General features: G+C 31.3%; 52 protein-coding genes and 1 pseudogene (2 of these 53 running past the window's edge). 32 read left to right on the forward strand and 21 right to left on the reverse strand.

Features of this window, described 5'->3' with window-relative positions:
- The 5 genes from AC2D8I_RS00435 to AC2D8I_RS00455 form a co-directional block, all read left to right on the forward strand.
- Window positions 1-492, forward strand: partial view of a TonB-dependent receptor plug domain-containing protein gene (locus AC2D8I_RS00435; protein WP_484703997.1) — the 3' portion only. Its footprint begins 1,635 nt before the window's first position; only the last 492 of its 2,127 coding nucleotides appear in the window; its start codon lies beyond the left edge, outside the window; its stop codon occupies window positions 490-492.
- 4 nt (window positions 493-496) lie between these two features.
- Entirely contained in the window at window positions 497-1,903 is a 1,407-nt protein-coding gene (locus tag AC2D8I_RS00440; RefSeq protein WP_484704001.1) for an HmuY family protein, read from the forward strand.
- A gap of 18 nt (window positions 1,904-1,921) precedes the next feature.
- Window positions 1,922-3,163 carry a T9SS type A sorting domain-containing protein gene (locus tag AC2D8I_RS00445; protein WP_484704004.1) on the forward strand — a complete coding sequence of 414 codons (1,242 nt, stop codon included), beginning with the start codon at window positions 1,922-1,924 and terminating at the stop codon, window positions 3,161-3,163.
- 60 nt (window positions 3,164-3,223) lie between these two features.
- The gene (locus AC2D8I_RS00450) at window positions 3,224-4,975 is read left to right on the forward strand and encodes an FG-GAP-like repeat-containing protein (protein ID WP_484704007.1); all 1,752 of its coding nucleotides are present in this window, start codon (window positions 3,224-3,226) and stop codon (window positions 4,973-4,975) included.
- A gap of 95 nt (window positions 4,976-5,070) precedes the next feature.
- Window positions 5,071-5,349, forward strand: a complete 279-nt coding sequence (locus tag AC2D8I_RS00455) for a carboxypeptidase-like regulatory domain-containing protein (RefSeq protein ID WP_484704010.1) — start codon at window positions 5,071-5,073, stop codon at window positions 5,347-5,349.
- 158 nt (window positions 5,350-5,507) lie between these two features.
- Here the strand turns inward: AC2D8I_RS00455 and AC2D8I_RS00460 are convergent, their stop codons facing one another.
- The 8 genes from AC2D8I_RS00460 to rlmD form a co-directional block, all read right to left on the reverse strand.
- Window positions 5,508-7,241: a thiol-activated cytolysin family protein gene (locus AC2D8I_RS00460; RefSeq protein ID WP_484704013.1), complete on the reverse strand. Its 1,734-nt coding sequence runs from the start codon at window positions 7,239-7,241 to the stop codon at window positions 5,508-5,510.
- Between the two features lie 585 nt (window positions 7,242-7,826).
- Window positions 7,827-9,107, reverse strand: coding sequence for an acetyl-CoA hydrolase/transferase family protein (locus AC2D8I_RS00465; RefSeq protein WP_484704015.1), 1,281 nt, complete (start codon window positions 9,105-9,107; stop codon window positions 7,827-7,829).
- Between the two features lie 335 nt (window positions 9,108-9,442).
- Window positions 9,443-9,685: a hypothetical protein gene (locus tag AC2D8I_RS00470; RefSeq protein WP_484704016.1), complete on the reverse strand. Its 243-nt coding sequence runs from the start codon at window positions 9,683-9,685 to the stop codon at window positions 9,443-9,445.
- Between the two features lie 164 nt (window positions 9,686-9,849).
- Window positions 9,850-10,893, reverse strand: coding sequence for a serine hydrolase domain-containing protein (locus tag AC2D8I_RS00475; RefSeq protein WP_484704017.1), 1,044 nt, complete (start codon window positions 10,891-10,893; stop codon window positions 9,850-9,852).
- A 794-nt stretch (window positions 10,894-11,687) separates the two neighbouring features.
- Window positions 11,688-12,608, reverse strand: coding sequence for a YeiH family protein (locus tag AC2D8I_RS00480; protein WP_484704018.1), 921 nt, complete (start codon window positions 12,606-12,608; stop codon window positions 11,688-11,690).
- Between the two features lie 76 nt (window positions 12,609-12,684).
- Entirely contained in the window at window positions 12,685-13,569 is an 885-nt protein-coding gene (locus tag AC2D8I_RS00485) for a LysR substrate-binding domain-containing protein (protein WP_484704019.1), read from the reverse strand.
- 396 nt (window positions 13,570-13,965) lie between these two features.
- Window positions 13,966-14,364, reverse strand: coding sequence for a GlcG/HbpS family heme-binding protein (locus AC2D8I_RS00490; protein WP_484704020.1), 399 nt, complete (start codon window positions 14,362-14,364; stop codon window positions 13,966-13,968).
- A 900-nt stretch (window positions 14,365-15,264) separates the two neighbouring features.
- A complete protein-coding gene (gene rlmD, locus AC2D8I_RS00495) occupies window positions 15,265-16,677 on the reverse strand; it encodes a 23S rRNA (uracil(1939)-C(5))-methyltransferase RlmD (RefSeq protein WP_484704021.1) in 1,413 nt (470 codons plus the stop codon).
- A gap of 430 nt (window positions 16,678-17,107) precedes the next feature.
- Between rlmD and rocD the strand changes: the two genes are divergently transcribed.
- Together rocD and AC2D8I_RS00505 are read left to right on the forward strand one after the other, a co-directional pair.
- Window positions 17,108-18,349: an ornithine--oxo-acid transaminase gene (rocD, locus tag AC2D8I_RS00500; RefSeq protein WP_484704022.1), complete on the forward strand. Its 1,242-nt coding sequence runs from the start codon at window positions 17,108-17,110 to the stop codon at window positions 18,347-18,349.
- 239 nt (window positions 18,350-18,588) lie between these two features.
- Window positions 18,589-18,957 (forward strand): hypothetical protein, encoded by a 369-nt coding sequence (locus AC2D8I_RS00505; protein WP_484704023.1) that lies wholly within the window; start codon window positions 18,589-18,591, stop codon window positions 18,955-18,957.
- Between the two features lie 486 nt (window positions 18,958-19,443).
- Here AC2D8I_RS00505 and AC2D8I_RS00510 read toward each other — a convergent pair whose 3' ends face one another.
- The 4 genes from AC2D8I_RS00510 to AC2D8I_RS00525 form a co-directional block, all read right to left on the reverse strand.
- Entirely contained in the window at window positions 19,444-19,659 is a 216-nt protein-coding gene (locus AC2D8I_RS00510) for a CD225/dispanin family protein (RefSeq protein WP_484704212.1), read from the reverse strand.
- A 63-nt stretch (window positions 19,660-19,722) separates the two neighbouring features.
- Window positions 19,723-20,046, reverse strand: a complete 324-nt coding sequence (locus tag AC2D8I_RS00515; protein ID WP_484704024.1) for a CCC motif membrane protein — start codon at window positions 20,044-20,046, stop codon at window positions 19,723-19,725.
- A 15-nt stretch (window positions 20,047-20,061) separates the two neighbouring features.
- Window positions 20,062-20,346 carry a DUF2752 domain-containing protein gene (locus AC2D8I_RS00520; RefSeq protein ID WP_484704025.1) on the reverse strand — a complete coding sequence of 95 codons (285 nt, stop codon included), beginning with the start codon at window positions 20,344-20,346 and terminating at the stop codon, window positions 20,062-20,064.
- Window positions 20,347-20,453: 107 nt separating this feature from the next.
- Window positions 20,454-22,250, reverse strand: a complete 1,797-nt coding sequence (locus AC2D8I_RS00525) for a T9SS type A sorting domain-containing protein (protein ID WP_484704026.1) — start codon at window positions 22,248-22,250, stop codon at window positions 20,454-20,456.
- Window positions 22,251-22,543: 293 nt separating this feature from the next.
- Here AC2D8I_RS00525 and AC2D8I_RS00530 point away from each other — a divergent pair, with 293 nt between their 5' ends.
- Together AC2D8I_RS00530 and AC2D8I_RS00535 are read left to right on the forward strand one after the other, a co-directional pair.
- Complete coding sequence (locus tag AC2D8I_RS00530) at window positions 22,544-22,720, forward strand: hypothetical protein (RefSeq protein ID WP_484704027.1); 177 nt, start codon at window positions 22,544-22,546, stop codon at window positions 22,718-22,720.
- A 6-nt stretch (window positions 22,721-22,726) separates the two neighbouring features.
- Complete coding sequence (locus AC2D8I_RS00535; protein ID WP_484704028.1) at window positions 22,727-23,287, forward strand: Smr/MutS family protein; 561 nt, start codon at window positions 22,727-22,729, stop codon at window positions 23,285-23,287.
- A gap of 6 nt (window positions 23,288-23,293) precedes the next feature.
- On the opposite strand, the gene AC2D8I_RS00540 is transcribed toward AC2D8I_RS00535, so the two are convergent.
- Window positions 23,294-24,250 (reverse strand): hypothetical protein, encoded by a 957-nt coding sequence (locus tag AC2D8I_RS00540; protein WP_484704029.1) that lies wholly within the window; start codon window positions 24,248-24,250, stop codon window positions 23,294-23,296.
- 91 nt (window positions 24,251-24,341) lie between these two features.
- Between AC2D8I_RS00540 and AC2D8I_RS00545 the strand changes: the two genes are divergently transcribed.
- Window positions 24,342-25,484, forward strand: coding sequence for a cysteine desulfurase family protein (locus AC2D8I_RS00545; RefSeq protein WP_484704030.1), 1,143 nt, complete (start codon window positions 24,342-24,344; stop codon window positions 25,482-25,484).
- 45 nt (window positions 25,485-25,529) lie between these two features.
- Window positions 25,530-26,312 carry an alpha/beta fold hydrolase gene (locus AC2D8I_RS00550; RefSeq protein ID WP_484704031.1) on the forward strand — a complete coding sequence of 261 codons (783 nt, stop codon included), beginning with the start codon at window positions 25,530-25,532 and terminating at the stop codon, window positions 26,310-26,312.
- 1 nt (window position 26,313) lies between these two features.
- Here the strand turns inward: AC2D8I_RS00550 and AC2D8I_RS00555 are convergent, their stop codons facing one another.
- From AC2D8I_RS00555 to AC2D8I_RS00565, 3 genes are all read right to left on the reverse strand, one after another.
- The gene (locus AC2D8I_RS00555) at window positions 26,314-27,429 is read right to left on the reverse strand and encodes an SDR family oxidoreductase (protein ID WP_484704032.1); all 1,116 of its coding nucleotides are present in this window, start codon (window positions 27,427-27,429) and stop codon (window positions 26,314-26,316) included.
- 80 nt (window positions 27,430-27,509) lie between these two features.
- Window positions 27,510-27,677: a Lacal_2735 family protein gene (locus AC2D8I_RS00560; protein ID WP_484704033.1), complete on the reverse strand. Its 168-nt coding sequence runs from the start codon at window positions 27,675-27,677 to the stop codon at window positions 27,510-27,512.
- Between the two features lie 153 nt (window positions 27,678-27,830).
- Window positions 27,831-28,271 (reverse strand): hypothetical protein, encoded by a 441-nt coding sequence (locus tag AC2D8I_RS00565; RefSeq protein ID WP_484704034.1) that lies wholly within the window; start codon window positions 28,269-28,271, stop codon window positions 27,831-27,833.
- 95 nt (window positions 28,272-28,366) lie between these two features.
- Between AC2D8I_RS00565 and AC2D8I_RS00570 the strand changes: the two genes are divergently transcribed.
- The 3 genes from AC2D8I_RS00570 (at window position 28,367) to AC2D8I_RS00580 (ending at window position 30,950) form a co-directional block, all read left to right on the forward strand.
- Window positions 28,367-29,143: a tRNA pseudouridine synthase A gene (locus tag AC2D8I_RS00570; RefSeq protein WP_484704035.1), complete on the forward strand. Its 777-nt coding sequence runs from the start codon at window positions 28,367-28,369 to the stop codon at window positions 29,141-29,143.
- 102 nt (window positions 29,144-29,245) lie between these two features.
- Window positions 29,246-29,923, forward strand: coding sequence for a DUF2461 domain-containing protein (locus AC2D8I_RS00575; RefSeq protein ID WP_484704036.1), 678 nt, complete (start codon window positions 29,246-29,248; stop codon window positions 29,921-29,923).
- A gap of 280 nt (window positions 29,924-30,203) precedes the next feature.
- Window positions 30,204-30,950, forward strand: coding sequence for a hypothetical protein (locus tag AC2D8I_RS00580; RefSeq protein ID WP_484704037.1), 747 nt, complete (start codon window positions 30,204-30,206; stop codon window positions 30,948-30,950).
- Window positions 30,951-31,003: 53 nt separating this feature from the next.
- On the opposite strand, the gene AC2D8I_RS00585 is transcribed toward AC2D8I_RS00580, so the two are convergent.
- Window positions 31,004-31,639 (reverse strand): alpha/beta hydrolase, encoded by a 636-nt coding sequence (locus tag AC2D8I_RS00585; RefSeq protein WP_484704038.1) that lies wholly within the window; start codon window positions 31,637-31,639, stop codon window positions 31,004-31,006.
- 56 nt (window positions 31,640-31,695) lie between these two features.
- Here AC2D8I_RS00585 and AC2D8I_RS00590 point away from each other — a divergent pair, with 56 nt between their 5' ends.
- The 7 genes and pseudogenes from AC2D8I_RS00590 to AC2D8I_RS00620 form a co-directional block, all read left to right on the forward strand.
- The gene (locus AC2D8I_RS00590) at window positions 31,696-32,118 is read left to right on the forward strand and encodes a PaaI family thioesterase (protein ID WP_484704039.1); all 423 of its coding nucleotides are present in this window, start codon (window positions 31,696-31,698) and stop codon (window positions 32,116-32,118) included.
- 3 nt (window positions 32,119-32,121) lie between these two features.
- On the forward strand, window positions 32,122-33,258 hold the full coding sequence (locus tag AC2D8I_RS00595) for a chorismate-binding protein (protein WP_484704040.1): 1,137 nt from the start codon (window positions 32,122-32,124) through the stop codon (window positions 33,256-33,258).
- 34 nt (window positions 33,259-33,292) lie between these two features.
- Window positions 33,293-34,966 carry a 2-succinyl-5-enolpyruvyl-6-hydroxy-3-cyclohexene-1-carboxylic-acid synthase gene (gene menD / locus AC2D8I_RS00600; protein ID WP_484704041.1) on the forward strand — a complete coding sequence of 558 codons (1,674 nt, stop codon included), beginning with the start codon at window positions 33,293-33,295 and terminating at the stop codon, window positions 34,964-34,966.
- A 93-nt stretch (window positions 34,967-35,059) separates the two neighbouring features.
- Window positions 35,060-35,398 (forward strand): DUF2853 family protein, encoded by a 339-nt coding sequence (locus tag AC2D8I_RS00605; protein WP_484704042.1) that lies wholly within the window; start codon window positions 35,060-35,062, stop codon window positions 35,396-35,398.
- A gap of 75 nt (window positions 35,399-35,473) precedes the next feature.
- A complete protein-coding gene (locus AC2D8I_RS00610; RefSeq protein ID WP_484704043.1) occupies window positions 35,474-36,304 on the forward strand; it encodes a CvfB family protein in 831 nt (276 codons plus the stop codon).
- Between the two features lie 612 nt (window positions 36,305-36,916).
- Window positions 36,917-38,407 (forward strand): hypothetical protein, encoded by a 1,491-nt coding sequence (locus tag AC2D8I_RS00615; RefSeq protein WP_484704044.1) that lies wholly within the window; start codon window positions 36,917-36,919, stop codon window positions 38,405-38,407.
- Window positions 38,408-38,427: 20 nt separating this feature from the next.
- Window positions 38,428-38,523 (forward strand): annotated as a pseudogene (locus AC2D8I_RS00620) (GntR family transcriptional regulator); the annotation flags it as partial.
- Here the strand turns inward: AC2D8I_RS00620 and AC2D8I_RS00625 are convergent.
- Window positions 38,515-39,606 carry a C1 family peptidase gene (locus AC2D8I_RS00625; protein WP_484704045.1) on the reverse strand — a complete coding sequence of 364 codons (1,092 nt, stop codon included), beginning with the start codon at window positions 39,604-39,606 and terminating at the stop codon, window positions 38,515-38,517. The pseudogene AC2D8I_RS00620 and the gene AC2D8I_RS00625 sit on opposite strands and share 9 nt — an antisense overlap.
- Window positions 39,607-39,997: 391 nt before the next feature.
- Here AC2D8I_RS00625 and AC2D8I_RS00630 point away from each other — a divergent pair, with 391 nt between their 5' ends.
- The 3 genes from AC2D8I_RS00630 to AC2D8I_RS00640 all read left to right on the forward strand — a co-directional run bounded on the left by AC2D8I_RS00630 (window position 39,998) and on the right by AC2D8I_RS00640 (window position 42,503).
- Complete coding sequence (locus AC2D8I_RS00630; protein WP_484704046.1) at window positions 39,998-40,837, forward strand: 1,4-dihydroxy-2-naphthoyl-CoA synthase; 840 nt, start codon at window positions 39,998-40,000, stop codon at window positions 40,835-40,837.
- A gap of 10 nt (window positions 40,838-40,847) precedes the next feature.
- Window positions 40,848-41,750: a 1,4-dihydroxy-2-naphthoate octaprenyltransferase gene (gene menA / locus AC2D8I_RS00635; protein WP_484704047.1), complete on the forward strand. Its 903-nt coding sequence runs from the start codon at window positions 40,848-40,850 to the stop codon at window positions 41,748-41,750.
- Window positions 41,751-41,825: 75 nt separating this feature from the next.
- Window positions 41,826-42,503 (forward strand): metal-dependent hydrolase, encoded by a 678-nt coding sequence (locus AC2D8I_RS00640; protein WP_484704048.1) that lies wholly within the window; start codon window positions 41,826-41,828, stop codon window positions 42,501-42,503.
- Here AC2D8I_RS00640 and AC2D8I_RS00645 read toward each other — a convergent pair.
- Window positions 42,498-43,394, reverse strand: coding sequence for a sterol desaturase family protein (locus AC2D8I_RS00645; protein WP_484704049.1), 897 nt, complete (start codon window positions 43,392-43,394; stop codon window positions 42,498-42,500). The genes AC2D8I_RS00640 and AC2D8I_RS00645 overlap by 6 nt on opposite strands.
- A 68-nt stretch (window positions 43,395-43,462) precedes the next feature.
- On the opposite strand from AC2D8I_RS00645, the gene AC2D8I_RS00650 reads away from it, so the two are divergent.
- The 6 genes from AC2D8I_RS00650 to AC2D8I_RS00675 all read left to right on the forward strand — a co-directional run bounded on the left by AC2D8I_RS00650 (window position 43,463) and on the right by AC2D8I_RS00675 (window position 52,771).
- Window positions 43,463-44,497 (forward strand): o-succinylbenzoate synthase, encoded by a 1,035-nt coding sequence (locus tag AC2D8I_RS00650; protein ID WP_484704050.1) that lies wholly within the window; start codon window positions 43,463-43,465, stop codon window positions 44,495-44,497.
- 4 nt (window positions 44,498-44,501) lie between these two features.
- The gene (locus tag AC2D8I_RS00655; protein WP_484704051.1) at window positions 44,502-45,434 is read left to right on the forward strand and encodes a CPBP family intramembrane glutamic endopeptidase; all 933 of its coding nucleotides are present in this window, start codon (window positions 44,502-44,504) and stop codon (window positions 45,432-45,434) included.
- 72 nt (window positions 45,435-45,506) lie between these two features.
- Window positions 45,507-46,502, forward strand: a complete 996-nt coding sequence (locus tag AC2D8I_RS00660; protein WP_484704052.1) for an AMP-binding protein — start codon at window positions 45,507-45,509, stop codon at window positions 46,500-46,502.
- 59 nt (window positions 46,503-46,561) lie between these two features.
- Window positions 46,562-48,328: a signal peptide peptidase SppA gene (gene sppA, locus AC2D8I_RS00665; RefSeq protein ID WP_484704053.1), complete on the forward strand. Its 1,767-nt coding sequence runs from the start codon at window positions 46,562-46,564 to the stop codon at window positions 48,326-48,328.
- 154 nt (window positions 48,329-48,482) lie between these two features.
- Complete coding sequence (locus AC2D8I_RS00670) at window positions 48,483-51,788, forward strand: VIT domain-containing protein (RefSeq protein WP_484704054.1); 3,306 nt, start codon at window positions 48,483-48,485, stop codon at window positions 51,786-51,788.
- 308 nt (window positions 51,789-52,096) lie between these two features.
- Window positions 52,097-52,771 (forward strand): HlyD family secretion protein, encoded by a 675-nt coding sequence (locus AC2D8I_RS00675; protein ID WP_484704055.1) that lies wholly within the window; start codon window positions 52,097-52,099, stop codon window positions 52,769-52,771.
- 52 nt (window positions 52,772-52,823) lie between these two features.
- On the opposite strand, the gene AC2D8I_RS00680 is transcribed toward AC2D8I_RS00675, so the two are convergent.
- Complete coding sequence (locus AC2D8I_RS00680; RefSeq protein ID WP_484704056.1) at window positions 52,824-54,170, reverse strand: sensor histidine kinase; 1,347 nt, start codon at window positions 54,168-54,170, stop codon at window positions 52,824-52,826.
- The gene (locus tag AC2D8I_RS00685; RefSeq protein WP_484704057.1) at window positions 54,160-55,506 is read right to left on the reverse strand and encodes a sigma-54-dependent transcriptional regulator; all 1,347 of its coding nucleotides are present in this window, start codon (window positions 55,504-55,506) and stop codon (window positions 54,160-54,162) included. Before AC2D8I_RS00685 ends, AC2D8I_RS00680 begins: the two co-directional genes overlap by 11 nt.
- Before the next feature lie 249 nt (window positions 55,507-55,755).
- On the opposite strand from AC2D8I_RS00685, the gene AC2D8I_RS00690 reads away from it, so the two are divergent.
- Both AC2D8I_RS00690 and AC2D8I_RS00695 read left to right on the forward strand, forming a co-directional pair.
- Window positions 55,756-57,156, forward strand: coding sequence for a S41 family peptidase (locus AC2D8I_RS00690; protein WP_484704058.1), 1,401 nt, complete (start codon window positions 55,756-55,758; stop codon window positions 57,154-57,156).
- Window positions 57,157-57,498: 342 nt separating this feature from the next.
- Window positions 57,499-57,671: the 5' portion of an efflux RND transporter periplasmic adaptor subunit gene (locus tag AC2D8I_RS00695; protein ID WP_484704059.1), read on the forward strand. It continues 1,075 nt past the right edge of the window; 173 of the gene's 1,248 nt are visible here — the first part of the coding sequence; its start codon is at window positions 57,499-57,501; its stop codon lies beyond the right edge, outside the window.

Below are 57,671 nucleotides of genomic sequence, written 5' to 3' on the forward strand. Positions count from 1 at the left end.
AGTTATAAGTCTTTTGGTGTATTTTCGGAAAATACATTACACTATAAAAGAATACAGTTACAATTGGGGGCTTCTGTTTTAGGGATTTCTAAGATTTTAGATAGTAGTGTAAAATCAAAAGATGATTTTCTCTACAATTTTCAATTGAATAGTAATATAAATTACCTCGTCTCAGACTGGGGTACAGCTTTTTCTCTTTATTTCAAATATGTCGGTAAGGAGTATCAATTTGTAGAAAAAACAAATGCACAAGGCAATCAAGAATACCAAAAAGGAACAACCGATGGTTATAGTTGGTTAGATGCAACGGTAAAAAAATCATTTTTAAATAAGAAGGTAGCGGTCACAGCAGGAGTAAGAAATATATTAGATGTCTCCTCTGTAAATACTACAGCTTTTTCTGGGGGAGCTCATAATGGGCCACCAACAAACTTATTATTAGGTTATGGCCGATCCTATTTTTTAAAATTAGCTTACCATATAAATTTATAGTGATATGAAAACACCATATTTTAATTTTTTAGTTTTAATGTTATGTACTATAACATTTTTATTTAGCGCATGTAGTAAGGATGATAGCCTAGAACAAGATGCTTTTGTTGTTGCTTTTAAAAACTTATCCAAGAATTTAATGGATATTGAAAATGAAGAAACAATTACACTGGTATATTCTGAAAAAGCGATTCAAAATGGAAGTGTTACAATTCGGGTAGATCCTAAAGAAATGACTTATGGTACGGATTTTAGTACGGTTCCAGAAATAATAAATAACACGATTGAACTTACTATTGTAGATGGAGAAGTTCAAAACACAATACAATTCAAGAAATTTAATACTGTTTTTGATGAAACTGCTGAAGTTAAATTTACCATTACAGGTATAAATTATAATAATGCTAACATTCAAGGCAATACGAACTTTTTAATTAATGCATCTGCATCGTTGGGCGGAAGCATAAATGCTGAAGTTGGTGGTCCTAATGAAGGGAATCAAGTGTTTGTAGACTTAAGCAGTCAAAAAACAACCCCTATTCAAAGAGATTCTTGGGATCTAGGGTTTTATGGCGGCGATGAATTTAGAGTCGCAATAAATGGTTCTATTTATATGGCAGCTAAAGCTTTGTCTACAACAACTATAGATGCCGTAACAGAAGCTGATGTTGAAAATATGCAACCTCTTGTGGCTATTGGCACTTTCGACCCAATTAATGTGTCTTATATCGACGCCCCCAATGGAAGTATTTTAGAAACTGCTATTGGCGAAATTTCAGAGAATAATAATGAAAATCCAGTATACCTCCTAAATCTCGGTTATGAAGTGGGAACCACGACACCTACTATAGGAAGTATTGCGATTGCAGGAGCAGCAAGAGGATGGAAAAAAATTAGAATTTTAAGAGCGGGGAATAATTACATATTGCAATATGCCGATTTAAATGCGACCTCTCATGAGGAAATTACAATACCTAAAAACACCGATTATAATTTTAACCATTTTAGTTTTAATACAAACACGTTAGTTGATGTAGAACCTCAAAAGAAAAAATGGGACCTCTGTTTTTCTATTTTCACTAATATAATAGATGGAAGTGGGAGTTATGGGTTTTCTGATTTTGTTTTTCATAACAGAAAAGGAGACGTCTTAGCTTATAAGGTGGATACTACCGATTTTATTTACGAGGAGTTTTCATTGTTAAATGTTATCGAATCTCATTTTTCACAGGACCAAACTATAATAGGCGCTAGTTGGAGAAGTGTATTTGATGGCGGAGCAGTGTATACAGATCGTTTTTACATTTTAAAAGATGTCGATGATAATATATATAAAATAAAATTTAAGGGATTAACCAATAGTAACGGAGAACGTGGTTATCCTGAATTCGAGTACAAACTTTTACAATAAATTTTTAAATAAATTACAATGAACACAAAATTACAATTTTTATTCGCATTGTTGTTAAGCCTAAACTTTGTTGGGGCTCAAGAAACAACAGTAAATACAAGTATGGGAGCTGGTTACACCAATCAAGTTTTCTATAAACTTAGCACGCAAACAGAAACTACTTTTGCGGCCAATTCATGGGATATTGCTTTTTTAAGAGTGAGCGCTTTTAGTCAAGCCATTCGCGTTAATGCTGGCGCAGGTATTGAGGTTTTTGAAGCCTCTAATGATATTGCTAATTGGAATACTATCGCTGTTGCTAATGAAGCTACATGGACAAAACTTTATAATAGCGATACTGTCTGGGATGAAGGGGCTTTTTCTAATGGTTCTGCTACCTATGGTTGGGGAGAGTATAATGTTGTTACGCATACCGTAAACGGAACGGTTATTTTTGTACTTAAATATGCAGATGGTACTTATAAGAAATTTATAAACGAGAACTATTCAGGAGGTTATACTTTTAAATACAGTACATGGGATGGCGCTGCTTGGAGTGCAGATCAAACAGTAACAGTCGCGAATACGAGTAACCCAAACCATAAATATAACTACTATTCATTACAAAATAATGCAGAAGTTATTGCAGAACCAGCCATTGCAGATTGGGATTTAAAATTTACACGATATTATACCGTAATCCCTCCAGACACACAATACCTTGTTACAGGGGTGTTGCATAATGATGAAGTTGAAATCGCAGAAAACGATGAGCCAGATGGAATGCTAGCAAACCCGAACTTAACTTATGCTACAGATATCAATACTATTGGTTACGATTGGAAGGCGTTCACCGGAGCGGGCTTTTCTGTTGATTCTAACAAAGCCTTTTATGTTAAATATACAGATGGAACTATTTATAGATTATATTTTACAGAGTTTATAGGAAGCGGATCTGGCGATTTAACATTTAAATTTGAAGATGTAACAAATAGTTTGAGTATTCAAAAAGTTTCAGAGAATGTCTCTTTTGGAATTTATCCAAATCCATCAACCACAAAAAAAATAAACCTAGTTTATGATGTAAACAAATTAAACGCTAATCAGAATGAAGTTTTAATATATTCTACTACAGGTCAAAAAGTGTTTGAGTCAAAAGTAAACAACCAATCAGGGTTTTATAACAAAACACTTGATTTATCATCTTTAAGAAATGGTGTTTACCTTTTGCAATTTAAATCAGGGGATTACGTAACCACAAAAAAAATAATTCTTAACTAATCTTTAATTAAAAAAGGGAGCCTCAAAGCTCCCTTTTTTAGTAGCATTTAAAAATGTATTATGAAAATAATAAAATTATTATTGCTGTTTATCCTATTTGTTAATACTACATATGGACAGCTATTTACACCAGAACCAACTATTATTGATGATTTTTTTTACCCTTCAATAGATTGGGGGGATTATGATAGCGATGGCGATAAAGACCTTGTTATATCAGGAGCTGTGGATACTTCAGGAGATCATTCAGCAGATACAAGTCGTATTATAATATATAATAATAACAATGGCGAGTTAACAGTATTACATACTCCTGATATATATGGACTTCATTTGGGGAGTGTTAAATTTATGGATATCGATAATGATAACGACTTAGATTTAATTTCATCTGGGCAGAATTACAGCAATATAACTAACTATTACCTTACTGTTTATGAAAATATAAATGGAACATTTTCTGTAAAACAGCAATTAGAAGGCACGGTTTACGGTTCGCTAGATTATGGCGATTATGATAATGATGGCGATTTAGATTTATTGGTAACAGGGGCATACCAATCTAATACAGGAGCTTCTAAGATAACACAGATTTATAATAATGATAATGGAACTTTTACAAATATAAATATGGTATTGCCTGGCGTTCAAAATGGGAACGCTCAGTTTGCCGATTTCGATACCGATGGCGATTTAGATCTTTTAATAATGGGATTAGATGATAATGATTCCTATGTATTAAAAACGTTCTTTAATAACGGAACTGTTTTTGTTGAAGAGCAGACCTTACCTGGAATGTACTTGGGATGGTTTACTCTAGGGGATTATGATAATGATGGCGATCTAGATTTTGCTATAATGGGAGATGATACTAATGATGATTATGCTGCAAAAATCTATACAAACGATTCTGGGCGTTTTTCAGAATTAACAGCGTTAACAGGAATCGATAATTCGAGTGGGACAAACCCAATGGGATGGGGCGATTATGATAATGATGGGGATTTGGATTTAGTCATTTCTGGAACAGATGAAGATTATAACGATATTACTCATTTGTATAAAAATGAGAATAATATTTTTTCAAAAGTAAATGAAGGCTTGGTAAATCTAGGTGGAAGTGCAAGTTTGTTTTGGTCAGACTATGATAATGACAATGATTTAGATTTACTTATTTCTGGTTTTTTTGACGATTCTAATTATGCATCACAAACCATTTTACACCAAAACACTATTGCTACAATTAATATAAAACCAGAAGCACCAACCAATTTATCAAGCCAAATAAATGCAGATAACTCCATTACTTTTTCTTGGGATACTGCTACAGACGACCTTACACCAAGTAATGGACTCCATTACTTATTAACTGTGGGAACATTAGAAAATGGCTCTGAAATCGCATCATATAAAGTGTATGGTAATTCTTGGACTATTAAAAACTTAGTAACGGCTAATTATTATTGGTCTGTTAGTGCCATAGATACAGCTTTTGTTTTATCAGACAAGGCTTCAAATCAGACATTAAGTGTCAATACAATGTCTCCACAAATGTCTTTTGGTGTTTATCCTAATCCATCATCTATAAATAAAACAATCCATTTAATGTATAACACTAAGGCATTAAATTCTAATACAAATAAAATAACAATCTACTCTATTTTAGGGGAGAAAGTATACGAGGAAATTCAAGATAAAAATTTAAATATTAGCTCCAAAACATTAACTCTATCCAATTTAAATAAGGGGATTTACGTGCTAGTGTTTAAATCAGGAAGTTTTACTGCAACTCGTAAACTAATTTTAAAATAAAATGAAAACCCAATTATTAAGTATCTTAACGTTAGTGTTATTTAGCACTCTGTCTTTTGCTCAACAAGGACGTGTTAAGGGAAAAATAGTCGATAATGCCGAGATCACCTTGCCAAGGAGTTAATGTATATATTAAAAATACAACTTTAGGAGTGCAATCTAATGAAAATGGTGCGTTTGAAATTACAAATGTATTAGCCGGAGACGCAACTCTTGTTATTTCTTATTTAGGATTTAAAACCAAAGAAATTAATATAACATTATCTAATGCTGAAGTTAAAGATTTAGGAAGCATTATTTTATTTGAAGGAAATGAAATCTTATCCAAAATTGTTTTAATCGATAGAATTCCCCGAGGCTCTGCCTCGAGGTAGTTCATTGAAAGGGTTTGTTTTATATAAATAGTTGATTTTCTTACATTTTTTGGCGAGGAAATCCTAAAATATTAGTTATGATAATTAAAGACTATAAATAAAAACAACCTGAACAATACAGCTATTGCTCAGGTTGTTTTTTAAAACATTTTTTACTTTTAGTCTATAAAATAAATACTATAATAAAGACTTAAAGGGCTTTTACCACCATAATAGTAGCCATCTACAGCATTCCAAAATTCATGCGGATTACTAGCGTTGTTTGTATTGGGTATTGGGGTTTCAGATTGACTGTCTCCATAACCTAACCATTGTTCTCTTTGTGCATTATATTCGTAAATAACAGCAGAAGTCCCATCTTCTCCCGATCTAATAATACACGAAGAATCACATTCTCCAACGATAGATACGACCCTAAAACGAGAGCCATTGAATTGATCGACTTCAAAATCTCTAAATTGACTTCCATTACGAATAACATAGAAGTTTCCAAAACCATATAAATCTAATACAGTATGTTCATAATTATATCCCCAACTAATAGGAGATGTTACATCATACCAGCTATTTGTAGGGTTATTAAACTTTTGTACTTTAAAAAAACCGTATAATTCCATTCCTGAAGTACCATGATCGTATGAGTAATAGTTTGTTAGCACAGTTAGTGGGTTAAATCGTACAGTTCTTCTGGATACTAAATCACAATTCCGTTGTGTATAAGAAACATTACTGGTCACCTTAAAAGGGCTATTGTTAGATACATAATTTGCTTTATAAGAAATAGGGTAGCCAGGATTTGTACTAGAGACGTCGGCACCATTTGTTAGAAAATCACCAATAGCATCTAAGTTTCCTGCCATCGCTTGTAAACCCGCAATAATGCCAGCTTGTGCGTTCCCTCCAATTTGCTTAACTTTAACAGTAGCGCTATTTAAAGTTTGGTTGTATTTTATTGAGGTATCGGCATTAATATCTCCAATGGTACCTTTGTAGGCAAAATTTATTGCAGCAGATACATCTCTAGCGCTTTCGTTGGATTCGTATATAAGTGTAAACAATCTACCGTAGGTAACCGATTCAATATAACCAGATGGATTAGCTACATCATTAGGTACATTTTGGTAGTCGGTTATATAATTACTCAAATCATTAGGAGTTACAGAGGCATTAAACCAACCGTTATGTCCTATTAAGCCAGCTTTTGGTGTAACGTGAGCTGTGAAAAAGCGTTGTTTTAAAGTCACAACATAACGTGTTTTTTGCTCGTTAAAATTAATGCCTAATTCGCCAGCAATTGTTACTCCATAACCTGAGTACCCTGCGTTTAAGGCAAATTGTAAATCACTAGCATTGTAAATGCGTTCTATAGAAACCTCAAATGCCGCAGGAAAAGAAGCACCAGAGTCATAATAGTTATTTAAAATGCCATTTAACTCATCTCTAACTGTTCCAGGAGTAGGAGACGTAACAATAGTAGAGGTGGACGCAGAAGTTCCTGAAATGACATCCAATCCAATTTCTATAGCATTCCTATTTTCTCCATAATAAGGAACGGAAGCAGGAGCGCCTTCTTGTATTGTTCTTAACCCTACTATATTTCCTGGCCAAAGAAGACTTCCATTGGGGTTTATTAAGAAAAAATCGGAGTCTGTTTTGTCAAAACTTACTTCTTGATCCACGCAGTTTACTTCTACTAAATCTTTTGAAGTAATGTCATTTTTTACCTCTTTTATACTTAAATTGCTAACTCCATCCGGAATATCTTCATTTAAAAGTTGATTAAAAGTTTTTTTAGAAATCTTATGCTCTATATGAAAGGGTTCTTCATTTGAACATGATATCATGAGTGTGATTACACATAATGTTAGTGCGATACTAGTTATATATTTCATAAAGTTTTTATATTAAGATTGTATTAAAATAAGGAAGACTATATTGTTTTCTTTGAATACGATAATAACTGAATAAAACAGTATTTAACTTAAAGGAAGTAGTTCTAGATAGGTTAAAATTTGCATTAGTAATTCCTATAACTATTGTACTTTACAATGCTATTCTATGACCTATCGAGGGGTGTTTTATCACTTACTTTGAGTTGGATAATTAAAATTAGAGCAACTAGTATACTTAAATTATAAAAACATTACCAGACAACAAAAATAGTTTTCTAATAGAAAAATACGATTTTTCTGATAAAAAATAATAATGTATTTTGTTTAATGTTAAAATATTATAAAAATAATAATATTTTAAGTTGTTGTTTAGTGTTTTAAAAAGTATTAATAACGAATAAGAGAAAAGACTAATTATTAATGAAATAATTGGTTTTAATTGAAAAATAAAATGGATACTATATGTTTCTAATAGCGCGTGGGAATTAAAAAGAGACTAAAGGAGTTAAGGCGTAAAAATAGAAAAAGGCATTAAATATTTTAAAATAATTTAATGCCTTTTTAAGGGGTTTGTTTAAATGCTTATTAAATTGAAATTTTTGAATCTTCGTATACAGTCTTGCATAAAAATTCTCGATCTTCTGGATGCGCTATAGCGATCATTTGTTTGGCACGTTCTTTTAAGTTTTTTGCATAAAGCGAGGCTATTCCATATTCCGTTACAATATATTGCACGTGTGCTCTTGTTGTTACCACTGAAGCTCCTTTTTTAAGACTAGGTACAATACGTGGAATTCCTTTATTTGTTCTTGAGGGTAGGGCTAAAATAGCTTTACCTCCTTCAGAGAGCGTCGCGCCACGAATAAAATCCATTTGGCCACCTACGCCTGAGTAGTGTTTTGTACCTATAGAATCGGCGCAGACTTGACCATATAAATCAATTTCAATGGCACTATTTATGGCGGTTACTTTAGGATTCTGACGTATTGTTCTGGTATCATTAACATAGCCTACATCATTCATGTTTACAATAGGATTCTTATCTATGAAATTATATATCTTTTTTGTGCCAAAGGCAAAACCAGAAACTATTTTTCCTGGGTCTGTAACTTTTTTACTACCATTTATAATGCCTTTTTCTACAAGGTCTATTATGCCATCAGAACACATTTCTGTATGAACTCCTAGGTTTTTATGATTGTTAAGATACGAAAGTGCGGCATTAGGAATTCCGCCAATACCCATTTGTAAAGTTGCACCATCTTCTACCAAACCCGCAATGTGTTTACCTATGCTTTTTTCTGTTTCAGTAATAGGTTTACTTTTTATTTCAAATAAAGGATCGTCAACCGGTATATACGCATGTATTTTATTGATGTGAATGATCCCGTTTCCATGTACAAAAGGCATGTTAGGATTAACTTGAGCTATAACATATCTTGCAGTATCTATTGCTGCATTTGAGATATCTACCGAACAGCCTAAAGAGCAATACCCTTTAGCATTGGGTTTTGAAACAGTAACTAATGCTACATCAATGGGCATTTTTCCACGCCTAAACAAATTTGGAATCTCACTAAGGAAAATAGGGATGTAATGGGCTCTACCATTTTGTACATAACGCCTTATGTTGTGTCCAACAAAAAAACAATTGATTTTAAAATTATTCTTATACTTCTCACTGGCATAAGGGACAGGACCTTCTGTATGAGCAGAAATAATTTCTACATTTTCCAACTCCGAGTGTCTGTTAGTCATAGCTTCTATTAATCTAGCTGGAGCAGCAGCAGCAGTATGAATAAAAACACGATCTCCTGATTTGATTATTTTAACAGCCGCTTCAGCTGTTGTTTCGTATGTAATCATAATTGTATTGTATTTCTAATACAAAAATAATTATTTGTATTCGTTCTAAATAATTATTTATGTTATAATAATGCTTTTTTATTAGATTTTTAAGTATTGTATGTAGGCTAGAATATTTAAAAATAAATCAATTAGATTAATTGCTCTTAGGAGCATTTAATTTTACTCTGTTTTTAAGAGTAAAAAAGTAACTTTAATATTTTTTTAAGCTTTTAGCTAATTTTATAACATTCAGAAGTAGTTTTTTTCCTATTCCTTTGCCTTAAAAGACGTCTAAAACATAATATTTTTCTAACTCTATTGCATTATTATTTTTATATCAGTTTGTGCCTGCTCTATGTTTTTTTTATATATCCAACAGTTTCATTGTTTACAATAGCAACATAAAAAGTTGAAAGCTTTTCTGTAATTTCATAGGTAAGTTTTTCTTTATTAAAAGCGTAGTTTAGATACGATTGCATGTTTTTAGCACTATTTCCTGAAGCGAAGGCTTTTTTATAGGTTTGTTTGCTAATGTGTTGCAATTTATTTAGATCCGTTAGATTTACTTTTTGAAGTTTTAACTCGTTAATGTTCATTATAAATATGATTTTTATTGATAATTAATATATGTAGTAGCATTTGTATTAGAAAAATAAGAGACTATGAGTTTTTTCTCATTTTAATCAGCACAATTTAGGTTTAAATATAATGGTGAAAAAAACTTAAAGACAGGGGGTTTTACATATAAGAATTAGTAAAGCTATTTATTAGCATGATGTTCTTTTTTCAATATTTTGACAATACGATTTATTATTATCTCCGATAAATTCCATTCATACCCATCAAAATTAGTTGTATTCATAAATTGAACAACGACAGTATCTATGTCTTTGTGGTACTCGGCTAGGCTTTGGTATCCAGGAACTAAGCCACCATGCTCATATACATAGATAGAAGTGTAGATTTCTTTTTCTCCAGTATTAAATACAGTCCCATCGTTTAAAGCTCTTAAGAATATTCCCACATCTTCAGCCGTTGCCAGCATACCATTTTCATTGGTTTTGAAATCTGTTTCAAGGCCAACATAATAGCCACTCATAACATTGTCTAGATTGACTTCTTTAAGTGAAAAAAAAGTGTTGTTTAATTGTAGTGGAATTAATATTTCTTCTTTAATATAGTCCTGATGGTTATAACCTAGTATTTTATCCATAATAAGACGAAGTAATAAATAATTGGTATTTGAGTATTCATAGCCTTTATCTGGTTCAAAATTAGCTGGTAAATCAAGCGCAAAATCAAGCGCTTTTTTATTGTGTTTTTGTTCGTCTTCCCAAAAGTTAGGATGGTTGGTGAAATTAGGAATCCCGCTTCGATGCTGTACCAGTAATTTTAAAGTTATTTTTTCGGCATTTTCTATTCTATCGCTGAGTTCCGGAAGATAATTACTAAGGGTGTGGTCTAAAGATAAGCGCTTGCTTTTTACAAGCTTAGCTATAGAAACAGCAACGTATAGTTTACTAATACTTGCAATTTTAAATAAAGCCTTTGGATCGGCAGGTATTTTTTTATTACGATCTTTCCATCCGCTGACATAAGATAAAGGTGGTTTCCCAGCCTTATCTATATAAAGAATCATTCCATCAAATCCGTAATCAATCACTTCATTGACTTGTTCTTGAATTGTATTAGGGAGTGGTAAAACCCAAGCTTTAACTAAAACCCATGGTACAAACCATAATGAGGATATACTTGTTATTATAAATACTATTCTTAGTATTTGTTTGGTTTGTTTTTTTTCCATAAGATCTAAATAAAACTGATTAATAAAAATTAATAACTTGTTTTAAATTTAATATTTTCAATGTTTATCTCCTGTTTTTTTACAACTAGTAATTAAAAGAATAGTTCTGAATACATAGTATAATTGATTCATAGTGATTGGTTTTATAATAAGATAGGTTTCAAAAAATAATTTAATAAATAAGAAGCTTAAAAACTTAAAGATAAGTGTAATCTTTTATAGTTATAAAATTTGAAAAATGTTTTTTAAAAGTATATTGAAGAAGGAATAATACTAAAAGCTGTAAGTAATAACTTACGGCTAATTTTAACTAATAATGGATTTGGGAAAATTATTAATCATTACTATAGACGAAAAAAATAAACAGTCTTACAGGCTTGGGTAAGGTTCTTGAAAATAATATAAATAAAAAAAACACCTTACTATTGTTCAGGTGTTTTTTTAAGTGTTAGAATAAATTCCCTAAAATTTATTCACTACAATTACTTAATAATTTATTCACTGCAAAGAAAGTAGTTTAAAGGCTAAAAAGAGTAAGTGTTTTCATTACTATTTGTAAGGCAAAAAATAAATTTTTTTTTAAAAATTACAGTTACTTTTATTGTATAATTAATTATAGTTTGTGATGCTATTAAGTTGTAATACGCTCTATGTTTTTTATAGTCTTCTGGAGAAGAGATAGGAGATATTTTACTTGATTTATGTTTAGTGTTTAAAATAGTAGTTGCTATATTAAGATTAATATGAGAATAGGCATGTGTTTATCTTAAATTTTTAAAATCAGTATATTGGATTTAGATTAAGATATAGGCTAATGAAAATATTGAAATAAATAGCCATAGCGAAAGCGCTAAAACTATCGGTTTTATTCCTGTCGTTTTCAAGTCTTTTGTAGAAATAGTAGAGCCTACAAGAAATAGAGTTAGTATTAGTAAGCGTTTAGATATTAAAACAATAATATTGGTAGTTGTCTCTGGTAAAAGATGGTAACTATTTATGATAATAGCGAGAATAAATAGAATAATAAAATATGGGATTTTAATTTTTTTGCCTTTTGTTTTAAAAAGAAACATCGAAAAAATGGATAAAGGGATAATCCATAACATTCTTGATAATTTTACTGTTGTAGCTATTCGTAATGCTTCTTCGCCGTAATCCAATGACGCTCCAATAACAGAACTCGTATCGTGTATTGCTATTGCGCACCATAAACCAAACTGTTCCTGAGTTAACTGTAGAAAATGCCCAACAGCTGGAAACACAAATAGTGCAATAGAATTTAAGAGAAACACAACAGCTAAAGCAATACTTATTGTTTTACTTTTAGCCTTTATAATTGGTGAAATGGCAGCAATTGCACTACCGCCGCAAATCGCAGTTCCTGAGGTGATTAAGTGCCCTAGTTTTAAATTCATTTTTAAAAACTTCGTTAATAGTAGACCTATGCCTACCGTTAATAGTATAGAATAAATAGTTAAGCTTAAACCTGCTTTACTGGTGTTTAATGTTTCGTTTATATACATTCCGAAACCCAATCCTACGACCGAAATTTTTAGAAAATAATGAATGGCTTTGTGACTATAACTTTTAAATGAATTGTTAAAAAAAAGAGTATATAGAAAACCTAGGATTAATGCTGTTGGGCTGTTTATAAATCCTAAAAGCGCAATTGTACTTATAAGAAAGTAAACTGTTTTTGAGATATTATCTTTCATATCATTACGTATTATTTGATATAAAAGTAAATCATATTAATAACCTTTAAGTAAATTAATTAGTTATGTTGGATAACTAAAAGTTATAATTGTGACGAATGAATTTTTTGAAATATTCAAAGGTATTGGAGAGGTATCCTGTTCTGTTTATAAAATAAAACCATCTTTCAATACTTAAATCTTTAATGTCTATTATTTTGAGTTTGTTATTTATCAAATCATCAGATACAGAATGTAACGAAAGTAGTGCATAATGGTCTGAATTGTATAAATAATTTTTAATAGCTTCAGTACTATTAAAAAACACGACAGCGTTAAGTTTTTTAACTTTATGTTTTAATAAAAAGGTCTCTATTATTACTTTCGTGCCAGAGCCTTTTTCACGATCAACCATTGGAATTTTTTGTAAGGTTTCTATATCAATACTGCCTTTTTTATAGGTGTTATTATTTATATTCGTGACAAGAACAATTTCATCCTTGATGAATTTTTCAAATTGTAATTTGGGATTTTTACTACTTCCTTCTGTAATTGCAAAATCGATCTCTTCATTTAAAATTAAATTTTCAATATTTTCAGAATTATTACTAATTACATTAAATTTTGTTTGTGGAAATTGTACTCTAAATTTTGCAATTACTTTGGGAATAATATAGTTGGATAAAGTTGTGCTTGCTCCAAAATTAATAATTTCTGGAAAGGCGTCTTTTTTATGTAGGAATTTCTCGTCCATTTCAGCATAAATCGCTAATATTCTATTGGTATAGGTAAGAAATGATTTTCCTTCTGTTGTTAATTCAATCGCGTTTCTTTTTCTTATAAATAGGGTGGTTTTAAAATCGTGCTCCAAATTTTTAATGGTTTTGGATATTGCGGGCTGAGATAGATATAATTGTTCTGCAGCTTTAGTGAAACTTAACTGTTTGGCAACAATTTTGAATATATGTAATTTGGTTTTCATGAGCTATTTAATTCAGAAACATCTACAGGTTAAAATTGCATTAAGCGGATAACTTAGATTTTGTATTTAATAGTTTAAAGGTAAGTGTAATCTTATGTTGTTGTATAGATTAATTCTTTTTTTTGCTACTTTTTTAATCCTCTGTAACCTTAGTAAAGGTGAAATAGATTTGTTTGGATATCGCTTGTGGGGTCGACATACGGATTTTAGTATTAACTATTTTCTTTAGATTATATTAGTAAAAAAGGAAAACGCCTTAAGAAAGGCGTTTTGAAATGGTTTTTAAGAAGAGGACTCTATGTTTTAGTTTAGGTGTCTATGATTCTTTTTTTTGCTTTTGAAAATAAAGAATTTGACCCTCACAAAAAATGAGAGATCAAGCAATCTTATCTATTATTAGATGGTCGATGCACCAGCTTCAGCAACAGTATGGTCGTTTTCAACCGAACTTCCACTAACTCCAATCGCACCAATAATTTCACCTGATGCATTTTTAATAGGGACTCCACCAGGAAAAGTAATCAATCCATTATTTGAGTGTTCTATATTAAATAAAGGTTGACCTGGTTGCGATAATTCTCCAATAGTACCAGTATTCATATCAAAATAGCGTGCTGTTTTAGCTTTTTTAATTGAGATATCTAGTGAGCCTAACCAAGCACCATCCATTCTAGCAAATGCGACTAGGTTTGCTCCAGCATCAACAATGGCAATATTCATTTTTGTATCTATTGCTATAGCTTTTTGTTTTGCTGCTACAATAGCTTTTTCTGCTTGTTCTAATGTAATATTCATGATTTTTTTAATATTATTATACTGTTGTAAATATGTTTTTAGTGTTAAAATCTTGTTTGTTAAGAAGGTTAGTTTGGATCCATTAAAGATTTAGACTTTACACTGCATTGGGATCTAAATTATAGATTATGGTTTGCTTCTATGAGGTTTTTAATTAAAGATTTTCAAAAATACGGTTCTATAAATTACTTTCCAAAGGTCTTTTTTATAGTTTCAATAGCTTTTTTTTAAGTCTAAAAATTAGTTTCCGTTACTGTTTGTAAAAAAAAGAGGCAAGTGTTTTATAACGTTAATTAAAGACGTGTCTTTTCACTTGTTTTCAACTTTAATACTTTTTTTGTACTATTTTTTTATTGTCTTTTCATTTTATCAAGTCTACAGAACCTTTCTTGTTTAACCTTTTATTCCTGTTTAATAGAATTGTTTTTTTGAGTTGATAAATTAATTCGTAAAGAAATAATCTTTTAGAAGCTTTGGTAAGCTAATATGTTTTTACAATTACGCGTCCGTAAAATAGAAGGTGGGTGTGTTTTGTTCGTATCAATCTGCTGGATTTGATTTTACTCCAACAGGAAAGAAAGTTGATTAGTCACTTTTTTTAAATATCTTAATTGAAGCTATTTCAGGAAAGTAAATATTTTAAAAATACTCTTCAAAATTATTTTTGAAGAGTATTTTTTGTTTCAAGCATTTATTTTCTTTAAAAAAAACAGCATTACATTACGAATTAAATACTATGGATGTATATGGCATTAGCGTCTGTAGCTCGCTCTTTTTAGAGTACCTCTAAATTTGATTAACATTTTATTCCTTATGTATGGTTCAGTAGAGGGCAAAAAAGAAGTTAACAATGCATAATAAATACAATAATATTAGAGTCGTATTTTTATAGTTTGTGACCTATCTTAATTCTAGTAATACAATGTTTTCAACGTGGTGAGTTTGTGGAAACATGTCTACCGCTTGGGTTCTTGTGACTTTGTAAGTTGCATCCATTAGCGCTAAATCCCTTGCTTGAGTAGCACTATTACAGCTTACGTAAACTACTTTTTTTGGCGCCACATTTAATATTTGTTGTACTACATCTTTATGCATACCGTCTCTTGGGGGATCTGTAATAATAACATCTGGCTGCCCATGCGTTTCTATAAAACTTTGATTGAAAACGTTTTTCATGTCTCCAACATAAAAGTCAACATTATTAACGTTATTTAATTGTGCGTTTTCTTTGGCTGCTTTTATGGCATCTGGTACCGATTCTACACCAACAACTTTCTTTGCTTGTTTAGAGACAAACTGGGCTATAGTTCCGGTTCCTGTATAGAGATCGTATACTAATTCACTGCCTTTTAAACCTGCAAAATCGCGAGTTAATTTGTATAATTCATAGGCCTGTTCCGAATTGGTTTGGTAAAAAGATTTCGCATTTATTTTGAATTTTAAACCTTCCATTTCTTCAAAAATATGATCTTGTCCTCTGTAGCAAATCACATCTTGATCATATATAGTATCATTTGCTTTTTCGTTAATGACATATTGTAAAGAAGTGATTTGTGGAAATGTTTCAGCAAGAAAGTCTAAGAGCAATTCTCGTTTTTTCTTGTCTTCTTTAAAAAATTGAATCATTACCATAATGTCACCTGTAGAGGATGTACGAATCATCATCGTGCGCAATAATCCTGTTTGATTGCGTGTATTAAAAAAATCTAATTCATTTTCAATAGCAAAAGTCTTAACAGCATTTCTTATGGCATTTGAAGGATCTGCTTGAAGGTGGCATTTTTTTACATCTAAGATTTTATCCCACATACCAGGAATATGAAAGCCTAAAGCATTTCTATCTCCAAGATCTTCATCAGATTGTACTTCTTCAATTGTCAACCAGCGAGAATCGCTAAATGAAAATTCCATTTTATTTCTATAAAAATACTGATTTGAAGCTCCTAATATTGGAGTTACCTCCGGGAGCTCTATATGTCCAATGCGTGTTAAATTATTGGTAACTTCTTTTTCTTTATAGAATAATTGGTGTTCATAGCCCATATCCTGCCATTTACAACCACCACAAGTGCCAAAATGCTCGCAAGCAGGGCTTGTGCGTTTATTCGATAGTTTATGAAATGCGATGGCTTTACCTTCATAATAAGCTTTTCGCTTTTTAAAGGTTTGCACATCTACAACATCACCTGGGACCGCATTAGGCAGGAAAATAACTTTACCATCTTCAGCTTTTGCAATTGTTTTTCCTTTTGCACCTGCGTCTACAACTTCTACGTTTGTAAAAATTTGTTTTCTCTTGTTTCTTCTTGACATAAGTGCAAAAATAATAATAGCAATAAATAAACGGTAAGTAATTTGAATTATCTTTAATAATCTTCTTTTAAATACTGTTGTTTAACATATTAAACGCTTTATAAGTATAGCGGTATATACAATAAGGCAATCGTTTTTATATATTATATAGGTAAAGGTCATTTGCACTAAAAGCTATTTCAACATCTTATTTTTTAATACGCATTAATGGTATTAGTACATTCACAATGTAGAAACCTGACGTTATATATGGTACATTTAAGGTTTAGTTAAAGTAAAATGTGTTCCTAAATATTTTAAAGCCTACTTATTATTTAGTAATTTGCGGACTCTAGGGATGATTTCTCTCCCACGCTGAATTTTCGATTCTTCGAAAGGATAAAGGTACAGTAGGAATGGTTATTTTATCCACATTTAAAATTTAATTAAAATGGCTGTTTTAGAACATTTAACATCGCAACAAGCGATAGATTTAGAAAACAAGTATGGCGCTCACAATTACCACCCACTTCCTGTAGTATTAAGTAAAGGAGAAGGGGTTTATGTTTGGGACGTAGAAGGAAAAAAGTATTATGATTTTTTATCGGCTTATTCGGCTGTGAACCAGGGACATTGTCACCCTAAAATTGTTGATGCCATGGTTCGTCAAGCGAAACAATTAAGTTTAACTTCCAGAGCTTTTTATAATGACGTATTAGGACAATACGAGCAATTTGCAACGCGTTATTTTGGTTATGATAAACTTTTGCCTATGAATACGGGGGCAGAAGCTGTTGAAACGGCATTAAAATTATGTCGAAAATGGGCATATGAAGTTAAGGGAATTAACGAAAATGAAGCAGAGATTATTGTTTGTGAAAATAATTTTCATGGGAGAACGACTACTATTATTTCTTTTTCAAATGACCCTATCGCTCGTAAGAACTTTGGACCTTATACTTCAGGATTTATTAAAATTGAGTACGATAATCTAGACGCTTTAGAAGAGGCGCTTAAAAGTAATAAAAACATAGCAGGATTTTTAGTTGAACCTATTCAAGGTGAAGCTGGGGTTTATGTGCCTTCTGAAGGATATTTAGCTAAAGCAAGAGCTTTATGTGAAAAATATAATGTATTATTCATTGCAGACGAAGTACAAACAGGGATTGCCAGAACAGGACGTTTGTTGGCTATAGACCATGAAGATATAAAAGCAGATATCCTTATTTTAGGTAAAGCTTTATCTGGAGGTGCTTATCCGGTATCGGCTGTATTGGCAAATGATAATATTATGAAAGTTATTAAACCTGGAAACCACGGTAGTACTTATGGCGGAAACCCAATTGCAGCGGCTGTGGCAATTGCAGCATTAGAAGTTGTTAAAGAAGAGCATTTAGCTCAAAATGCTCAAGAATTAGGAGAGTTGTTTAGAAGTGAAATTTCTAAATTTGTAGAAACAAGTCCTATAGTGAATGCCGTAAGAGGAAAAGGCCTATTAAATGCTATTTTAATAAACGATACAGAAGAAAGTGATACCGCATGGAATATCTGTATGGCACTTCGCGATAATGGGTTATTAGCTAAACCAACCCACGGTAATATTATACGTTTCGCACCACCTTTAGTAATGACTAAAGCCGAATTACTAGATTGTGTTTCAATTATAGTGAAAACATTAAAGGAATTCGAATAAAATTTGTTTTTATAAAAAATGATCCTCTTAAAAGGAGGAATTCTTAAATAAATAAAAAAGCTTCTCAAAAATATGAGGAGCTTTTTTTATAATTATTAATCATATTATTTAGAATAAAAAAGGATTATTGAAATAGATAAAATTAAATAAACAAAATTGTAAAAAAGTACCCATAATTGATTTCTAAAAATTTAAATTTGCAATTGAAAAAAGTTAATTATTTACATAATCTGATCCCTTTGGAAAATAAAGAAGCAATAAAATTAGCCGACAAAATTCTGGTAGACCTTGATGAAACAGGTATCAATACAGAGACAGTAATCGATGACATTAAAGCATTAAGAACCTATGTTTTAGAAGCACAAGTACCTTTAGCTGTAAAAGTACTAAGACTAACCTATGAGCACATAGAAACACACAATTCATTTCTTATTCCAGTTCTTGGCGATGAGCCTATAGATGATGTAGAAGATGCGGCTATTGATGGAGATGAAACAACCTCTCCTGTAGAGAGCCTTAAATATGTAATATCACTTACTAAGAATTTGAAAAACAAATTAAATATCTCTGATTTAAAAGAATATAAAGAGCTTTTAATGAATTATTAGTTAGTGTTATACTAAATAAACAAGCAAAATAAGAGCTTTTTATTATGCTATTATTTTTGTGAGTTTAGAGTTTATATAATAATAAAACCCCTTAGATTTTAAGGGGTTTGTTTTTTTATTTTAAGTTGTAATGTCTATTTTATTTTAGTACTGTTATTACGGTGCTAGAATAATAAAGGGGTAATGATTGATATTTCCTAATACCCTAAATAAAATTACAACTAGGAATATCGCCTTGGTGACTATAGCTCTATGAAGCATGTTATGAATTCTTTTTGGATAAAAATGGTTTAAGCTACTTATTATGGCCTGATAATAATTTAAGTATAGCTCTTTGAGTACAGCAACCAGGACAATGCAGGCGCGTTGTTTTAAAAAATAAACATTGCGGGAAAAGGAATAGTGCGAAGGGTCGTAAAAAAATACAGTGATAGTATAACTATACATACTATCACTGCTAATATAAATAAATGTTTATTTATAAATCTAAACATTTGCAATTACAGCAAACCCTATAAAGATTATATAAATAAGAAGACCTAGCACGCCTAGTCCTATTGAAACTAATCTCCAAGTTTTAGCATTTTTAGAAGATTTTTCTGCGAGTTCATAATTTTTGTCTTCATAAGCACTGTTAACTTTGGTAGCATATACTATACTTACAATAACTAAAGGAAGGCAATATAAAATAGTACTTATAATGCCAAGTAACTATTTGATCTTTGTGGTTGTTTTACATAATTTTTTTTAAAAATTAGTTACAAGTTATTGTTGCTGTTGTGCTTGTTCCATCCCTTCTTGAAAGGCTCTTTGAAATTCATCCCAATCTCCAGTGGCTATTTTATATATGGTCCATAGTACACATAGCACATTAATTATTGTAACAACCAAAGCTATCATTTTGGCAGTATTCATTGCGTTTATATCTCCTTCATAATCATCTGGATTTAATTGCGCATCTTTAATTTTGCTATTAGCCATAAAGTATGCAGGGGCAGCTAAAAATACTCCAGAACCACCAATGCAGCAGCATAGTATTCCTATAATTGATAATACATAAGTTAAAGTTGGATTGAGTCGTTTTTTCATAATGTGTAATTAAGTTTAGTTGATTTTTTTGATTATAAAGCTAATAATAATTATAAGTACAGATAGTATGGCTAGTCGGTTAATAACTGTGTTGTAGTTTTTAAATTTATAAAAAAAAGAAATCCCTATTATTATAGCTAACGGGACTAATGTATAAACTGCTGGATACATTTTAAAAGCCGCAACAAACTCTCCATGAAATAAAAGACTTAAAGCGCGTTGTATACCGCAGCCCATACATTCAAAACCTAACAATTTCTTGTTTAAACAAGGCAGCATGTAGTCTTCTTGAAGGAACATTTGTATTATAATTTTAGTAAATGTATAAAAAATCTTACAATAAAAAAGTTGAAGTTTTTTCAAACATCAACTTTTTTATAAATAGAATAGAATTAACTTACGTTATATTAATTAGAAACTATAATTTTTTTGCTTAGTGCGTCTTTACTGTCAAGCGTTACAGTTACAACATAGAGCCCGCTACTTAAATTTTTTGTAGGAAACTCATAATGTGTAGCAGGGTTTAAATTAACTGCATTTAAAACACGCTTACCTAAGGCATCATATAATGTTACAGATTTTATGTTTAAAGTATTAGGGTTTTTAATTGTTAATTGTGAAACTGTATTGTTTTGAAAAACGGTAAATTCATTTGTATCAAATTCAGAAACAGCCAAGGTTTCACTATTATTTTTGAATGTAATTTCAAACCTTTCTTTATATTCTCCAGGAGCTAAGTTAATATAAAAGTCTTGAACGGTTAAGTCATAGTATATGTCTGTTTCTATATCATGTATATAAATGGATTGAGAAGCCTCAAAATTTTGTACATCAAAAGCTCTAATAGAAACAGGCATAGGCGCATCAAGAACAATAACTAATGGGATTTTTAAATCCTCATTATAGGCATGAGCTTGTGTTATATAGGGGGTGTCGTCTAATATAAAATAAGCATCTGCTGCGTTAGGTTCTGAGTTGTTAGATTCCAATCCATAATCAAAGCCATCTGTTGCAGCGTCATGAAAATTATGAAGCAATTGTCTTGTATGGTGTTGGTTAAAATTAACATTTAACCTAAAGCGTTTGTATTCTGAATCAAGAATTTGAAAGCCTAACTCATTATAATTGAGTTCGTTTATAGTGCCAATACCTCCTGTTAAATCATTAGAAGAAGCATCTGCTGTTCTAAAGAATTCACTATTTACACCAGACTGTTTGTAAAAAGCTCTGTGTTTATTTCTAGTTACGGCATTACCATTTGTAGCGCCTTCTATCATAAAACCTTGCGCAATAGGAATGTATCTGTGCATTGTTTTGCCACTCGTCGTTGTACCTATGTCAGATCCATTAGTTCCATCAGGGTTTACCGTATGAAAAACAGCCGGAACAAACGATTCTACTAATCCATCTGCACTAATTGTGTAGGTTGCGTAACCACCAACATAATCGGCTAAGATATGTGTTGCAGCCGTAAGATCCTGTTCCCAAAAATATAAAGTTCCTGTAATGGAATTTGCGTTAACAGGGTCATGAATATAGTTTACAGCATCTAAAGCCGATGGGTATGGATTTCCTACTAGAGTGTATTCGTTAGCTAATACAGCTGTAAAAATATCGCCTGTGTTTGGTTTGCCTCTAAAATCGTATAACTGAGCTAATGAACCTGTAGAACCCTTCATCGAATATCCATAACCAGAAGAAACATCATTACTAGATCCTACATATTGCCAATCACTATATCCTGTTCCTGGATTACTATACTTATAAAGCCAAAATTTTGCTATTTGTAATGGCGTCGCCACACCATTATGTCCCCCAATAAAAGTCGCTGTATTACTATTTGTTAATCCCGTAACACCATAGATATTTTGGTCAGGAACAAAAGGTGTATTAGCCGTTGTGTTTGAGGTTACATTTCCTACTGGTGAGGCCCAATAGTTATAAGCAAAATTGTCTACAGTACCAGTTTGATATACGCTTAATTTTCCTAAACCAGAGTTTCCCGTACTACTCGAACCTTGCACTAATTGTGCTTCCTCCCTTAAATATATTGTAGCATCAGCTTCAACTAAATTAATATCGTCTTCAACATAGATTACTTGGTCTTTTACAAAGATGTAATTGTTATTCCTAATGCTGAGTTGCGCATAAGTAGTACTAAAAAGAAAAAGAAGAATAAAAATTTGAATGTAGGTTTTTTTCATAACTCTGATTTAATTAAATAGGGATAACAAATATATATAAAAAATAATAAAGAAAACGCTTAGAATTGAATCAATTAAACTTCTGTTTAGTAGCTTATTGTAGGTTGTTTTGAGGAATAAGATACTCGTTTTTGAGTAGGTTTTGTTGTAAAATAGACTAGAAGCTTTGATTAAATTAAAAATTTAAGAACTAAACTCTATAAAAATGTAAAACAAAAAATAGTTTTTTATGTTTAAATTTGTAACTAAGTAACTTAAAAGACATATATACCATTAAAAATTTAAATTATTTATTGATAATCGTTGGCGGTATAATCGCTGCTTATGCCAATGCCGAAGCACAGCAAAATGTATATATACTAATTATAGGTATTGTGCTATTAATGTTAGGGATATATAGACTATCAAGTACAATTCCTAGTAAGCAGAATAAAAAAGATACTTTTATTGAAGAAGAAAAAGAAGAATAATAACTTATGGTATTTAAAGTAGGAGATCGGGTATTTGTTTTAGATGAAGACTTATCGGGCGTTATAACTAAGATTGAGAAACATGCCGTAACAATTGAAGATGATGATGGCTTTGAACTTGCCTTTGATGCTTCAGATATTGTGAAAGAAGACAGGGATCCTTTTAAAAATAAAATATTTTCTAATACAAGTGTAAGTCAAGCTATTTCAGAAAAAGAATCTGGAAAGCGACGAAATGCTGTTAAAACAAAACGTAAGGAGCGGTACCTACCTACAATGGAGGTGGATTTACATATTGATCAACTGGTTAAATCGCAACGCGGCTTGTCTAGTCATGAAAAGAAAACATTGCAGTTAGATACCGCTAAGCATAAGCTGGAATTTGCGATGAAAAAGAAAATTCAAAAAATAGTATTTATTCATGGCGTAGGCGAAGGAACTCTAAAGCTAGAACTAGAATACCTCTTTTCAAGATATGATAGCATAAAGTTTTATGACGCAGATTATAAAAAATATGGGCTAGGGGCAACCGAAGTTTATATATATCAAAACAAGATAACCTCCTAATGGTTTTTAATTAAAAGGAGGGGTTACATTTCGCGTTTTACTAGTTAATGGATTTTCTCCATCTAACGTTCCAAAATCCATTACGTCTTGAGTTAGAATACTTAGATTGATATTTAATAAAATTAATCGTAAGGAAAAGGTTTGGGTAATGCTGTGTGCTCTAAAAGCTGTAGCAGGAGTAGTGTTCTGGATTTGATCATTTAAATAATCGGGACCAACAGTATTGTCTGTAATATCATTTGTTGGATTTTGATCTATAGAATTGTTTTCCTCATCTCGTGTTAAAACATCATCATCATCATCATCATTATCTAAATAATCGGGGGTACCATCATTATCTGAATCCTGTGCATTTGCTAGACCATCTTCAATCGTGTAGTTGGGGTTTTCAGTTGCAGTTTTTACATTATCACCATCATCATCATCATCTAGGTAATCGGGTAAACCATCACCATCTGTATCTGTAGGATTCGTTGCGGGGTTATTATCACCATCTCCATTATTATCTTCAAACTCAGCAGGAATACCATCGTTATCATCTTCTTCTAGAGTCATTGTGAATTCGGCAGTAACTTCATCAGAATTATAATCTTGAGAAATATTAATGCCAGATGGTGGAACATCTGTACAAAATACATTTATCGTTGTAGGGTCATTATCATAGACTCTATAATTAAAGACATTAGTACTAGACTCAAAAGTTTTAGAGGTAATTAATAAATCTTCAAGTAATGGGTTTGAAGGGTTGGGAATAGTTTCAAAAAAACTAGCTATAGTCGTTGGTGGCGATGTTGTAATTTGTAATGAAAGGGACTCACTAGGTTCTGCTTTTGTTTTATAAACAACTAATTCTCCACAAACATTAAAAGTATCATCAAATTCAAGTTCGGTAGTAATAATATCACCATCGTCACAAGATGATAAGACAATAAAAAGAATTAAAACAGAATATATTTTATGCATAAGTATTTATATTAATCATACAAAAATAATAGAATTGTCAAATTATACCGAAGCATATTGTAATTAATTTTATTTCGGCTATTTTTGCGTTATGAAAACGGTATATTTTGATAGTGCAGCAACTACGCAGTTGAGCGAGGCGGTTATTTTAAAAATGACACAGGCAATGAAAGAATGTTATGGAAACCCTTCATCTACACATGGTTATGGGCGTTCCTCGAAAGCTTTAGTTGAAAGTGCAAGAAAAACAGTGGCTAAACATCTTAATGTTTCAGCCTCAGAGATTATTTTTACCTCTGGAGGAACAGAGGCTGATAATATGGTGTTGCATAGTGCGGTTAGAGACCTTAATGTTACAAGAATAATTACTTCTCGGATAGAGCACCATGCTGTACTGCATACGGTAAACCAGCTAGAACAAGATTATGATATAGCGGTAGATTATGTAGATTTAGATGGTTTTGGACATGTTAATTATGCACATTTAGAAGCTTTATTGAAAGAGCAAGGCAAAAAAACATTAGTAAGCTTAATGCATGTAAACAATGAGATCGGAAATATATTAGACATTAAACGTGTTGCTAAGTTATGTAAAGCAAATAATGCGCTATTTCATAGTGATACAGTGCAGTCTGTTGGGCATTATGAACTCGACTTACAAGAGATTCCAATTGATTTTTTAGCAGTGAGTGCTCATAAATTCCACGGCCCTAAAGGTGTTGGTTTTGCTTTTATAAGAAAAAACTCTGGCTTAAAACCATTAATTTTTGGTGGAGAGCAAGAAAGAGGAGTGCGAGCAGGAACAGAATCTGTACATAACATAGTAGGATTAGAAGAAGCTTTTAAATTATCATATCAAAACCTAGATACCGATACAACATATATTAAAGGTATTAAAACATATTTTATTGAAGCCTTAAAAAAAGCCTTTCCAGAAGTACGTTTTAATGGGGCTTCAGCAGATTTGAATGCTAGCAGTTATACGGTTTTAAATGCATGTTTGCCTATTCCAGCCGATAAAGCGATGATATTATTGTTTCAATTGGATTTAAAAGGAATTGCTTGTTCAAAAGGGAGTGCCTGCCAAAGTGGAAGTTTAAAGGGGTCTCATGTGTTATCACAAATTTTAAATGATGAAGATTTACAAAAGCCCTCTTTGCGTTTCTCATTTAGTAAGTATAACACTAAAACAGAGGTGGATTATGTGATTGATGAATTAAAAGCGTTTGTATAATAATGAAATGTCGTACTTTAGCTTCATAAACTAATATTCTATCAATTGTTAAATCACAATGTTTATTTACATAAAACCTCTAAACAATGGGTCACATTTGTCCATGGAGCAGGAGGGAGTTCTTCTATTTGGTTTAAGCAAATAAGAAGTTTTGGGGCAGAATTTAATGTTCTAGTTTTAGATTTGCGAGGACATGGAAATAGTAAACCAATATTAAAAGACGCTTTTAATACAAAATATACTTTCGATTCTATTACTAATGACATTGTAGAAGTAATTGATCACCTAAATATTAGAAAATCTCATTTTGTAGGGATTTCTTTAGGTACTATTTTAATTAGAAATCTAGCAGAAAAATATCCTGAACGTGTGGCGAGTATGATTATGGGAGGCGCTATAATGAAACTAAACCTTAGATCTCAGGTTTTAATGCGACTGGGAGTTGTTTTTAAATCGGTAGTTCCATACATGTTATTATATAAGTTTTTTGCTTTTATAATAATGCCTAAGAAAAATCATAAACACTCGCGGTTACTTTTTGTAAATGAAGCTAAGAAATTATATCAAAAGGAGTTTGTACGTTGGTTTAAATTAACATCTGAAATTAATCCGTTATTACGTTTTTTTAGAGCTAAAGACATTAAAATCCCAACACTTTATGTTATGGGAGAAGAAGATCATTTATTTTTGCCATCAATTAAAAATGTGGTAACGAAACATATGCAGTCTTCTTTATTTGTTGTAGAAAATTGTGGTCATGTTGTTAATGTAGAGCAACCTGAAACCTTTAATTTGGAAACGATTAGGTTTATTAAAGCCTTGTATTAAATTAGTAGCTTTTTTTGAATTTTTTATCGACTGAAAAATTAATTAAGTTCATAAAGTTTTCGTGAACACCCAAATTTGTGTCTAATTGTAATTGATCTATTAGCTGAAGAATAAGATCTGGTTGAAATTGTAAGTCTGGTATAGAGACATATTTTTCAAAGAGCCCACCAATACTTTTATAGTACAGTTGCTCAAAAACATTCATGTTTTTGGGTTTCTCTTCAGTATATTCATAAGTCTTTATATTAAAGGCTTCTAAAACATCACCGACATAGTTTTTGTGTAAAATTTGTTTCGGGTTAACAATGTTAAGCTCTTTAATATCAGGGTTTAAAAAAGCGTATAGTACAGCCTTAGAAACAAAATCTACTGGTACAATATTTAAGCCACTTTTTTTATCAATCCAAATTCTAAAGTTGTCAATAAAATTTTGAGCATATTTATCAAGGAAAATAGGCCAGGAATAAAACACATCAAACTTAGGAGTTTCATAAAATGGCCGATCAATTAAACGCCCACATATAATACTGGGTCTAAGTATTTGGGATTTGATATTTTTTGATAAGCAAATTTCTTTTACATAACGTTCGCTTTCATATTTAGACTGCTCATATGGGTTTCTAAAATGAGTCACATCATACTGTTCTATAGAATCATTTACTTTTTTGTCTTGAATACCAAAAGAGTATGCTGTACTTATATATATGAAGCGGTTAACATATTCGGGTAAATGTTCTAAAAGTTGCTTGGTAACAAGGTAATTTTGGGTATGTACTTTACTTTTGGTATCACTAGTATGTAATAAGCTTGTAGAGCCAGCACAATGTATTACGGTATCAAAATGATACTTTTTTAATGTGCTTGAAGTAATAGAAGAGAGATCGTTAGAGATTACTGTAATTTTTTTCAAGCAGTCTTTGAGATCAAAGTCATCTAAGAATGCTGGACGTGATTTGTCTTGTAATATAGCTATTAGCCGCTGTTGCGCAGTTTTTTCATTAGCTCTAATAATTACAAAAAGATGATTTACAGTTTTATCAATAATAGCTTTTTTCAACCATTCAAAAACTATGTGACTTCCAACAATTCCCGTCCCACCGGTTAATAGACAATTCATACTTAAGTTATGCTCCTAAAATTTAAAAGTACGAAGGTACTATATATCTGCAATAAATAGTTGCGAAAAATAAATATAGTTTAGGTCTTTTTTTGCAATACTTCAATTTGACTAAGAATGGATTGTACTTTCACCTGTTTTTTATCTCTTTTATTACTAGTCGCTATTTTATGGGATGTTTTTAATAGTGACATATATTCTGCATGTAATTTATCGAGTTTATTTTTCTTTTTAAATAATCCAAACATATCCTTTTTTTTACAAAGGTAGTAGGTCTTAATGTGTTGGTTAGATAAGAATTTGTTAATAATAATGTTATTTTTATCTTAAAACAAAAGGTTTAATAGCTGATTGAGTGTTTAAACAAGTGTTTATTTAGTTAAATGTTTTAAAAATGACAATTAAGAGATCCACTTGTTTGCGATAGCTCTTTTTGAATAGAAATAGAGGAATATACCAATAATAAGAACCATTAAAGGCATGATAATGGCGCCAGGCCCATAAACCTCCATAGTCTTGCTAATAAAGATTACATAAATCATTTGTATTATAATTCCTATTAATGAAATGAGATATAAAGTATTGGCCCAGAGTTTTTTTAAAGCTAAGGTTATACTTGCTAAAAATCCAAAAAACACAGCTATAGCAAAGGCGGCCATAACCCAAGAAGGGGTATTTATTGCCATTTCTAAAGTGTTGTCATCAGGATACATTGCTTTAAAAGCATCGGTTTGGTATGCTTGTTGTAAATATTGATTGATACCCATTGCATTCCAAATAATAGCGATAACGGCAATTATCCAAAATGTTAATGGTACTTTTTTTGATGAAGCAGTGGTCATAATTTTATAGTTTGGTTTGTATAATATACTTGCAATGTATAAATTTTTTGTTAAATGTAATTTTATAGGTTACTTTCGAAACAAAAAAGAACATTTTGAAGAAGTATTTTTATGTTATTAATATCCAATATCTTGGATATCGTTTTCACGGTTGGCAAAAGCAACCTAATTTGAAAACATTACACCTTATGGTAGATCGAACTTTAAATTATATTCTGGAAGGTAAATATTTTAAAACTTTGGTTTCAGGACGTACAGATGCAATGGTATCTGCCGAAAATGCAGCCTTTGAACTTTTTTTAAAGGAGCCTATTGCCGATTTTGAAGCTTTTTTAGAACTTTTTAATTATAATTTACCGCAAGATATAAGGGCTTTGAGTTTGCGTGAGGTCGATGCTAAGTTTAATATTATTCAACATTCTAAAGTAAAGGAGTATCTCTATCTGTTTGCCTTTGGAGCTAAGTTTCATCCCTTTTGCGCACCTATTATGACGACTATTTTAGAGGATTTAGATATTGAACTAATGAAAAAAGGGGCGCAATTATTTGAAGGGAAACACTATTTTAAAAACTATTGTTATAAACCAACCGATAATGGGATATACCATAGAGAAATATTAAGTTGCGAATTGGTTAAAAATACAATGTACACAGCCAATTTTTTTCCTAAAGAAACCTATCTATTAAAAGTTAAAGGTAAAGGCTTTATGCGTAATCAAATACGTTTAATGATGGGGACTTTAATTGAATTAGGACAAGGGAAACGTCCCTTAGCAGATATCGCGGCCAGTTTAAAGGAAGATTACCAAGGAAATATCTATTATATTGCTCCCGCCTCGGGATTAATTCTCAACGGGATTACATTTGAATAATGAGTATAGCTTTATGCTTGTTAAGCATAACATAGAAGAAAATAAAGCGGCTATAAAAAAGCCACTTAAAAAATAAAAGCATTAAATAACAAAGTAGATTAAATGAATAAAACGGTAGATAAGAACGTCTTTGCATTTTTTAAGAAATTAGAAAAAAATAATAATCGCGATTGGTTTAATGAGCATAAATTTGAATTTAAAGCTTTAGAGTCTGGGATAAAGACTTTTTATAATGCGATTTTGGAACGCATGAATACTTATGATGAACTCGATAAGTTAAAAGTTTTTAGAATTTATAGAGACGTTAGGTTTTCAAAAGATAAATTACCTTATAAAACCCACTTTGGTGCTGCTTTTCATAGGCAAAAGCCACATTTAAGAGGCGGCTATTATGTGCATATCCAGCCTAATAACGAGAGTTTTATTGCTACAGGGTTTTGGGCTCCTGATAAGGCAGATTTATTACGTATTCGTAAAGAGTTTGAGGTAGATGATGATGAAATTCGGGATATTATTAATAATAAAGTATTTAAAAATACGTGGGGTGATTTTGTTGGAGATGAGCTAAAAACAGCCCCTAAAGGATTTGATAAATCACATCCAGCAATAGACCTTATACGAAAAAAACAATTTTTATTTACAAAGCGGTTTACAGACAAAGACGTTTTAAATGAAAATTTTATAGATGTTATTGACGATGCTTTTAAGACTATTCGTCCTTTTTTTGATTATATGAGTGCTGTTTTAACTACAGATTTAAATGGAGAATCTTTAATATAATACTAAAAGTAAATTATTTTTTATAAGATTAAGAACCAATTTAAGAGCGTTTTTATAAACGGGTAATATGTTGTTTTTTGCATACTTTTTATAAGTTCTTTAAATGTAAAAAGCTGCTAGAGAATTCTTAAACCCTTTTACTGTAGGGACTTTTAGGAGGTTTTTTTTTGTTATTAATAGAAACAAAGATCGACAAAAGAGAGGTGCTATTGAAAAACGATAATAATATTTATGTTGTTGTAAACCAGTGTTGTTCTTGTAAAAAAAGCCTTAATATATTATGAGAAATTACTTATTGTTGCTATTGTTTATTGGAGTAAAAGGGTTGGCTCAAGTTGGTATTGGAACTACGAATCCAGATAACTCAGCGCTATTAGAATTAGATTCTAGTAATCGTGGATTTTTACTTCCTCGAATAACGCTTCTTAGTGTTACAGATGTAACAACTATCGCTAATCCAGCTGAAGGTTTGATGATTTATAATTTAAGTTCAAATTGTGGTTTAGGAGCTGGGCTTTATGTTTTTGAAAACCCGAGGTGGAGGCGAATTAATTATCAGGATACTCAATCATTTTCGCGACTTATTAGAGAGCAAATAGGAGTTGCAAATGTGGCTTTTTCAACTATAAATGCAACGAATTCATTTGGGCCTTTTACATCACTATTTGACAATATCGATAATACAGGGCCAAATAGTTTTCATGTAAGTAGAGTTGGAACGCCTACTGGAGATTGGGGTTTTGGAGTCGTTTTGCCAGATGCCTATTTTATAACAGGTTTAATTTTAGACGGAAGAAATGATTGCTGTACTAATAGAATCACTAATGTTATGGTTCGATTATATAGATGTGGAAATTTAATATATTCATCAGCTCCATTATCATCTGTGTCTTCGGGAGGTAATACTATAAATATCCCTAGTATTTTTGCAGACGAAATAAGACTAGTTGTAGCCAACGGAGGTAATACAGGAACGACTGGAAGTACAATAAATTTTTCCGAATTAGAGGTCTTGGCAATAGATTAACTTTAAGGACAAACTAGGCTATTGTTTCTTAATGACTGTTTAAAGTTTATTTTTTAAATAAGGCCATTAATAATTTCTGTATTTACCTCATGTATACCATCAAAAGGGATGGTTATAACATTGGATTTAAATAGGGAATGCGCTCTTTTAATTTCATATGCAATGCGGTTGGCATCTAGGTATTCGTCTTTGGTACCGTAAATTAAAGAGACTTTAGTGTCAAGAAAATCAAAATCTTTAGCGGTTAATTCTTTAGGAATACCTCCAGAATGTAATACTAATTGCGCGCAATGTAATTGTCGTTTTGCGACGTAACGCATAGCAACACTAACGCCTTGAGAATACCCTAACACAATTAGGTTCAAATTAGGTGGAATGTTTTCAGCTTCGAATATAGCATCAAAATAGTGCATAGTGTTTTCGGTTTCCAAGATTGTATTTTCTCGGGTCAACCAGCTTGCTCCAACATGTTTAAATGTCGTGCCTTGATAGTATAAATTAGGAGCTTGAGGCGCTATAATATAATTTTCATTAGCATTTAAAGCTTTAAAATATCTTAAAAAATAACGACTTAAATAGCCCATCCCATGGCATACAAACCAGATGTTTTTTGTTTGCGTTGTGAGTGTATTTAAAGTCGCATATGGTTTGGTTATATTATAAGTTATTTCTTTTTTATTGGACTCCATTTATAGGTTTTGGTTTTGTATTTTTACTGCGTAAAGTTCAAAAAATATTTAGTAGTATGCAATTATCAAAGGAGAGTGTTTTAGAAATGGCAAATAAAGTTTGTAAAAATACATTAATGGAAACGCTTAATATTGAGTTTATCGATTTTGGAGACGATTTTGTAGTCGCTAGAATGCCGGTAAATTCAAAAGTATATCAACCAGACGGTGTTTTACATGGAGGTGCTACAGCTGCTTTGGCAGAAAGTGTAGGGAGTTTTGCGGCACACTTGTTTTTAGATGCCGAACATGCTACAATTAGAGGTATGGAAATTACAGCAAATCATTTAAAGAGTGTGCGAGAAGGCTATGTGTATGCTAAATCAACTTTTGTACATAAAGGACGTACAACACAGTTGCTTAATATTAATATCACAGACGATGATGATAACCTAATCTCTGTATGTAAATTGTCTACTATTTCATTGTATAAAAAATAAATTATGGAGCAAAACCTTTTTTTTAATGCGGTTAAAGCGCATTATGAATCAGAAGGCCCTTTTGTTATATATAGGAAACCTAAGGCGGCTATAGTAAAAGGCATACTTCAAGCAAATGATAACGTTTATAACACAAAAGATTTTGTAGAAAGTGGATTTGTTTTCGCTCCTTTTAATATTGAAGAAGGCGTTATTTTAACGCCTTTAGAAAAGGCAAAAGTTATAACATGCACATATCACATTAATGCTACGCAAAAAGAGAATACCTCAGGAGTTTATATAGATGATGAAGATGGTGTAGAAGCTGCAAAATTATTTCATATCGATTTGGTAGGCTCGGCAATAAAAGCGATAGAAACGGAAGAGGCGTTTAAGAAAGTAGTGCTTTCTAGGGCAGAACAAATAGCAATACCTAATAGGAGTCCTATTGAGTTGTTTAAAAAGCTTTTAAATGCTTATGAAGACGCTTTTGTATATTGTTGGTATCATCCTAAAATAGGACTATGGTTGGGAGCAACGCCAGAGGAGTTATTATCAATAAAAGGGAATCAAATCTCTACAATGGCTTTGGCAGGAACACAACCATATAAAGGTACAACCAGTGTGAATTGGCTAGAAAAAGAAATAGAAGAACAACAATTAGTTACCGATTTTATAGAAAGTAGCTTAAAAACGTCTGTTGATGGATTAAGCATTGAAAATGTTGAAACAGTAAAAGCAGGGAATTTATTACATTTAAAAACAAAAATAAAAGGACGCTTACCTTCTACATCAAACAGTATTAAATCGGTATTGTTAAAATTACACCCCACATCGGCAGTTTGTGGGATGCCAAAAGAAAAGGCAAAGCAGTTTATTCTGGAGAATGAAAATTATACCCGTGAATATTATACAGGTTTTATGGGAGAACTTAATTTTAAAGCAAAACACAGTCGAAATACTAATCGTAGAAATGTAGAAAATAACGCTTATAATACGGTAAAGAAAGTCACGAATCTCTTTGTGAATTTACGTTGTATGCAATACATAGAAAATAAAATTATAGTATATGCAGGAGGAGGCATAACAAAAGATTCTATTCCTGAAAACGAATGGGAAGAAACCGTCAATAAAACAAAAACTATAAAAAACATCTTATAATATTTTGTATTTTCGCTATAAGATTGAATCTTATATGAAATACCCGAAAATCCTATTGGCACAAACAATTGTTTCACTTTGTAAGGCCAAAAATATAAAACATATCGTCTTATCTCCAGGTAGTAGAAATGCGCCATTAACGATTGGTTTTACTAATGATTCTTTTTTTAAATGCTATAGTGTTGTAGATGAGCGTTGTGCGGGTTTTTTTGCATTAGGAATAGCGCAGCAAATCAAAAGGCCAGTAGCGGTTGTTTGTACTTCAGGAAGTGCGTTGCTTAATTATTATCCAGCAGTTTCTGAAGCTTTTTATAGCCACATACCTTTAGTCGTTTTATCGGCAGATAGACCTAAACATTTAATAGGGATCGGTGATGGACAAACGATAAATCAAGAAGCTATATATAAGAATCATATTCTGTATTCAGCCCATTTAAAACAAGATTTAGATTTACAGCAAACAGTTCAAGAACAAAATGAAGTTAAAATAAATGAAGCTTTAAATATGGCGTTCTCTAAAAAAGGACCTGTGCATATAAATAGTCCTTTTAATGAGCCTTTGTATGAAACTGTAAACCATATATCTGTAAAGCCTAAGCTCTTACCAATAGAAGTTCCAGAAGTAGTGGCTGAAGACTATACAGCTTATCGTAAAACATGGAATACAGCAAAACGAAAATTGGTGCTGGTAGGTGTAAATCCACCAAATACAGTGGCACAAGAGTTTTTAAATTTTTTAGCGGAAGATGACAGTGTTGTTGTTTTAACAGAAACAACGTCTAACCTGCATCATAATTCATTTATTCCAAGTATAGACAAGTTAATAGCACCATTAAATAAAGGCGCGTTAGAAAATTTTAAACCAGATTTACTTTTAACATTTGGCGGACTTATTGTTTCTAAAAAAATTAAACATTTTTTGCGAAATTATAAACCGAAACAGCATTGGCATATTGGAGACGCTAATGCAAATGACACCTTTTTCGTATTAAACAAGCATTTTAAAATGACTGTTAATCATTTTTTTTCTAATGTTTTAAAAAACAGTGACGCTATTCAAAGCGATTATAAAAGGCATTGGAAAAAGGTAATGCAACAACGTGTAGAAAAACATGAGAAATATTTAAAACGGATTCCTTTTTCAGATTTTAAAGTAATGGATTTCTTGTTGAAGAGCATTCCAAACGGATGTATGCTTCAAGTAGGAAACAGTTCTGTAATTCGTTATCTTCAATTGTTTAAGATTAATAAAACACTTCAAGTCTTTTGTAACAGAGGCACTAGTGGTATCGATGGTAGTACAAGTACAGCTATAGGCGCAGCTTCGGTTGTAGATAAGCATACCGTTTTCATTACAGGAGATTTAAGCTTTTTTTACGATAGCAATGCATTGTGGAATAACTATATTCCAAATAGTTTTAGAATTATAGTCGTAAATAATGGTGGTGGTGGGATTTTTAGAATACTTCCAGGGGATAAAAACACAGCGAATTTTGATACCTTTTTTGAAACTAAACATAAGTTAGATGCGTCACATTTATGTAAAATGCATGGTTTCGATTATGAGAAAGCTAATAACGAAAGTGAATTAGAGGCGGTATTGCAACGTTTCTATTTAAAATCAAATACACCAAAATTATTAGAAATATTTACGCCTAGTAAAGACAATGATGTGGTTCTATTAGATTATTTTAAAGCATTGGAATAAGTTTGTGCTTTTATAAAATAAGTTTTGCAAAAAATATTAGATTAAAAATATTGTATCTTTAAAAATAATAAGAATTTATAAATTACAAACATTATGAGTAAACGTGACGACCTTATCGTAAAATATGCTGCAGATTTAAAAGATAAATGTGGTGTAAACCCAGATATGGATTTTTTAACTAAAGTGACCATTGGTTGTGGGCCATCAATTTACAATAAAGATTCTGCAACAGTTTCAGGAACAGATGCGGCAGAGTTAGCAACTGTAAAAAACAATTTTTTAATTAAAAAATTAGGACTGGCTGATAGTGCAGACCTGGATAAAGCTATAGATTCTGTTATCGAAACGTACGGCCGTTCTAATAAAAATAAATATAGAGTCGTTGTCTATTACTTATTAGCAAAACATTTTAAAAAAGAGTCTGTTTACTAATAGAAAAATAATAACTTATACCAAGCGTTGCAATATTAAGTTGTAACGCTTTTTTTATATCACTACCTTTGCAAAATGATAAATATAGGTCAATACAATACTCTAAAAATTTTAAGAGATACAGAACCAGGTTTATTCCTTGGCGATGCAGATGAAAATGAAGTTTTATTACCCAATAGATATGTTCCAGAACAGTTTGAAATAGGGGGCTTTATAGAGGTTTTTATTTATTTAGATAATGAAGAACGCATAATCGCTACTACAGATAAACCACACATTGTAAATGGCGATTTCGCTGTATTAAGGTGTAATGATGTTACCAATTATGGTGCTTTTTTAGATTGGGGATTAGTAAAAGAATTATTTTGTCCATTTAAAGAGCAAGCATTTCCTATGAAAAAAGGCGGGTGGTATTTAGTACATTGCTATTTAGATGAAAAAACGGAACGTTTGGTAGCTTCTAGTAAAACCAATAGGTTTTTAGATAATACAACCTTAACCGTGTCCGAATTTGATAAAGTAGATGTTATTGTATCACATCCTAGCGATATAGGAATGAATGTTATTGTAAATAATAAGCATTTTGGATTAATTTATAAGGATCGTATTTTTCAAGATTTAAGTATTGGAGACACTCTAAAAGGAATTGTTAAAAAAATACGCCCAGGAAACAAGATAGACATCGCTTTAGGAGAAATAGGTTACAGAAATATAGAGCCTAATGCAAATTTAATACTGAAAGCATTAGAGGATAATTCTGGTTTTCTGCCGTTAAATGATAAATCGTCTCCTGAGGTTATTAAAGAACACCTTCAAATGAGTAAAAAGAATTTTAAGAAGGCTATTGGTACCTTATACAAGAAAAAACTAATTACTATTAAAGAAGCAGGGATTACGCTAGTATAATTTAGTTTTAAGTTTCTTAGGATAGCATCTTTATGCACCAAAATAGCTATAGTTTTTAATCTCATATAAGGCTCACTCATATAGATATAACCGTTATTAGCAATTTTCCCCCATGAATTTTTTATTACTAATTTTAGACTAAAAATCCGATTAAGTCCTTATTGACTTGAAAGTAGAATACAACGTCGAGTAAATATCTGTTGACGTCAGGGGAGAAAATTACTTATTGAGAGGAATAGCAAAGGCTAACGCTTTTTTTGAGGTAAGATCAAACTATAATCAAAAGCTAAAATTAAACAAAGAAAAAAATATAGAGACATGTGGAGTTATGCATTATCAGTTATGATATCCTATACCCTCACTAATCTATCCTGTACAAATATTCTAAATGTAATACTTATTTTAGCTTACGATAAAAAAGGTTATATTAGTAATATGATCATCTTTATAGATAAGTAAAAAATAACTTTTGGTGATAATCTTACCTTATATTGCTAAAATTAAAAAGTAGCAAGACAACTTTTTAATCCCTTTGACATATCTTTATCATGACAGGTTAAAAGGCACTTTGCGAAATACTACAATACCATAGATAAGATATTAATTACAACGATGAAAAAAAAACTAATCAATTTAACTCTTCTTAATTTAGGATTACTGCCGTGTATATTTTGGATTTACAACTATTTAAATGTTGATTTATGGTATGATGAAGTCTATTCTTTGCAACATTTTGTGCTAGGGGATTTCAATAAAACCTTTTTTCATTATCCGTTACCAAATAATCATGTGTTTTTCAATTTTACTAGCCAGATTATTTCAAGAATAACCAATTGCAGGAACTTAATAGATGTTGCTAATAACGTTTATATTTTTCGTCTTTTCCAAGTTTTGATCACTTTATTTATAGCCTACTATTCAGTATTAATCGCAAAAAGGTTTTTTAAAATTGATTATAGTTTATTTGTAGTCTCTGTATTGTTTACATGTATTCCCTTTATGAATTTTTCATTACAATTAAGAGGATATAATATTAGTGCTTTGTTTTTAATAATGATAGTATATTACGTTATGGCATTGATAGAGCGTTCAGATGAACACAATAGCTTTTTTGTCGTTATTTCTAGTGCTTTATTTATATATACAATCCCTTCAAATATTTATATACTCGCATCGATATTAATCGTTTTAATATTTAGGTTTATTTCTAATCGAAAACAAAATAAAAGTGATTATCTTTTTTACCTTAAGCCAATTGTTTTAATATGTATAGGAGTTGGAATTGCAACAGTACTATATTATCCAATCTTATACAATATTATTTTTAATAGATTCTCTTATGAATCGCCAGATAACATATTCTATTCATTAGAGTTAATACCTCAGGTTTTTCTTGCATTTTTATCTAAAAAATACTTGTTGGGACTGCTCTTTATCTTTGGTGCTTGGGGGTTTATACGTAGGTCTAAAAAAAAAGAAAAACAGTTGTTTCTTTCTTTATTAATTCTCTTGATTCTTCCTTTTATATTGTCTTTTTTTCATCAAAAAACACCTTTTTTAAGAGTTTTTGTACCTCTTAGTCCCCTCTTTTGCCTCTTAATTAGTATCCCTATTATTAAGCTTATTCAAAAAGTATCTAACCCTATACTTTTTGCTAGCTCTATTTTTCTTATTCCTATGTACTGTATAATATTGTTTGTTAGTGAAATAAAAACCAACGATACGGACATTAGAAACCAATTAATTAATAACAACAAAAGGGTTCAAGACATTTACCAGAATTACTATTTATCAAACTCTTTTAATCTAAAAGAAACGATGAAACATTTAAAGTCAATCTCAAAAAAGGAGCCTGTTTTTATGTATAAACAAATAGATTCACCTGCAACCAAATTATATTTATTAATGAATGGATTGAATTCGATTAAAATAAACTCAATAAACGACATAGAGGCAACGATTATTAAATATGGAAAAGCATATGTTTTAACAAGTTATAAAAAAAAAACGTTACAGGATTTAGAAAATATTAGCACCATAAAGAGCACTGTTATTATGGAACAATACCCTTTTTCTAATATTATCTGCATAAGTAAAAAGTAGTTCGGAAATCTTGTTAGCCCCTCCAAATGAGTAAAAAGAATTTTAAGAAGGCTATTGGTACCTTATACAAGAAAAAACTAATTACTATTAAAGAAGCAGGGATTACGCTAGTATAATTTAGTTTTAAGTTTCTTAGGGATAGCATCTTTATGTACCAAAATAGCTATAGTTTTTAATCTCATATAAGGCTCACTCATATAGATATAACCGTTATTAGCAATTTTTCCCCATGAATTTTTTACTTTATAGTATTTATTTCCATGTTGATCTTTTACTGTTCCTGTAATATGCATTAAATGATCATCTGTGGTATTGTAGTTTTCAAATTCCTGTTGTCTTAATTCAGAGGTAACAGTTGTTTCAGGAACAATACGTTTTAACGCTTCAGTATTTTTAGTTTTATCTTTCGGTAGAACGGCTAAGCCATATTTAGCAGAAAAAGTAGGTTCGCTTACATCACAATCTAATTCTACAGTATATCCTTTTTTTAAGGCATTGTCTATAGTACTAATTAAATCATTTAATGCAACATTATAATAACTGCCGTTAGAAAAATTATCAGGGATGTTTAAAATGAATTTAGAATACGGTGCTTGGTGTGTAAAACTAGTTAGGTTGATATAATCATTAGGTTTAATTTTTGTCATTTTCAAAAATGATTGCGGCGTATATTTTATGCCTTCATAAGTAAAAGACGTTATTTTTTTTCCAAGTGCGCTATCCAATATCCTTTCTGTGCTTTGTTTCCAATCGCTGGTAGGGGATTTTATGTACTTACTAAGTACCGATTTTAAGCGACTCACTATTTTGGAATGATCATGATTTGTTGCTTCTCCTTGTAAACCAGAATAAGCACTTAAAGGCACCAAGCCATATTCAGAAACACTATGCATTACATCATGCGCTAAACCACCTTCGCTAAATTGCGCTTTGCCTTGTCTCATAACGTAGTTCCATGCTTTTTTAGGATAAGTTTGCCTAACGGTGTACATTTCAGATAAATCGATGCGCTTTCCTGTTAATCTAATAATTTCACTTTCTAAAAATGAAGATGTTGAAAAACTCCAACAAGTTCCTGTTTTTCCTTGACTAATAACATCGGTAGCATCTATGTCAATTACGGTTTCAAAATCATATGCTTGCGAAAAAGAGAAAAAAGAAGTTAATAGAATTAAAGTGAGTAAATTATATTTTTTCATAATTAAAAGGCTATTATTAATGTTTTTAAGGCACTAAAATATAAAAAGAAAACCATCGCTAGCCGAAAAATGGTGTTAAGATCATGACTTGTTATTCTTTTTGTACTCTTACTCATTGAATAAGACGTTTTAATTTTATAATACTAGGTGAATTAATATTAAAAAGAAGGCAGGATTAATTTAAACTTCGGTTTTCACGTTTTATTTTATAGTATCTAAGCATTTTTATATTAAGTATTTATAGAATTATTTTTAAGTATAACGAAAAGAATGTAATAAAGCCCTATTTCTTTTTTAATATGAACATGAATACGAAAAGACGATTATATGGTAAAAATTATGGTTTGGTAAACTCTATTTTGTGTATTTTTATCGCCCAAAACAAAGGAAGATGAATGAAATTAAATGGGTAAAAGTAAAGGACTACGAAGATATTACTTATAGCAAGTGTAATGGTGTAGCCAGAATTGCGTTTAATAGACCAGATGTTAGAAATGCATTTAGACCAAAAACAACAAAAGAATTGTATGATGCTTTTTATGATGCACAAGAAGATACAAGTATAGGAGTTGTTTTACTATCTGCCGAAGGGCCTTCTTCAAAGGATGGGGTTTATTCGTTTTGTTCTGGAGGCGATCAAAAAGCACGAGGACACCAAGGCTATGTGGGAGAAGATGGCTACCATCGTTTAAATATTTTAGAAGTACAACGTTTAATCCGTTTTATGCCTAAAGCAGTTATCGCCGTAGTGCCTGGCTGGGCTGTTGGTGGCGGGCATAGCTTACATGTTGTTTGCGACTTAACTTTAGCGAGTAAGGAACATGCCATATTTAAGCAAACCGATGCCGATGTTACAAGTTTTGATGGCGGTTACGGATCTGCATATTTAGCAAAAATGGTAGGACAAAAAAAAGCGCGAGAGATTTTCTTCCTAGGGAGAAATTATACTGCGCAAGAAGCCTATGAAATGGGGATGGTTAATGCTGTTATACCACACGCAGAACTAGAAGATACAGCATATAATTGGGCACAAGAAATTCTTGCAAAATCACCGACGTCTATAAAAATGTTGAAATTCGCTATGAATTTAACAGATGATGGTATGGTAGGACAACAAGTATTCGCCGGTGAAGCAACCCGACTGGCTTATATGACAGACGAAGCAAAAGAAGGTAGAGATGCCTTTTTAGAAAAACGAAAGCCTAATTTTCCAAAACAATGGATTCCTTAGTCTATTTTATATGAACAATATTTCAATATGGGTGTCTGCTATTAGATTGAGAACATTACCATTATCCATTTCTGGAATAATTGTAGCAGGATGTTTGGCAGAATACAACGGCTTGTTTTCTTGGAACATTTTTTCTTTAGCCATTTTAACAACACTGAGTTTTCAAATACTCTCAAATCTAGCAAATGATTATGGCGATGGTGTTAAAGGAACCGATAATAACTATAGAATAGGACCAGAGCGTGCCATACAAAGCGGTGCAATTACTCCAAATCAAATGTTTGCAGCGATAAGAGTAAATATTATAATTAGTATAATATTAACGGTAGCCTTAATCTATTCCGCATTTGGCGTTAAGCACTTGTTATTTGCGCTTATGTTTTTATGTTTAGGTATTGTCTCTGTTATAGCAGCTATGCGCTATACTGTAGGGAATAAGGCTTATGGATATAAAGGATTGGGAGATATTTTTGTCTTTGTTTTTTTTGGTTTGGTAAGTGTTATAGGATGTTATGTTTTGTTTGCAAAACGATTAGATCATATCGTATTTTTACCAGCACTAGCTATAGGTTTATTAAGTACTGGAGTGTTAAACTTAAATAATATGCGAGACATAGAAAGTGATCTCAAGTCCAATAAAATTACATTAGCAGTAAAACTTGGTAGACAAAAAGCTAAAAGGTATCATTATTTACTTGTGGGGGGAGCAATTGTATGCTCTTTTATGTATGGAATATTATATTATACATCGATTTATAATATTATATTTTTCGTTGCTTATATTCCGTTATTTGTGCATTTAAAAACAGTCATAAAAAATAAAGCCCCAAAGGATTTTGATCCAGAGTTAAAAAAACTAGCACTTTCTACAGTTTTATTAGCCTTACTTTTGGGCATAGGACATTTATTTTAACGATATTAAGGGATGGAATTAGAAGGTCTTAACTAATCTTTTAATTCCAATTTAAATTTAAATAAAAGAGAACAGATGAAAATTACATTTTTTGGACATGCTTCTTTACATATTGAGGTTAATGACGTAAACCTGTTAGTAGATCCTTTTATAACAGGCAATCCTAAAGCAAAAAACATCGATATAAATACTTTAAAAGCAGATTATATCTTGGTGACACATGCACACCAAGATCATATATTAGATGTTGAAGCCATAGCAAAAAATACAAATGCTGTAGTGGTTTCTAATTTTGAAATAGTTAACTATTTTAATCAATTAGGAATAGAAGGCCATCCTATGAATCATGGCGGGACATGGGACTTTGAGTTTGGAAAACTTAAATATGTAAATGCGATTCACACCTCTTCTTTTCCTGATGGAAGTTATGGAGGACAACCTGGAGGCTTTGTTATAGAAGGAAAACATAAAAATATTTATATAGCAGGAGATACAGCTTTAAGTTTTGATATGAAACTTATTCCAATGCAAACCAAGCTCGATTTGGCTATTTTACCTATTGGCGATAATTTTACGATGGGTATAAATGATGCCATTTTAGCCAGTGACTTTGTTGAATGTGATAAGATTTTAGGCTATCATTTTGATACCTTTGGCTATATTGAAATAGATCATGCTCTTGCTAAGCAAAAGTTTTTTGATAAAAATAAAGATTTAATGCTATTAGAAATAGGGGAAAGTATAGCATTATAATTTATTATTCTCTTTAAGCCAATCGTTTCTTAAATCGTTAGAGACTTTACCTGTACCATTATGATTCCATCCAGGTGGTTTTATAAGGTATTTTATTCGGCTTAGTAGTGATTTTTTTCCAGAAAAAACATCTTTAAAAACAGCAATCCATTCTAGGAAAGCTATTTTTATAGGGTTGTATGTGTTTATATTTGTTGTAAGACCATAAATGACCTTTTCGTCTTTTAACTCTGGCTGAAACGTATTGAAAAGTCTGTCCCAAATAATAAAAATACCAGCGTGATTTCTATCTAAATACAGGGGATTACTGCCATGGTGTACACGATGGTGAGATGGCGTGTTCATAACTGCTTCAAACCATTTTGGGAGTTTATCAATCGTTTCTGTATGAATCCAAAACTGATAGATTAAACTAATAGACATTTGTAACATAATCATACCAGGGTGAAACCCTAAAAGCGGTAACCATAGCCAAAAAATAAAAGAATAGAAGCCTCCAGACCAAGTTTGTCGCAAAGCAGTACTTAAATTATAATGTTTAGAAGAATGATGGATTATATGAGAAGCCCAAAATAGCCTGCATTCATGCGAAATACGATGAAACCAATAATAGGCAAAGTCATCGGCAAAAAGTAATAAAAGAAAACTCCACCAAACTACAGGAATGGTAAAGAGTCTAAAATTATCATAAATATAAAAAAAAGCGAAAAGGACTATGAGTTTACTCAAAAAACCTAAAAAAACATTTCCCAGTCCCATACTTATAGAGGAAAGTGAATCTTTGAATTCGTAGCCTTTAATACCTTGCTTTATAGTAACATATATTTCTAATGCTATAGCAAGAACAAAAAAAGGTATGGCGAAAAAGATTACGTTTGGAAACTCAGTCATAGATTATTGGGATTTATATACAGCTAATTTAGTAAATAATTTAAGTATTTTTGATATTATTTTTAATTATGACAGCGACCTACCATAGATATAACCTAAACTTTAAAACCCCTAGTGGAACATCTAGAGGAATTTTAAAAACAAAAGAAACCTGGTTTATTATTATAGCTTTTGAAGGAAAAAAGGGCATTGGAGAATGTGGTATTCTTCGAGGGCTTTCCATTGATGACAGACCGGATTATGAAGCACAATTAAAATACACTTGTAAAAATATAGAAAAAGGCTTAGCTTTTCTATTGTCTAAAAATAGCGCCTTTCCAAGTATTCAGATCGGTTTAGAAATGGCTTTTAAATCTTTAATATCTAATTTCCCATTTCAATTATGGCCCTCTAAATTTACAAATGGCGAAGACAATATTCCTATTAATGGACTCATTTGGATGGGAACAGAACGGTTTATGAAGGCTCAAATTAAAGATAAGATTGAAGCAGGATTTACCTGTATAAAAATGAAGATAGGAGCGATCGATTTTAATACAGAATTGCAGCTGTTAAAAGCCATTCGAAAAAATTTTAGCGAAAAAGATATTGAGTTAAGAGTTGATGCGAATGGCGCTTTTACACCAGATTGCGCATTAGATAAATTGAAATTATTATCGGAATTGCAATTGCACTCTATAGAACAACCTATAAAACAAGGCCAACATTATGAAATGGCAAAATTATGTGATGTTAGCCCTTTACCAATAGCTTTGGATGAAGAATTAATAGGGGTATTTTCTGTAACAAAAAAAGAAACGCTGCTACAAACAATAAATCCGCAATATATAATTCTAAAACCCAGTTTTATAGGGGGATTTAATGGCAGTGATGAATGGATCGCTTTGGCGGAAAAGCAAAATGTAGGTTGGTGGATTACTAGCGCATTAGAGAGTAATGTTGGGTTAAATGCCATCGCACAATATACTTATTCGAAGCAAAATGCGATGCCTCAAGGTTTAGGAACAGGAAGTTTATTTACCAATAATTTTGATTCGCCATTACAAGTAAAAAATGGTACATTGCATTATAATATAACCAGCAATTGGAAATTTGATTTATAAAAGAATGAATTATATACAACAAGCATTTACAGGAAAAATAGGATTTTGGAAATACCTTATTATTCCAGGATTATTTTTTGGATTAATGGCTTTAAATTTTTTAGTCATTAAAATGCTTAATATTGATGTTGATGCAATAATAAAATTGGAAATAGAAAATAAAGGCGAAAACAGATTTCTTATGGAAAGCTTAATTCCAATGGCAATAGGATTGGCGGGTTTATTTTTATGGGTGAAATTTATGCATCGTCAATCGATAAGGTCTTTAACTACGTCACGAAAAAAAGTAGATTGGAAGCGTATTTTGTTTGCCTTTTTTTTATGGGGAATTTTATCTTCAGGAATGGTTATTTTTGATTATTTTAGGTCTCCGGAAAGTTATTTAAATAACTTTAAATTAGTACCTTTTTTAATCCTTGCAATTATCGCAATTCTTTTAGTTCCTCTTCAAACAAGTTTTGAAGAATATTTATTTAGAGGGTATTTAATGCAAGGTATAGGCGCCTTTGTAAAAAACCGATGGCTGCCTTTAATTTTTACATCTGTCGTTTTTGGCGTCATGCATATAGCTAATCCAGAAGTAGGAAAACTAGGCTATATTATTATGGTTTATTATATCGGAACAGGTTTCTTTTTAGGGATATTAACGTTAATGGATGAAGGTTTGGAACTCGCTTTAGGATTTCATGCAGCAAATAATTTATTTACAGCATTATTAGTCACCTCCGATTGGACAGTACTTCAAACACATTCGATATTAAAAGATGTTTCAAACCCTTTGGAGACAATGTCTTATAGTGTATTTGTACCTGTATTTATAATTTTTCCTATTCTATTATTTATTTTTAGTAAAGTTTACAAATGGACGGACTGGAAAGAAAAATTATTTGGAAAAATAGTAGAACCCACTAAAGACAATTATAAAGTCATTGATTAATTTGTGATACCCAAGTACAATAAAATACATAATAGGTTTAAATATAATAATGTTCATTTTTCGTTTCAAAAATTGAAGGCCCTAGCTTACAGTTTAATAAAGGAAGGAGAGGCGTTTGAGAAAGAAATTGGAGAATTTATTTTAGATTGGCAGGATGAAAAACCTTTTGTTTTAGCCAAAACATCGGGATCAACAGGGCTACCAAAAGTGATTACACTCGACAAGCAAGCAATGGTAAACTCTGCAATAGCAACGGGAGATTTTTTTAAGTTAAAACCAGGAGACAAAGCCTTATTATGTTTACCCGCATCATATATAGCAGGGAAAATGATGCTGGTTAGAGCTTTTGCTATAGGTCTAGAACTCGATGTGCTAGAGCCTAAATCTATGCTTAAATTAAATCCGAATTTAAACTATGATTTTGTCGCTATGGTACCGATGCAACTTCAAAGCAATATAAATAACCTTTATAATGTTAAAAAGTTGATAGTTGGTGGTGCTAAGGTACCAAAGGCCTTAATTGAAAAAATACAGGCTTTGGGTACTAAAATATACGAAACTTATGGGATGACAGAAACAGTATCTCATATTGCAGTAAAACAGATTAATGGAGCCGATAAATCTGAACAATTTAAAGCATTACCTAAGGTTACGATAACTCAAGATAATAATGGGTGCTTGATTATAAATGCACCATATATTACCCCAGAGGTCGTAATAACAAATGATATTGTTCAATTATATGAAAATGCTTCTTTTAAATGGTTAGGACGTATTGATAATGTTATCAATTCAGGAGGGATAAAAGTATTTCCAGAACAAATCGAAAATAAGTTACAGGACAAGATTAAGGGGCGTTTTTTTATAGCATCCCAGGAGGATGCAGTTCTTGGCCAACGTGTTATATTGGTTTTAGAAGGCCTTAATAAAGCTATAGATGTAGAAATTTTGAAATGCTTAAAACCTTTTGAAAGACCAAAAAACATTTATACTGTAGAACAATTTATAGAGACCTCATCAGGTAAAATTCAGCGTAACAAGACTTTGAAAAAACTAATAACAAACTAATATGAAATAGTTGTAACAAACTTCATATTGTTACTACTAATAATAAAATACTATTATATATGAATTTTTTAAAACGCGTACTCTCAACTGTAACAGGAATTTTTGTGTTCTTATGTATCTGTTTCGGCTTATTATTAATTGTAGGACTTATAGCAGGCGCATCATCCAAAGAAACTATAGTAATAAAAGACAAGACTGTATTAGATCTTAGATTAGATTTTCCAATTAAAGACTATGCAGCAGAAACCGTTTTTGTAGAATACCCCTTTTTAAATGAAAATAAGAAAAATGGGTTATTTAATATTATTAATGCAATAGATTATGCGGCTTCAGATTCTAAGATTGAAGGCATAACGATCGATAATAATCTAATGATGGCTGGTGTTTCGCAAACAAAAGCCATTAGAGATGCATTGTTACGGTTTAAGGAGTCTGGGAAATTTATTACATCCTATGCCGATTTTTATACGCAAAAGGATTATTATTTATGTTCTGTTGCAGATACAATTTATATGAATCCCGTAGGCGCTATGGAATTTAAAGGATTGTCTACAGAACGCCTGTATTATAAAGATTTCCAAGAAAAAACAGGCCTAAAAATGGAAGTAATTAGGTTAGGGAAATATAAAAGTGCTGTAGAACCATATCTAGAGAATGAGATGAGCGAGAATAACCGCGAGCAAATAAGTGTGTATTTAAATGGAATTTGGTCTGTAATAAAAACGGAGGTGTCAGACAGTAGAGGGATTTCTACAACGCAGCTAAATACTATTGCAGATGACTTACTGGCCAGAACAGCACCATTGGCAATGGAATCCAAATTAATAGATAGAGTTGCTTATCACGACGAATATTTGAGTGATATGAAAAAGCGCATGGATATAGATCAAGAAAAAGAAATAAATACGATTAACATTGAAGATTATGCTAAATATACAGCCAATAAGAAGCTTCTTAAATCTAGTAAAAATAAAATCGCAGTTATTTATGCACAAGGCCAAATAATTTATGGAGAAGGCAATGAGGATTTTGTAGGTCAAGGGACTATGAATGAGGCTTTAAAAAAGGCAAGAGAAGACAATAACGTAAAAGCCATTGTATTAAGAATCAATTCTCCTGGAGGTAGTGCTTTGGCAAGCGAATTGATTTGGAGAGAAATAGAACTCACAAAAAAAATAAAACCCGTAATTGTTTCTATGGGAGATGTTGCGGCTTCAGGAGGCTATTATATTGCTTGTAATGCCGATAAGATTTTTGCCGAACCAACAACTATAACAGGAAGTATAGGTGTTTTTGGAACATTGCCTAACGCTAAGGAGTTAGCAGATAGGATCGGGATTAATGCAGAGCAGGTTACAACAAATAAAAACGCATTAACCTACAGCTTTTTTGAACCTTTAAGCGAAGAACAACGAGCGTTTATTAGAGAAGGTGTGAGTGATATTTATGAGCTTTTTACACAACGCGTAGCAGATGGAAGAGAACATTTAACACAAGATGATGTAAAAGCTATAGCGCAAGGGCGCGTTTGGACAGGGACAGATGCTTTAAACAATGGTTTGATAGATGCTTTGGGGGGATTAGATGAAGCTTTAGAGTATGCTGCAAAAATTTCAGAAATTGAAAATTATAAGATAAAAGAACTTCCTGTTTATGAAAAGTCTCTAGAGGAAATGATTGCTGGTTTTGGTTTGATAAAATCTAAAGAAACAATATTGAAAGAAGAATTAGGAATAGAAAATTATAAGATTTTAAAAGAAATAAAAACAATGACAGAGCAAAAAGGAGTACAGTTATTGTTCCCTTTTAATGTAGAGATAAAATAATAATATCAAAATTTAGATAGTCTAAAAAGGTTAAGCATGAGCTTAGCCTTTTTTGTTTTATACTTTCCCTCACTCAAGAGGAGTGTTCCCTAAATCCTTGTTTTGTAATAAAAGCTTTAGTTATAGTTTTACTTCTAACTAAAAGTAAAAACTTATGGCACTACTTACGACTACAAAAAAAATAATAAAAGTACTATTTGTCACACTCATAGCATTTCAGCTACAAGCACAAGACATTCCCTCTATTAAAGTAGGGAAAGATAAGTTGGGTGTTACATCACTAGATATAAAAGTGGAGGTTGTTGGTAATATCGCAACAACAACCTATGATATGTTATTTTATAACCCGACAGAATCAATTTTAGAAGGAGAATTAGCATTCCCTTTAGGAGAAGGGCAAAATGTTTCACGATTGGCTTTAGAGGTCAATGGGAAACTAAGAGAAGCTGTCGTGGTAGAAAAAGAACAAGGACGGATTGCATTCGAGGCTGTTGTAAGGCGTGGTGTAGACCCTGTTCTATTGGAGAAAGGGACAGGAAATAATTACAAAGCAAGAATTTATCCTATTCCAGCTAAAGGGTATAAACGGATTGTTTTAGCTTATGAGCAAGAGCTTATTCTTAGTGAAGATGCGCATTACTTTCATTTACCATTGGGTTTTAAGAAGAATTTGGATCATTTTGCATTAGAAATGATTGTTTTTGATCAAAAATTAGCGCCTCTTTTAAATAAAGGAAGTCTTTCAAATTTTAAGTTTAAGGCAATACATAATAATTTTTATGCAAAAACGGTAAGAAAAAACTTCTCTCCAGAGGCCTCTTTAAGCATAAAAATTCCGCAAGAATACAATAATAATAAAATCATTGTATTCGATGATTGGTTTTATGTGTATAAAAGACTAGAACCAAGCCAAAAAATGCGATTAAAGCCAAAAACAATAGTATTATATTGGGATGTTTCCCTATCTCTTAAAAACAGAGATGTAGAAAAAGAATTAGAATTTTTGAATGCTTATTTTAAATATTTAGGAAACGTAAAAATAGAACTGATAAAATTTAGTAATGCCATTCGTTTACAAAAGGGCTATACCATTAAAAATGGGAATTGGGAAGATTTAAAATATGAGTTGGCACATTCAATTTATGATGGAGGAACATCGTATAGCAATTTATTTTTGAATAATAATGCTGATGAAATATTGCTGTTTTCAGATGGGATGAACAATTTAAGTGATTCGCCTGTTAACATTGAAAAACCAGTTTTTACAGTTAACAGCCTTGTAAAGGCAGATCATATGGCATTAAGTAAATTAAGTGAAGCGACTAATGCGAAATATATTAATATAAAAAAAGGCAGTGTTTTAGAATCTGTAAATAAAATTAAATATGAGTCTTTTAAGTTTTTAGGTGTCGAATCGTCCAATAATACTATTGAAGTTTATCCGAATACACCTGTTTCTGTGGGAAAAGATTTTTCGGTTACAGGTAAAGGTTTTAATAAAAGGGATTCTATTACATTGCTTTTTGGTTATGCTAATAAAGTGACTCAAAAAGAAACGGTAATAATAACAGAAGCTGTTGATAACGCGTTAGTACAACGAATATGGGCACAGAAAAAATTAAAGGTACTTCAGCATAATAGCGAACAAAACAAAGCAGACATTATAAAACACAGTAAGCAGTATAATTTAGTGAGTAACCATACTTCATTGATTGTATTAGAAACGGTTTGGGATTATGTAAAGTATAAAATAACACCTCCTGAGGAGTTATTGAAGGAATACAATGATATCTTGAAAAAAAACAAGCAGGTAAGGAGCGTTCAAATTGAAAATGATGATAACGAAGCCATAAAAAAAGAAGTAAGTACAAGGATCACAAATTTTACAGGCACCGTTTCTGGTACCATCTTAGATGAAAATGGATTGCCAATGCCAGGGGTAAACATTGTTGTGAAAGGAACGGCAAATGGAACGCAGACCGATTTTGATGGCATTTATTCTTTAAATGCAGCAGCAGGAGAAATATTAGTTTTCTCATCAGTTGGGTACAAAACAGCAGAAGTAGATGTTGGTGCATCAGGTGTTGTTAGTTTTTCTATGGAAGCAGACCAAACAGCAATAGACGAAGTCGTAATTACCGCTTTAGGAATAGAACGAAAGGCCGATGAAATAACAAGTTCTTCACAAGTCGTAAAAAGTGAAGAATTGATCCAGGCGTCTAACCCCAACGTGGTACAAAGCCTCGCAGTAAAAGTCTCAGGATTAAAAATAAAAACGACGAATAACGGGGCAAATGCGGGTACTAGAATAGTACTAAGAGGAAATCGATCTTTAACAGGAAACAATCAAGCATTAATTGTAATAGATGGTGCGATTTCATCTTCAGAATATTTAACATCAATCGCTCCTAATATTATAGAGTCCGTGAATGTTATTAAAGGTGCTGGAGGTGCAGCATTATATGGGGCTCAAGGAAGTAATGGCGTAATTGTTGTAACTACAAAAAAAGTAATTCCTAATTCTAGACGACAACACAATAGAAATGTAGTTGAAACCAACCTAGATAATCCTTCTAAAGTAGCGTTACCTGTTAAAGAAACTAAGTTTAAGCCAGAGTATATTGAAGTGTTGTTAACGGCAACAACCCCTACAGAAGCGTATAAAATGTATTTGAAACAACGAGCAGATTATGCAAATGTACTAGCATATTATATTGATGTTTACGACTATTTTACGAAATGGAATAATGAAGATTATAGCATGAGGATACTTACAAATATAGCCGAAATAGATTTCGATAATTATGAGCTATTACGAGTACTTGCCTATAAGTTGGAAGAAAAAAAGAATTATGGTTTGGCAAGTTATATATATGCAAGGATATTGGAGATTAGACCAGAAGATTCTCAATCTTATCGGGATTTAGCATTAGCTTATAAAGCAGTAGGGATGGAGAACGCCGCTTTTAGCTTATTAAATAACATTGTTACCGAAACGATTTATAAAAAAAAGGGTAGGCGACGGTTTTCAGGAATGCAAAGTATTGCTAAGAACGAACTGAATAATTTAGTGCCAGAAACACAAAAAGACACTATGTTCGATTTAAGAGTGGTTATAGATTGGAACCATAACGATACAGACATAGATTTATATATTATAGATCCAACTTCGGAAGAATGCTCTTATAAACATTCAAAAACAAAAATGGGAGGAAAATTATCAGATGATATGACTCAAGGTTTTGGACCTGAAGAGTTTACCCTTGAAAAGGCTAGAAAAGGGGCTTATTTTGTTAAGATTCATTATTTTGGAGATCGTTATCAGAAGGTAGAAACGCCAACATTCATGAAGGTTACTATATTTAAAGATTATGGAAAAGTAACGGAAAGTAAAGAGATTAAAGTGGTACGACTAACAAAAGCAGAAGATCGTTTAATCGTAGCAAGAATAGATATCTAAAACGAAAATCATAATTTTCAAACTAAATAGCCGTGAGTATTAACTCACGGCTACTATTAATTAATAATAACTTTGGGAGAATTATTAATCTTAACACTTAGTCGAACGTAAAAAAGGATACTTACAATATCAAAACACTAATTTTATAGTGGTTCTAGAGGGGTATATGATTATAATAGACTTATAAATCTTTTAAGCTGTGTTATTATATTTATTGATAACTGAAAATTCTTTTAAGTACGTTTTCTTTCCGCCTAGTGGCTACAGGAATTCGATCTCCTGTTTTTTGTTGCAAGTCCAGTCGAAAAATGTATAAAAAAGGGATCATTGCAGAGAAAGAAAATGAGCAAAAAGAATTAGAATTTTTACAAGCAGAACGCGCTTTTAAAAGCATGGAATCGTCAATTTCTCAAATAAGGGAATTGTTAGAAAATTCTAAAATGAATTTAGAAGACACTTCCATTAAAAAAATTCAAAATGAAACCCGTTTACAAAAAAAGGCAATCCAGTCATTTCGTTATTTAAAAAAGGCTATAAAAGACTGGGAGAAAATGTATGCTTTAAAAGCATCGATTAACGGAAAAGTATCTTTTATGGGCTATTGGGATAAAAACCAAACAGTTAAAGATGGAGACCTTATTTTTACGATTATACCACAAGATAATAGGGCTTTTATAGGAAAAATAAAAGCACCAGCAGCAAACTCAGGAAAGGTGAGAAAAGAACAAAAAGTGCAAATTAAATTATTAAATTATCCTTCAGATGAGTTTGGAGAGTTAAATGGAACCGTACAATCCATTTCAGTAATACCTAACGCAGAAGGCCATTATTTGATAAATGTGAATCTACCAAAAAAGCTAATAACAACCTATAACAAAACAATAGATTTTCGCCAAGAAATGAAAGGTAGTGCAGCTATTATTACAGAAGATTTAAGGTTGATAGAACGTTTTTTTTATCAACTTAAAAATATAGTTAACTAAAAAAACAATTTATTGATATCTTAATAAAAATATAACGTCTAAACGGTAAATGCTAATTAAAAACAAGGGTCATTACCGTACCTTCATTCACTTTACTATTAACTAATATTTTTCCTTTGTGAAGGAGCATAATTTGTTTACAAAGACTCAATCCAATACCGCTACCAGTTGTTTTACTAGTGAAAAAGGGAATAAAAATATTATCTATAATTTCTACAGGGATGCCAGAACCATTATCGTAAACCTTAATACTAGTATTACTATTAAATGTTTGTTTTGCTATAATTACTATTTGTGGGGATTCCTGACCTTTACAAGCATCCATGGCATTAAGAATTAGGTTTATTAAAACCTGTTCAATAAGATGACTATCTATATTCAATTCCAATTTTGGGGTCATTAACTTAAAGGTAATTTCTATGTTTTTAACCTTTAAAGACGGCTGCATTAATAATCGTATAGTTTCAAAAAGTTCAGAGACCTTCTTTTTTTGAAGATTTAAATGTGTAACCTTATTTAGACTACGATAAGTTTTAGCAAATTTTAATAAGCCTTCACTTCTGTTTTTTATCGTTTTTATACCGGCATTTAAATCCTCTAGATCTAGTTTATTTTTATCTGGGTATTTTAGAGCTAAGCCTAAGTGTGTTTGAAGGGTATCTGCTAAAGAAGAGATCGGTGCTATAGAATTCATAATCTCATGCGTCATTACACTTAGCAATTTTTTCCAAGCTTCAGATTCGTTTTTATTTAAGGTGTCATCAATATTTTGAAGAACAATGAGTTTAAAGGCATCTTCATTTACTTGAAATATAGTATCAGAGATTAGCATTTTTATTTTTTCATTTTTAACCGATACAGAAATAGAACACGGTGCTTTATAATAGGTTTCAAAAATGATATCATATAAATTGGGTGCTCTACTTTCAATAAAACGAATGTTTTTAAAACTTGGGAAATCTAATATTTTCCCAAAAGAATCATTAGACCAGAGTACTTCTCCTGTTTCTATGTTGTAAGCAATAATTCCAATATCTACCATTTCTAGTATTTTTTGAAGGTAAACATATTGGGCTTCGTTTTGCGAATTAATGTCCTTTATAGTGCGATTAACTTCATTAAACCCTTTGTATAGAAAACGAATGTCTTTAGGGCCTCTATCTTCTGGAAACCATCTTGAAAAATCGCGGTATTTAACCGCTTCAAAAAAATCATTCATTATTGAAAACCGTCGTTTAATAAAATGATATGTGGTGTATCCAAAATAAAAAAGGCTACTACTTAGAAGTATTATTGTTGTTGTGTTTTTTTGTTGTATAACATAGGCCAAGCCTAGTAGTAAAGAAACTAGTATTAGTATTCTAAAAAAAAGTTTAAAAATATAACTTTTATAGTTCATGCTTCTCTAATCTTCGGTATAATGCTGCCCTGGTTAACCCTAAATCTTTAGCAGACTTGGATATATTCCCTTTATTTTTTTCTAAGACCGTAAGTATTGCATTTTTTTCAATCTCATCGAGATTCATACTTTTAACCGTTGGTGTGTTATGAGAGCGCTCTATAGAAGAAAACACAAGATCCTCGGCGCTTAAAACAGTTCCATCCGTCATAATGACTGCACGTTCTAATACGTATTGGAGTTCTCTTACGTTTCCAGGGAAATCATGTTTTTTAAGTTTAGAGATAAAACTAGGATCTAAAGTAAAAGGGGATTTATTATACTTATCAGTATAAATAGTTATAAAGTGTTTAGAAAGTAACGTGATGTCTGTTCCTCTGTCTCGAAGCGGAGGGACTATAATATCTAAAGTATTGATTCTATAAATTAAATCTTTTCTAAACTTAGATTCATCTGCTAAAGTTTCTGGAGCCATATTTGTAGCGCAAATTAATCTAATATCAATAGGTACAGACTCATTAGCGCCAAGGGGGGTTACTAATCTGTTTTGTAATACTGTTAGTAAACGTATTTGTTGACTTAAACTAATGTTTCCAATTTCATCTAAAAATAATGTTCCGCCATTTGCAGACTCAAAACGGCCTTTTCTATCGTCTTTAGCATCTGTAAAGGCGCCTTTCTTATACCCAAACAATTCACTTTCGAAAAGAGTCGCAGTTAGTGCGCCTACATCCACTTTTATAAAGGGCTTATGTTTTCTATTGGAATTGTCATGAAGCGCTCTCGCTATAAGGTCTTTACCTGTTCCGTTTTCTCCTAAAATCAAAACATTAGCATCTGTAGGTGCTACTTTTTTTAGTTTTAAAAAAACATCTTTTATGGCATCACTTTCGCCTATAATAGAATTATTATTGGAGTGAATAATAGAACTTTTTTGTTTTTTTGATTTCTTATGTTCTAATAAGGCAGAAATAGTATTAATAATCTTTTCATTTTTCCATGGTTTAATTAAAAAATCAGAAGCACCTTCCTTTAAAGCTCTTATCGCTAAATCTATATCGGCATAAGCTGTAATTAAAATTACAGGCGTATTAGGGCTTTGGTTTTTTATTTTATTGAGCCAAAAAATACCTTCATTCCCTGTATTTATTAACCCATTAAAATTCATATCTAATATAATAATATCAAATATTTTTTTAGCAACTTGAGCGCCAATGTTACTCGGGTTTTTCTCGATAACAACCTCTTTCACTAAGGGTTTTAATAGGAGACGTAATGCGGTTAGCACATCTAAATCGTCGTCTATAACTAAAATTGTAGCTTTTTTTAATACCATCAATACAATAATACAATATTATACTCAGCTTATAAAAATTAGAAAAAAGAAAATTTAGAGACCGTAAAAGTGTGCGTTAATGAACATAAAGTGTCTCAAAAGCGAACACTTTATTTAAAGGAGAATATATAAAATACTGTAAATAAATAATTTGCGTTTTTGGCATAATCTTAACTATAGGAACATAAGACGCTAACCCTTTTTAGAATAGACTTTATTTATCATAATTTAAATTACAAATTAAAAACCATGCGAAAATCATTAATTTTATTATTTAGTATTCTTCTTACTATACCATTATTTTCACAAACAGAGCTTCCAAATACAATTGGAACAACTGAAAAGATTTATGGGCTCTCAAAATTTTGGAATGAAGTCAATTTCAATTTTGTATATCTAAATAAAATAGATAAAGAAAAATGGGAGTCAGACTACATAACACTAATCAAAGATGTTCAAGAGACAAAAAATGATTATGAATATTATCGCCTATTGCAAAAGTTTGCAGCTAGTTTGAAAGATGGTCATACTAATATTGAATTCCCGAATGCCTTTGCGGAGTTTATGTTAAATGCCGAATTTGGGGATTATAAATTTGTTGTAGAAAATATAGAAGGAAAAGCTATTATAACAAAAATTAATAATAGTAAAAAAAATGAAGTTCCTATAGGAACGGAGATTATAGAGGTTAACGGATTTCCTACCGAAGATTATCTTAACAAATTTGTTAGACCATATATTTCTTCTAGTACTGATGCTATGTTGCATATTATTTCTATTTCAGAAATGTTTTATCGGCCCAAAGGGACAATATTTAAGTTGAAATTAAAAAAAACAAATGCTAAAATAATAACTAAAACACTTACAATTAATACGGTTACAGAAAAAGAAATGTACCCTAAGCTTCAAAAGGATAATAGTTTTGATTTTAAATGGTTAAAACATAAAATAGCTTATGTTAATTTAAAAACGTTTGGAGACCCTAAAATCGATTCTTTATTTAAAAGTAAATTACCTGAAATTAAAAAAGCTAAGCGGTTAATTATAGATTTAAGAGCTAATTTAGGAGGAAATTCTACATATGCTTATTCAATATTTAAGCATTTAACCAACGATGATGAAGTGGTAATGTCTAAATCGCTTATTTTGTCTTACATTCCGCTTTATGAATTTTATGGAAAACACTATAATATTCAAGCTAAAGATACCCTGCAAGGGACTAAGGAGAATAGGAAAATGTTAAGCCAAGCCTATTTAACTGTAAAGGATAGTTATTTTTATGAAATTCCTTTTCATACAATCTCTAATACGGTTAAAAAAAAGGATAGAGTCGTTATTCCTACCGCAATATTGATAGGGAGTCTTACTGCGTCGTCTTCTGAAGATTTTTTAATCTCTACTGAAAATCAAAAACATATAATTACAATAGGCGAAACTTCTGCAGGAACAACAGGAATGCCTATGCAATTTAAATTACCAGGCGGAGGAAGGGCTAGAATTTGTATAAAAAAAGAGATCTATCCTGATGGACGCGAGTTCGTTGGATATGGGATTCCTCCTGATATTGAAATTAAAAAAACGTTTAGGGATTATATGGATAGTAAAGATGCTGTTTTACAAAGTGCTATAGATAATTTAATAAAAAACTAAGTAGCATAAGCTATAGGGCCTATAATAAAATGAATACAGGACATAATCTATTTAGGGTTATGTCCTTTGCGTATATATTATAAACTTGCTTAAAATAAAACGAAACATATTAATTTATAAACAAAGGGCTTGTAATATTGTAATTGTGTATAAAATGAAATTATTAAAGCTTATTTAGTATTTAAAAGTGATCGTTTTCGTACATAATGTGTATCAAAACCGAACACTTTATTTTTATTTAAAATGTGTAACCTGTTTATTTTAAAGGAGTTGTGTTTTTGGCATTATCTTGACTATGTCTAAGTTATATCATTAAAAAATAGACTTAAAAAAAGAATAAATATGGATGTCCCAATTGAAAAAAAGAAATTTTCAAAATCAAAAAAAATCCTGTTAGGAGGAGTTACAATAGCCGCTTTAATAGCTTTTGTTATTTCACAAATTACCAGCGGCTCTAAATTAAATGTACAAAAAGAACGTATTACAATAAGTACAGTTACTAAAAATGTTTTTCA

The sequence above is a fragment of the Lacinutrix sp. YIN62 genome, assembly GCF_057219185.1.

What these genes read in the sequence shown, in the direction of transcription:
- AC2D8I_RS00440 (WP_484704001.1), top strand. Translation starts at nt 497, where the DNA reads ATGAAAACACCATATTTTAATTTTTTAGTTTTAATGTTATGTACTATA.
- AC2D8I_RS00445 (WP_484704004.1), top strand. Translation starts at nt 1,922, where the DNA reads ATGAACACAAAATTACAATTTTTATTCGCATTGTTGTTAAGCCTAAAC.
- AC2D8I_RS00450 (WP_484704007.1), top strand. Translation starts at nt 3,224, where the DNA reads ATGAAAATAATAAAATTATTATTGCTGTTTATCCTATTTGTTAATACT.
- AC2D8I_RS00455 (WP_484704010.1), top strand. Translation starts at nt 5,071, where the DNA reads ATGCCGAGATCACCTTGCCAAGGAGTTAATGTATATATTAAAAATACA.
- AC2D8I_RS00460 (WP_484704013.1), bottom strand. Translation starts at nt 7,241, where the DNA reads ATGAAATATATAACTAGTATCGCACTAACATTATGTGTAATCACACTC.
- AC2D8I_RS00465 (WP_484704015.1), bottom strand. Translation starts at nt 9,107, where the DNA reads ATGATTACATACGAAACAACAGCTGAAGCGGCTGTTAAAATAATCAAA.
- AC2D8I_RS00470 (WP_484704016.1), bottom strand. Translation starts at nt 9,685, where the DNA reads ATGAACATTAACGAGTTAAAACTTCAAAAAGTAAATCTAACGGATCTA.
- AC2D8I_RS00475 (WP_484704017.1), bottom strand. Translation starts at nt 10,893, where the DNA reads ATGGAAAAAAAACAAACCAAACAAATACTAAGAATAGTATTTATAATA.
- AC2D8I_RS00480 (WP_484704018.1), bottom strand. Translation starts at nt 12,608, where the DNA reads ATGAAAGATAATATCTCAAAAACAGTTTACTTTCTTATAAGTACAATT.
- AC2D8I_RS00485 (WP_484704019.1), bottom strand. Translation starts at nt 13,569, where the DNA reads ATGAAAACCAAATTACATATATTCAAAATTGTTGCCAAACAGTTAAGT.
- AC2D8I_RS00490 (WP_484704020.1), bottom strand. Translation starts at nt 14,364, where the DNA reads ATGAATATTACATTAGAACAAGCAGAAAAAGCTATTGTAGCAGCAAAA.
- rlmD (WP_484704021.1), bottom strand. Translation starts at nt 16,677, where the DNA reads ATGTCAAGAAGAAACAAGAGAAAACAAATTTTTACAAACGTAGAAGTT.
- rocD (WP_484704022.1), top strand. Translation starts at nt 17,108, where the DNA reads ATGGCTGTTTTAGAACATTTAACATCGCAACAAGCGATAGATTTAGAA.
- AC2D8I_RS00515 (WP_484704024.1), bottom strand. Translation starts at nt 20,046, where the DNA reads ATGAAAAAACGACTCAATCCAACTTTAACTTATGTATTATCAATTATA.
- AC2D8I_RS00520 (WP_484704025.1), bottom strand. Translation starts at nt 20,346, where the DNA reads ATGTTCCTTCAAGAAGACTACATGCTGCCTTGTTTAAACAAGAAATTG.
- AC2D8I_RS00525 (WP_484704026.1), bottom strand. Translation starts at nt 22,250, where the DNA reads ATGAAAAAAACCTACATTCAAATTTTTATTCTTCTTTTTCTTTTTAGT.
- AC2D8I_RS00535 (WP_484704028.1), top strand. Translation starts at nt 22,727, where the DNA reads ATGGTATTTAAAGTAGGAGATCGGGTATTTGTTTTAGATGAAGACTTA.
- AC2D8I_RS00540 (WP_484704029.1), bottom strand. Translation starts at nt 24,250, where the DNA reads ATGCATAAAATATATTCTGTTTTAATTCTTTTTATTGTCTTATCATCT.
- AC2D8I_RS00545 (WP_484704030.1), top strand. Translation starts at nt 24,342, where the DNA reads ATGAAAACGGTATATTTTGATAGTGCAGCAACTACGCAGTTGAGCGAG.
- AC2D8I_RS00555 (WP_484704032.1), bottom strand. Translation starts at nt 27,429, where the DNA reads ATGAATTGTCTATTAACCGGTGGGACGGGAATTGTTGGAAGTCACATA.
- AC2D8I_RS00560 (WP_484704033.1), bottom strand. Translation starts at nt 27,677, where the DNA reads ATGTTTGGATTATTTAAAAAGAAAAATAAACTCGATAAATTACATGCA.
- AC2D8I_RS00565 (WP_484704034.1), bottom strand. Translation starts at nt 28,271, where the DNA reads ATGACCACTGCTTCATCAAAAAAAGTACCATTAACATTTTGGATAATT.
- AC2D8I_RS00575 (WP_484704036.1), top strand. Translation starts at nt 29,246, where the DNA reads ATGAATAAAACGGTAGATAAGAACGTCTTTGCATTTTTTAAGAAATTA.
- AC2D8I_RS00580 (WP_484704037.1), top strand. Translation starts at nt 30,204, where the DNA reads ATGAGAAATTACTTATTGTTGCTATTGTTTATTGGAGTAAAAGGGTTG.
- AC2D8I_RS00585 (WP_484704038.1), bottom strand. Translation starts at nt 31,639, where the DNA reads ATGGAGTCCAATAAAAAAGAAATAACTTATAATATAACCAAACCATAT.
- AC2D8I_RS00590 (WP_484704039.1), top strand. Translation starts at nt 31,696, where the DNA reads ATGCAATTATCAAAGGAGAGTGTTTTAGAAATGGCAAATAAAGTTTGT.
- AC2D8I_RS00595 (WP_484704040.1), top strand. Translation starts at nt 32,122, where the DNA reads ATGGAGCAAAACCTTTTTTTTAATGCGGTTAAAGCGCATTATGAATCA.
- menD (WP_484704041.1), top strand. Translation starts at nt 33,293, where the DNA reads ATGAAATACCCGAAAATCCTATTGGCACAAACAATTGTTTCACTTTGT.
- AC2D8I_RS00605 (WP_484704042.1), top strand. Translation starts at nt 35,060, where the DNA reads ATGAGTAAACGTGACGACCTTATCGTAAAATATGCTGCAGATTTAAAA.
- AC2D8I_RS00610 (WP_484704043.1), top strand. Translation starts at nt 35,474, where the DNA reads ATGATAAATATAGGTCAATACAATACTCTAAAAATTTTAAGAGATACA.
- AC2D8I_RS00615 (WP_484704044.1), top strand. Translation starts at nt 36,917, where the DNA reads ATGAAAAAAAAACTAATCAATTTAACTCTTCTTAATTTAGGATTACTG.
- AC2D8I_RS00625 (WP_484704045.1), bottom strand. Translation starts at nt 39,606, where the DNA reads ATGAAAAAATATAATTTACTCACTTTAATTCTATTAACTTCTTTTTTC.
- AC2D8I_RS00630 (WP_484704046.1), top strand. Translation starts at nt 39,998, where the DNA reads ATGAATGAAATTAAATGGGTAAAAGTAAAGGACTACGAAGATATTACT.
- menA (WP_484704047.1), top strand. Translation starts at nt 40,848, where the DNA reads ATGAACAATATTTCAATATGGGTGTCTGCTATTAGATTGAGAACATTA.
- AC2D8I_RS00640 (WP_484704048.1), top strand. Translation starts at nt 41,826, where the DNA reads ATGAAAATTACATTTTTTGGACATGCTTCTTTACATATTGAGGTTAAT.
- AC2D8I_RS00645 (WP_484704049.1), bottom strand. Translation starts at nt 43,394, where the DNA reads ATGACTGAGTTTCCAAACGTAATCTTTTTCGCCATACCTTTTTTTGTT.
- AC2D8I_RS00650 (WP_484704050.1), top strand. Translation starts at nt 43,463, where the DNA reads ATGACAGCGACCTACCATAGATATAACCTAAACTTTAAAACCCCTAGT.
- AC2D8I_RS00655 (WP_484704051.1), top strand. Translation starts at nt 44,502, where the DNA reads ATGAATTATATACAACAAGCATTTACAGGAAAAATAGGATTTTGGAAA.
- sppA (WP_484704053.1), top strand. Translation starts at nt 46,562, where the DNA reads ATGAATTTTTTAAAACGCGTACTCTCAACTGTAACAGGAATTTTTGTG.
- AC2D8I_RS00670 (WP_484704054.1), top strand. Translation starts at nt 48,483, where the DNA reads ATGGCACTACTTACGACTACAAAAAAAATAATAAAAGTACTATTTGTC.
- AC2D8I_RS00675 (WP_484704055.1), top strand. Translation starts at nt 52,097, where the DNA reads ATGTATAAAAAAGGGATCATTGCAGAGAAAGAAAATGAGCAAAAAGAA.
- AC2D8I_RS00680 (WP_484704056.1), bottom strand. Translation starts at nt 54,170, where the DNA reads ATGAACTATAAAAGTTATATTTTTAAACTTTTTTTTAGAATACTAATA.
- AC2D8I_RS00685 (WP_484704057.1), bottom strand. Translation starts at nt 55,506, where the DNA reads ATGGTATTAAAAAAAGCTACAATTTTAGTTATAGACGACGATTTAGAT.
- AC2D8I_RS00690 (WP_484704058.1), top strand. Translation starts at nt 55,756, where the DNA reads ATGCGAAAATCATTAATTTTATTATTTAGTATTCTTCTTACTATACCA.